Here is a 57,671-nt window from a genome sequence, read left to right as displayed (position 1 = left end):
CACATCAGCCATCGCCACCTTCAGCAGGCCGTTTTCCCGGCGCCATGGCACAAACAGATAGGTCGAGTAGGTACTCAAATGGTCGCGGTCAAGCAGCTTCTCATCAAAGCGGTCCGCCGTCAGGTCCACATGCGGCTTGTCAAAGTGCTCGGCCAGCAGCTTGCCCATGACAATCGGCTTGACCCACCCCTTTGACTGGATGATATCACCGATACGACTTCCCCACTCCTTTTGAATGAGAATCGCCTCTGCCAGCTGATCTTCGCTAATCATCCCCCGCTCAAGCAGCAGATCGCCGATCCGACCTTTACGGAAATGATCCGTCAGAGCGTCATAAAAAACGACCGTCGTAACCCAGCCACGGGCGAGGATAATATCGCCAAGCCGCCCGCCACTATCTCGCTGCTGCTGCAGTGCCTCCTCAAGCTGCTCGTTGCTGATGAGCCCACGGCTCACCAGCAACTCACCAATACGGGGCTTAGCAGCCTCTCCAGGCCGACTCATATTGCCACCTACCGCTTCTGATCAAGATGATCCAGTGAGTCGGTCGGAGCAATATCATCGATACTCACCATGTGTGCAGCAGCATCGCCATGCACCCTCACCTCTTCTTCACGATAGAAGGTTTCATCCTCCATACGGGCACGCTTGTTGGTCTGCGCAACGCGGTAGATATACACGATCACCATCGTCAACAGGAACCACAGCAACGCCATCAGCCAGAAGCGATACTTGCCAAGTACGTCAAACCAGTCTTCCGCATCCGGGTAGTAAACCTGGGCCAGCGAAGGCTCGGAACTATCGAGGGTCTTGATCACACCGAGTGAGTCAATAAAGGCCACGTTATCGGTTGTCAGCTCAAGGCGATCCCTTACCTCTTCATCCGCATTGTCGGATGGCGTGACCCACAGGCCATAGGCAAACGGCGCCTTGACGATTTCAGCCACGGTCACCTTGGAAAGCTCACTGACATCAAAATATGATTCACCCTTCGGCGACTGGATCCTGACATGACCGCGATCGAAACGAACCGGCGCCTCAACGTCATCCGCCATGCCCAGCGAACCAACTGCGACAAACGGCACTTCAGGGCTCAGCCGCTCGGTTGAGTCGACAAAGTGCAGGCGATTGTGATCAATGACCAGCGGGAAGTCTGCAGCCAGACGCGCCAGCAGATGCAAGGCCTTGTCCGGATGGGAGAGATAGTTCTTGTCCAGATAGGTATCGAAACCTGTCTGGAAGTATCTGGAAAGATCAGAGAATTTAGCTGGTGCCAGCGTAGACTCTTTTTTCACGACCAGGTTACTGTCAGGAGTGATCTGCACATAATCATGCGGCATCACACCATGGCAATCACCGGTTTCGATATCATGCTGAATCACCACACGAATTTCATTGAACTGTTTCTGATACTCGGATGGCAAGCCGACTGTAAAGTGCTGCTTCATGCCGTTGTCAGCAAGACGCGCCGATTTCACCAGAATATCATTCAGGAACACATACAGCTCATAATCCGGATCATCTTTCCAGCGCACCGGAGCCACAATCTCAAGATTCAAAAAGTCCGGTTCCGTTCCCAGTGGCAGGGCATATGGACTGATCACTGTCTGCCAGCTCACTTCACGGGTGATATAACGGGCATCCACATTCATACCCAGCGTCGTCAACGGCAGCGAATAAAATCCCGCTTCACCCTCTGTTCCCAGCAGACCGCCATGCGCACGCAGATTATCCGGACGGTAAACACGATAGTGGTCGCCTGCACCCAGCATCTTCCAGTTATCATCAAGCAGATACATCGGCTGCACGTCAAACGGATCGGTCACAACCACCGACGTCCGGTTGGCAAAGGTCGCCAGCGCAAGGTTGCTTACCTGATCAAGCGGCTTGCCGGCTGGTCCAATCGGCTCGCCCTTATCATCTCGCAGGCTGCCATTGGCCATCATGCCTTCCAGCGCAGCCTTCGGTGCAACCACGATATCACCCATCACAGGCAGACGTACAATTTCAACCTTCTTGCCTTCATCGGCCAGAATCGACATCACCGCCAGTGTCGAGGCAAACTGCTCGTTACTCAGCACACCTTCGGAGAGACTGATGGTGACCTTGTGCGGCAACAGACGCCATGCGTCACGGATGGACTCAGCCAGCGGCTGATAGGAAATCGCCATCGATGACTCGGGCATGATATGCAGGAAAATATTGCTCAGACGATCGTCAAAGCAGCGATCATCCGACATCGGCAGCACTGCACTGACGGTCACCTTGACCAGCTTGCCATGAAATGCGGATGGTCCCAGCAGCACATCCACCTCATGCATACCGCCATCGCCCGGCAACAGCACCTGCTTTTGCGGTGTATCATTGATAGAGATACGGATATTGGCAAACTCATGCAGATCAGGCGAAGCACGGAACATCAACCTGAGTGTACCATTGGTAATGCGCGAATCGAGCGGGGCCGGAAAAAAGAAGGTCGCAGCATGCGATACTGTCGCCCCCTCAAACATAATACCCTTGCGAAAGCCGAGATCCTCAAGAGAAACCTTATGTGTAGCAAACGCCCCTTCAGGCTGCGCATTCACCGGTGGCGGCAGGATTTTCACAGAGGAAGCCTGTTCCATCGCAACCGGCAACACTTCGGGCTCTACCACCCTTGCTTGTCGCGATGCCTTTTTGGCACTCTCTTTTTTCAGCTCTTTTTTTGCAGCAGGCTGAGCCACAGGGAGATTGATCCGGGGAGCTTCGGCTACAGCTGATGCGGCCCGTACATTTGACTGCGTCGCCTTGCGAACCTGACTGGCAAGGATCCAGCCCTGATCACCGGAGCGTTTTAGCGATACAAACACCCAGGCACCCTGGCGCTCCATCTCAACCATCTGTTCACCGGCATTAATCGCCATCAGCCTTGAGGCCGCAGAAGATGGCCCTGCATACAGCGAGGTCGTCCCCTCCGTTACCTCAAGCCTGTCTCCGATATCAGCGAATGCCGGCTGCACAAACAGAAAAAGAGAAACGCATAAAAGCACACGCAGTGCAGCCCTGCTACCGTCAAGATATGATCTCATCGCACCCACCTTGTTAAACATCAGCGATTAACGCCCTGAACTTTTAAAGTACAAACCCACGCAGCACATATCAACATATATTTCACACTCAACAATCGCGACAGACCGCGCAAAACCGCGCACACCCTTAAGTCAGGCCCAAGGGCGGCACTATAACGCACAATTGACAGCAACGAAACACTCGTGTGTCAAAGATTCTGCACACCCCGTATCCACCATATCGACAACAAATCACGGAACTTACCTGCCCCTGCATCCGGCAACCGCTCTACGGCTTCATCTCCTGCCGCATCGCATCAAAGGATGGCAAAGACGAAAGGTGACTATTTAACTCCGGCTGATAGACCATCAATGTCGGCGCTCTACGCCCTTGCATTCCCTCGGCAACATGCCTCGCAGCAGCCTCTGCGATGCTCAACAAAGCCATGCGACTTTGCTGCGGGTGATCCAGTACATCCTTCAGATCTGCATAGGCAACATCAGCGCCCGGCACCAGCAATGGCCGGATTTCGCCTTCCGCCAAGGCAGCAATTTTGACAATCGACTCATCGAGTCCCACCGTAAAGCGGTCGCTGTACAATACTTCGCGCGTCTCGGGCTGAATCAACTCGGCAAACACATAGGCCGACGGAATAAAATCACTTCTCAAACCCATGGAAAAAAAACCAAGCTGCTTGAAGCGAATGCGCAATATCGCATCAGCATGATCACGCAGCCCTTTCTGGCTGGGCTTAAAATAATCCCAGTATTTCACATCACCGGCATGGACCGCATACCCCATCCCTCCGATCTCGCGCGCCAGCGTATCCCTGAATGTATTCATGCATTGCTGATACACAGCTCCGGCCCGCTCCTCGTAACGCTCATGGTTTTTGCTGATCAGCACCGCATCAAGCACCATACCGGAACTACCCATCACCAGAAATACAGGATTGACCTGGCGAATCACCAGGATGCCGTCCCCTTCGACCTCAGCAATTTCCACCGTATTCACGGCATGCTTCAGCACCGGATGAAGATCACCCTTGGCCAACCCGCAGGAGGCCAGTAGCGCCAGCAAAACCGTCAACAGACTACGAGACACATCCCCCCCGTGCAGAAACTTCGAGACTTCCAACATGCGCACCCTAAAAGCCAGCCAAACAACCGGCAATCTTCACCGATCCAAACATGCTCAACAACTGCCTCTCTATCCCGGGTTTGAGTCACCAGTGAATGAGCCACTCCGCCAACCGGGATGCTGATGAATGATCCTTTCAGACCGGAGTCCATCCGGAACAAGCAAAGTACCGTTTTCTGCTTTCAACTACCAATCAAACACTTGCATACCGACTCAACTCTCACCGTATCGCCTGCGCCCGCACTGCGAAATCAGACGCGCAAGCGTTTTATTTACAAGTAAAATCAGCATCGCCCAAACAGTAAAAAGGCAGCCCGTCGGGCTGCCTTTTTTTCGTACGCTCCCTGCTACAGGAAAAACTCAGATACTCTTCAGGAATGCAAGAACTTCATCCTGCTTGGCTGCATCGCAAACCTTCTGAGGTGGCATCTTGGTTTTAGCATGGTCGTTACCGGTAAACTCCTTGATCGCATCCTTGGAGCTGCACATCCACTTACGCAGGTGAGCCTCATCCCAGTTCCAGTTAGCACCACCCAGGTCAGAGCTATACTTGAAACCTTCATGCTTGCCCGCTGCACGTCCAACAACACCGGCAAGGCCAGGACCAACCTTGTTTGCGGCAGTAAAGTTATGGCAAGCCTTACATTTGGCCTCGGTACCTGCCACGGCTTCAGTAACCACCAGGCCAGAAGTCATAAATGCAGCAGCAGCTGCAATCATCAGCATTTTTTTCATCGGATCTCTCCTCCTCTGTCAATATGGAGACGACTTGCGCACTGCATGCCTGCTCTCAGCTGCAATGATAATATCCGGACACAAATCCAATAGCCGGAAAGAATACCCCGCAAGGGGGAGGTATCCCCCCATCACCCGGGGACAATCGGATGAGCGAATAAACTGACAGTAGGCCACCAATAAAATCAGCGCTATGCTGCGCCCATGACCGACGCACTCACCTCCACCCCAGATCTATCCGTAAACTTTGCAGGGCTGACCCTGCAAACACCGCTGGTACTGCTATCCGGCTGCGTCGGCTTCGGCCAGGAGTACACACGTGTGGAAGGATGGAATAACCGCGACATCGGTGCCGTTATCCTGAAAGGGACCACACTTGAACCCCGCATGGGCAACGCGCCGCACAGAGTCTATGAGACCCCCTCCGGCATGCTCAATGCAATTGGCCTGCAAAATCCCGGCGCCCGTTATGTCGTAGATGAGATTCTGCCGCAACTGCCACACCATGAGACCCATTTCTGGGCCAATGCCAATGGCACCAGCCCGGAAGAGTACGCTGAAATCGCACGCATTTTTGATGACTCCCCGGTCTCCGCCATAGAGATCAATATCTCCTGCCCCAACGTCAAGGAGGGGGGAGTCCACTTCGGTAACAACCCGTGCATGGCCGCCCGCGTCGTTGCCGCCATGCGCCCCATGACCAGCAAGCCTCTGATTACAAAGCTTTCACCCAACAATGCCGACATTGCAGAAACGGCCCGCCTGGTGATTGAGGCCGGTAGCGACGGCCTCTCCGTCATCAATACCCTGGTCGGCATGGCTGTAGATATCGAGCGCCGTCAGCCGGTACTGGCCAACATCTCCGGCGGCCTGTCAGGACCAGCCATCAAGCCGGTCGCACTATGGAAAATTCACCAGACGCGAGCCATTGCTGCGAAACACAACATCCCCATCCTCGGCCAGGGCGGCATATGCAATGCAGATGATGCCCTTGAATTCGCCATTGTCGGCTCTGATGCCATCGGCCTTGGCACCGGCCTGTTTTACGATCCGCTGATGTGCCGCTCCCTGCTCGACGGCATCCGCAACTACCTGGGCAAACACAACATGCGCAGCTACAGCGAGCTTGTGGGTACACTTGCCGCTCCGGCAACCCATTAAGGAGATGCGGATTTGGCGGACCGTCCATGGCCCGCACGGAAACACTGATTCATTCACGGCTTCGGCGCGAGGACGCCCCCGCTGAATGCGTTTTTCTACCTTCAAGATTCCACTGCTACTGATACTGCTGCTGTTCGGCAGCAGTGCACAGGCAGGCACCCTCTCGGTTATCCGGTCCGATCGCTGGGTGACCGTAGCCCGGGTATTTGACGGCGACACATTCACCACCACAAGCGGCGAAAGAGTGCGCCTGCTTGGCATCAATACACCTGAAATTGCCCATGGCCAGCAGCCGGCACAGCCAATGGGCCATGAGGCGCGACAACGACTGAATACAATGATCCAGGGCCAGACCGTCCGACTTGCCTTTGATCGCGACAAGTTTGACGACTACGGCAGAACACTGGCCCAGGTGTATCTGCGCAATGGCCTGTGGGTGAATGCCGACCTTGTGCAGAAGGGATTCGCGCATGTCTACACCTTCGCACCCAATTTCCGCTGGAGCCGTGAACTCATCGTGGCCGAACAGCATGCACGCAAAGCGGGCACTGGCATCTGGCGCACCAATCGCTTCAGGGTACTGCCGGCAGAGCAGGCGGGTGCTGATCAAATCGGTCAGTTTCGCGTCATCCGCGGCCAGGTTTCCCATATCGAGCCGTGGGGTTTCAGGCTTGCCAGACTGCGCATCACCATACCCGTTCGCTACCGCCAATGGTTCAAACAGCCCACCCCCGTGACCCCGGAGCAAATCGTTCTGGTGAGGGGGATCATACGCCTGTCCCGCTCCGGCACATACGATCTTGCCTTGCACTCGCCCTTCGATATGGAATAATCACGCTCAGAGGTAATGATATGAAATTCCGTCCCCTTGCATTGATGACCATCGCAGCACTGCTCGGAGTCTCCGGCTGTGCCACCAATCCGGTCAGTAAGAATCACGATTTTGTCCTGATGAGCGAAAAGGCCGAGCTTGAACTTGGACAGCAGGGAGCCGCCCAGGTCGCCAAACAGATGCCCCTGCTGCCTGAAAACGATCCGCTTGTACGCTATGTGGACAAGGTAGGGCAAAAGGTGGCGGCCAAAGCCGATCGCCCGGAGCTCTATTATCGTTTTCATGTGGTGGATGACGCCACCATCAATGCCTTCGCCCTGCCCGGCGGCTATATCTATATACACCGTGGCCTGCTCAATCACATGAACAATGAGGCAGAGCTTGCCGCCGTCCTTGGCCATGAAATCGGCCATGTCACAGCCCGCCATGCTGTCAAACAATACACCAAGGCTCAGGCCTATCAGCTTGGCATGGCTGTCACCTCGGTATTTCTTCCTATCCCTTACGGCTCGAACATGCTGACCGACATGGTCGCCATGGCAGTGATTCAGGGTTATGGCAGAGAGGCGGAACTCCAGTCCGATCAGCTCTCTATTACCTACATTACGCGGGCAGGCTATGACCCTGAAGCCACCATTGGCATTCTGAAAACCCTGAAACGCCTGGCGGACCTGGACAAGAAGGAAAAGATCGATGCCGGTGACAAGGTAGAAGAGTACCACGGCGCCTTTGCCAGCCATCCGGAAACCGAAAAACGTATCAGAGAAGCGGTCAAACTCAGTGAGCAGAGCCAGCTTCAGCATGGCATCGTCAACCACAGGGAGATGCTGGCGGCACTCGACGGCTATCCGTACGGTGATAATCCTGATCAGGGAGCCATTATCGGCCAGCGCTTCCTCCACCCTGATCTGGGTATCCAGCTGGATTTTCCGAAAGACTGGGTCATCACCAATACACCGACAGCCGTCAACGCCAGACTGCGTAAGGAAGATGTCTACTTCATGATGAAGGTAAAAGAACTGAGCAAGCACCAGACACCGGAGGAGGTGTTGCGTGAGGTCTTCCCGGGCCAAAAATTATTCGGCATTGTACAAAGCGGCGAACAGTCCGGCATGCAGCATGCAGAGGCGATGATACGCATGTCTGCACCACACGTAAGCCAGGCCATGATTATTTCGCATGTTTTCCTTAAAGGCAGCAAGGCATTTGTGGTCTCGATGTGGTCAAAGCGCGATGCATTTGAGCAGTACCGCGATCAGTTCTCGCAGATTTCCCGCAGCTTCCGCAACTATGACAAGCAAATCGATGGCGATGTTCCTCGCATCCACCTCTACACCTGGCAGGCTGGCGACAGCTGGCAGCAGCTGGCCAAAAAGGACGGAGAGGTACTCGGCCACTTCACTGCTGAGAAGCTGGCCGCCCTCAACGGTATGGATATCAATGAACAGCCTGCCAGCGGTACACTGATCAAGGTTGTGCAATAGACCGGCGCAGGTAATCGGCCCGTTTCTTGCGTAGCCCCGGAGATGATTGCAACAATGAGGAGATAAATGTGGCCCGAATTCTTGTCACCGATGATTCCACCTTTATCAGACGTCGCACCTGTACGATTCTGAACCGGACCGGCCACGAGATTATCGAGGCCACCAATGGCAATCATTGCCTTGAGATCATGCAGCAGGACAAACCAGACCTGCTCTTTCTTGATCTGGTGATGCCCGGGCTGGATGGCTTTGGCGTACTGAAAACGCTGCAGGATGCCGGAAACACGATCCCTGTCATTGTTCTGACGGCTGATATTCAGGATGCTGTCAGGGATGAATGCATGCAACTGGGGGCCCATACGTTCCTCAACAAACCACCTGCGGAGGCGGCTGTTTTGGCAGCACTCACCGATGCGCTTGCCGAAGGGGAGAGAAAAGCATGACATCTGCTGCACACTCCTCATCGACAAGACAACTGAATGTACTCCAGAAGGATGCCATTACCGAGCTGATGAATATCGGGGTAGGTCATGCCGCATCCACCCTGCATACCCTGATCGGGCACAAAATCGAGCTGGTTGTCCCGGAAGTTTCACTGATCACACTCGATGATTATCATCAGTTGCAACCCTATGAAGCGGACGAGCTGCTATCGACGATCTGGATGGGCTTTCGCGGTGGATTCGAGGGCAATACCTCTCTGATCTTCCCGACTGATTCGGCCAACACACTGATCACCGCCCTGACCGGAGAGATGGATGATTCGCCCGAGCTTGATGAGCTGCGAGCCGGCACGCTGGCCGAGGTCGGTAATATTCTGCTCAATGGTGTGATGGGCTCGATCGCCAATATGCTCAATGCCGCCCTCAGCTATACGGTCCCTGAATATATGGAGTGCTCACTGCTCAATATTTTCCGCAAAAATCATACCGGCAATGATACCATCATGCTTGCGCGCACCACGTTTGCCATCAATGAGCTGAAGGTTGAAGGCAATATCCTGCTATTTTTCAAGGTGGCGTCATTTGAACAGTTGCTGATCTCAATAGACAGGGAACTGGCTATATGAACATCTCCGATCAATTCCCTCTTCTTGATCATATTCCGACCGGCATTCTTGCCATTAACGGGGATGCGGAAGTTGTATTGTGGAACCGCATGCTTGAGCACTGGACGGATCGAACCAGAGAAGAAATGGTTGGAAAGGGGCTGTTTGATGCCTATCCTGAACTCGAAGCCCCGGCATTCCGCCTGCGCATCGAACAGGTGCTGAATGGCGGCCCTCCGGTGATCTTTTCACCACAACTGCATCATCACCTGATCCCCTGCCCTCTCCCGGACGGATCACTGCGCTCACAGCTGGTCACGATTTCGTGGCTTGCATCCCACAAGCTGGCCCTGTTCAGCATTCAGGACCTGAGCGAGCAGCACCGGTTGATCGAAAAATATCGTTTTGCCACCACTGAGCTTGAAGAGGAACTTCGACACAGTCAGCTCCTTGAAAGAGAAAAGGATCTGCTCGCGGCAGCCATTGATCAGGCTGGCGAAGCCGTGATTATTACCGATCCTACAGGAACGATTGAGTACACCAACCGCGCCTTTCTCAACCAGACCGGCTGGGGACCTGACGAACTCAAAACCATCGCCATCTACGATACGCTGTTTGCCACACCGGAAACCAGCTTTACACACGAACTCGATATCCTCGGCAGCGGTGAAATATGGCAGGGCCGTCAGAACATTATGTGCAAGGATGGCCATAGCTTCACGGCCTCCATCACCATCGCACCGATCTTTAATGATCAGCAGAAACTGACACACCATGTGATCATCCAGGAGGACATCAGTCGTCAGGTTGCCATGGAGGAGAAGTTCCGCCACACCCAGAAGCAGGAGGCATTGATCACGCTGGTCGGCGGCATCGCTCACGATTTCAACAATCTGCTGGCCGGCCTTGTGGGCCAGACCTATCTGGCTACCCGGGAAGTCAGGGATATGCCGAAAACAGCCGACCGGATGAAGAAAATTCAGGCGATCACACAGGAAGCCGCAGAGATCGTCAAACAACTGCTGACCTTTGCCCGGCAGGGCGAGATGCACAGCAACGAATTTCCTCTCGCCTCTTTCGTCAAGGAATTTGCCAAACTGGCCCGCCACTCCGTGCCCGAAAACATCAACATCCGATGCGACTTCGAGTCCGGTCTGTTCCCGTTTCGCGGAGATCCCAACCAGCTGCAGCAGGCACTGTTGAATATCATTCAAAATGCCTCCGAAGCATTGCGCGACAGCAATGATGGCGAGATAAAAATCGGTCTGTTTGCGCTCAATCCGGAAACGGATGCTGTCCATATCAGAAAGCATCCGGTGCTACGCCATGGCAATTTTGCTCACCTGTGCATCCATGATAACGGACGCGGCATTCCGGAAGCAATCCGCGAGCGCATTTTCGATCCGTTTTTCTCGACCAAACAGCTCGGAAGTGGTCTCGGCCTGGCGATGGTCATGGGATGCATCCGTCATCATCAGGGCATCATCGATGTGGAAAGCTCAACCGCCAACGGCACAACCTTCCATCTCTTTCTGCCAACGATCCCGCAGAAACATGCCTCCTCCCCTGCACACGAGTCAGCCGAACATGCCGGCGTCACCATTCTGCTGGTGGATGACGATGACCGGGTACTTGAGCCCACCATGGAGCTGCTTGAAGCGATGCAACATCAGGTCACACTGGCCCGTAACGGCAGCGAGGCCTGTGAAGTGTTTGCCAGTAAACCCGAGGCATGGGATATCGTGATCACCGATATGGTCATGCCGCAGATGAACGGACTGGAGGCTTCGCGCCGCATGCGCAAGCTCCGCCCGGATATCCCGGTGATTTACGCCACCGGCTATGATCAGTCGCTTGTGATCGAGGATACGCGCAAGATGGAAAACACCATCCTGATCAGCAAGCCGTTCAACCCTGAAGAGCTGGACCAGCTGATTATGAAAATGGTCCGTCGTAAGAAATAGGCTGCAATCCGACTGTTCGGAAAGCAGTGTTTAGCCGGTCAGAGATCGGCGATAAGCGCCGACATCATCGCCTCCATATGGGCCGGAAAAAAGTGACCGGCACCGGCAATCGTATGAAATGAGACCGCCGGATGGCTCTCTCCCCACTGTTGCAGCTGATCAAAAGGAACGATCTCATCGGCCGTCGCAGCCACCACTGTCAACGGACGCGTTTCCTGATCGAGAAAATCGAAAGACCACATATTCACGGCCGGTGCCACGGCAAACATGCGCTCAACCCGACTGTCGGCATGGGCAGCCTGCAAACCGGCGTAACAACCAAATGAGAAGCCTGCCAGCCAAAGCGAACTCTCCGGATGCATACCATGCATCCACTCAAGCGCTGCGGCTGCATCATCCGCCTCACCAACGCCGCCATCCCATATGCCGTCAGACTGTTCCACACCACGAAAGTTAAAACGCAGGACCGGGTGCCCCTGCGACTCAAATGCCCTCGCCATCCAGTAAACCACCTTGTTGCGCATCGTGCCGCCATATTGGGGGTGCGGATGACAAATCACGACCGCAGGCAGATGCTCATCGCCCTGATGGTATAAGGCCTGCAGGCGTCCTGCCGGCCCCGGCAGAAACAACGGTTGATGTGAATGCATCGTCACTGAAATAGTTCGCTATAGCGATCAGAAGAAAATCCCGTTTCCAGGTGCGACCTCGCGGTCATCGACAATAAGGGCCGCCTGATCAAAGCAGGATGCAACAACATCAGCTCAATCGCGCGCTCACCATCAAGCCCTTGCCTGTCTGCCTCCGGCAGCTGCCGCCATGTCGTACCACGTCGATTCAGCAACGTCTCCCAGCCCAGTGTATCCACCCACAACACCAGCATGTCACGACAAAGACCATCTTTCCTGTAATCATGAAAGCGGTATGCAACCCCGTGTTCATCCAACCAGCGGCGCGCCTTTCTTACCGTATCACAATTGGCAATGCCATACAGCTCTGTCACAGCACCCTCCGTCCTTGTACAACAGATTCATCCATACGACGGATAAAGGCGAAAAACTCCTGCCCCTCCTCCACACGCAGCGGGGTGATGACCATACTGATATCAAACTCACTGCCATCGCGATGGCAGGCCTTCATCTGCACCGGCCGGTACAGCATCGTGCCGGTGCCATTCTCCCGATAACGCTCCATCCCCTTGTGATGCATCGCACGAAAGCGCTCGGGAATCATCAGTGTGGCAATATCCTTACCGATTGCATTCTGCCTGAGATAACCGAACATTTTCTCGGCACTGCTGTTCCAGCCAACCACGATCCCCTCTTCATTGATCGCCACATAAGCATCATAGGTTGAATCAATCACCCGCCCGAGATGATCCCGCTTGCGCTGAAGGCGGGCCTTAAGCTCATGCTGCTGGCGCAAACTGCGCTGACTCAGCCAACCGAAACCGACAAATGCCAGGGTGATCAGGGCCCGCATCCAGAGCTCATCCGGATCACTGCTGAACAAGTTGGAAATAAAATCGCCCTTATCAAAGACAAAATCATGCATGAGCGCTTCAAGCGGCCAGAACATGATACCGGTCGCCAAACCAAGAAGTATCAAACCATAGCGTTGCAACATACTTCCCTCCATCAGAACACCGTCATTCAACCACATTCAGCGCAAGCATTTCCGGGCCCGCAGCAGCATACCTGATGGCATAACGGGCAAATAATTGCGATGAATCGGGCTGCTGATCCAGATATAGTGACTCAAGCTGCAGCTGTGTTGACTGAAGCAACGCTCCATACGTGATCGTATGAAATGCTTCTCCCCCCAGCAAACCAAGATGTGTGGTCAAAAACAGCGCATCGAGCGCACCGGCCGCAAGCAGTGTATGGTGAACCTCAGGCCCGGCCACCATATAGGCACTGCGGTAACCGCGCTCACATAATTTCCGGCGCAACAGGGCGCCATCCACGCGCACATCGCCGGCCAGCAATACAGGGTAGCCCTGCCGTTCAAAAAAAGCTCGTCTGGCTCCATCCGAAGCCGTACAGGTCGCAATCAATACCTGTCGATCATTCAGACAGCGAAGCTGTTCAGGCGGAATATCGAGACTGGCAGAAATCACCAGCACATCCGGCTGTGGTTGCAAGCCCTGTTGCTGCCGCCACATGATCAGGTCAGTGCTGTTTTCTTCGCGCCCCAGTGAGAGCAGATCCTGACTGCATCCTTTCGCCTGCTGGCGAAAATATCGGGCCGAAGTCAACATGATATCCGATTGTGCGGCCAGCTCCTGGTAGAGCCGCCAGTCGCGCGGATTGGCAATCGAGGCGGGGACAACAAACTCATGACCATCGTCACTGAGTGTGGCAATACGCCCATCCAGACTGGCAATATAATTGGCGTAGATAAAAATTTCGTTTTCGGGTGCCAGCCGGTGCAACCCGTTGTTCAGATAAAGACCATGCAGCGCCCTGCTCTGGCCCCCCGGCGGAAATAGCTGCTGCACACTCATGGCTCAAGCATAACCACAGACAGGTTTAAAAAAAGAGGAAGTGTTGCATGGACACACGCTGCGACGATCTGTAAACAATCAGAACGCTCGCAACGCATAAGCAGCTCAATACTTTCATACGGATACGGGAGAGATATGCCTCCCGTATCCGGCAAAACTACATACCCGAAAGAACCTTCTCTCTGACATCATTATACTGCGGGTCATTGGCGGTCAGAATCAAAAAGCGGGTATATGACTGGTTCGCCAGCTCCTTGTTACCCAGCTTGTCCGCACAATAGCCTACATTAAGATAAATGCGCGGCAGCTCACCGGCATAATCTTTTGCCACATTGAGGATGTTAATCGCCTGCTGATAGTTGTTGCGCTCTTCTTCAACCACAGCCTTCTCAATCCAGAGCAGTCCATTATCCCCCTGAATCGACACAGCCTTGCTGATAAAGATATTGGCCTGATCAAGGTTTTTCAGCTGCAGGGCAGCTGTCGCAGCCCAGTACCACGCATGCCAGTCCCGATTACTCTCTTTCAACAGCGGAACCAACACGAGCGATGCTTCCTTGTATTCCCCCATCTGCACCAGCACCTGGCCGTACAACAGGCGGGCCTTGTCGTGATCAGGGCTTACCGCCAGCACTCTGGCAAGCATGTCTGCCGCCTCAATGAACTGTTTACCTTCGACCGCACTCTCTGCCTGCATAAACAGCCGCGATGGCGAGATATTTTCAGTGCGAGCCTTGCTGGCGCGCGCCACCATTTTAGGGGCGGCAACAGCGGCATTGGGGTTACCATCGCTCTGGAAGCGGGCTGCCTTGCTGGTGTAAACCTTACCGCCAAGCAACGGGCGCAAGCGCTGCTTCATCACAGAGATGCGCTCATCCGGAAATGCGACCACATACCAGGCATGATCCTTGCGGTATGGTGCATAGACCATCAGGGCACTGTTTTTCTGCCCCAGATGCTTGAGCTGACGCAGTGCAGCCGACTGATTCACATACACGCCGCCAAAGATCAGCTCCTGCTGACCGGGCAAAGCATCAATGCCCGACTTCCAGACACGAACAGCCTCATCGACATTCTTCTGATCAAAATAACTCCAGCCGGTAGCCAGCCAGTGCGGATCATAGGCCGCGTTACCTTCCGTCGTGGCCTCCGCCGGTGACGGGGCGACTTCAGCAGGTGCGCTCTCTCCTTCTGCACTGTCGGCTGGCTGATCAGCAGCTGCAGCGGCCTCATCAGCCGGAGCCGCCTCAGCCATTGCCAGCTTCATCACAACCGGTGCCGTTACAGCGGCTACAAGCGAAGTGTCGCCAGCCACCGCCGGCTCACTGCCACCACTCATACGATCCATTTCAAGATTTGCAGCCTGCGCGAGGGTCGCAGAAAACGGTACTGCAAGGAGAGCAAACGCAATGACGCGGAAGTTTTTCATAGCATCCCCCTCTCAACACTCTCATCGGTAATCACATGCGGTGTCATAAAAATAACCAGCTCTTTCTTGCGTTTGGATTTGTAGGTACTGGAAAATGCCTTGCCTACGCCGGGCAGACTGCCCAGACCGGGAATTTCACGGGCATTGTTACTCGTCTCATCCTGAATCAGGCCGCCGAGCACCACGGTCTCGCCGGTAGCCACCCGAACCAGCGAGGCGGACTGACGAATATCAAGGTTGGGGGCAACGGATGTCACCACACCATTGGCATCCACTGCCGTACTGACACTGGCAACACGGGTAATCACAGGGGAGACATCGAGAATCACCCAGTTTTCCGCACTGATCTGAGGCGTCACATGCAACACAATACCTTCGGTCACCACCTGCGGGGTATCGGTCGAGTTGGTCAGCGGCAGACCGACAGCAGACGGCGTCACCTGCGTGGTTCGTCTGAAGAAGGTACGATCGGTACCCACCTTGATCATGGCCGACTGATTGTTAAGGGTGACAATCTTCGGTTTTGAAATCACCTTGACATCGCCCTGATCTTTCAGCGCATTGATCGCGGCAGAGACATCACCGTGACGGGCATTGTTATTGGTGACGGTTGCATTGAACGTCGGTGGCAATGCGGCATTACCTGCTGCGGTATTGGTGATCGCTGTTGCCGTGGAAAAGACAAAGTTCAGACCGAGCTGACCCGGGTTCACCCTTGACCAGTCAATGCCCAGCGCCTGATCCGAATTCAGTGTCACCTCGACAATCTCCACCTGGATCTCCACCTGACGGTGAACGGCAGCATTGACCTGATTGAGAAACTCGGCAATCGCTTCAACCTTGCTGTGGGTGTCCGAGACCTGAATGGTGCCGGAGATACGGTTGATCACAATATTACCTGCACCTTTGCTCACCATGCTTTCAAGCTGGTCCTGCAGCTCATCCCAGAAGTTGATTTTATCCTCATGTTCCAGTGAAACGGAACCGGCCTGGCCACCACCGGCACCACCGGAGCCACCGGTAGAGACGGTGGCATTGCTGTTACCCTTATCACTGCGGGTCAGGCGAATGTAGTTGACGTGAAACAGGCGCGTTTCCATATGATGGACGGTGATCAGCACCCCCTGCTTCTTCCAGTAGTAACCATGACTGTCGAGAATAGCAGCCATGGCCTGATCAAGCGGCAGATTGTGAAAACTGACGGTGACCTTGCCGGTCAGGTCCGAGTCGGGAACAATATTCAGCTGATTCACCCTGGCAAACAGCATCAGGGCATCCTTGACTTCAAGACCTTTAGCCTCAAAGCTGAATACATCCTCTTTCTTCGCCCGCGCCGTTTGGCCCATCTCGCCGGGAAGCACCAGCCTCTCGGAAATGCTTAGCGGAATGCTTCTGCCCTCAGCCTTCGGCGCTGCTTCCTTTTTCTCCACTGATTTTTCCTTGCTGACATGTGGCGGCACACACCCTGATATCAGAAACATGCAGCACACCAATAATCGCGCCAATAACCTATTCATCCCTGCTCCCGCCTGACTGTACTTTAATTTTTTTGGTATGGGTCCCGAAGGTGAGGATCACATACTGCGCCGTCACCTTGCTGAAACGAAACCCGTTCAACGCCTCACCTTCATGCATCACATGCCCGTCCACCACGGCAAAGCGGCCACCGGATGTAATGGCAACGGCTGAAACCCTTGGCCATGCCGGCTCTCTGTCTTCCGGGGAGATGACATGCTCAACCGAAGCCGCCACTGCTTGCTCACGGTATTCATGAAAAGGGTTGCCCACATTTTTGACAGCAGCCAATGCCGCCCAATCGGTATTTTTCTGCGCATCGGCATTCTGCTGCTGTACAGAACGTGGAGCCGGTACTGCCGGCACTGCAGCGGCTTTGGAGCGCTGCGAGAAAAAGCTGTAGTGGCCCATCATCGGCTGAACCACATTGATATAGACTGCCGCAACAGCTGCAACACAAAGCAGCGCCACAAACCAGGGCTTTTGCATCAGAGATTGCATTATCTGTTCCCGTTCACCGGCAGTGCCAGCTCGTCCCTGCGCATCCATACGCTGAGATAAATGGTTACATCCTGAAGGTCCTTGGCATTCCCCTGAGCCGTGGTGTGATCAATTTCCATGCGATAACCCGTCGTCATCAGCAGATTACGGGAAAAACTTAATATCGCATCGTAGGCTACAGCCGTGTTGAGCTTCTCACCGGTGGTAAAGGTCAGTGTCACCGGCACCTCAAGAAGATCGGAAAACCTGGATGATGGTTTGGGGGGCTCCGTCCTGTAGTCCATATCGATATGATGAATCCTGGCTTGCTGAATCAGGGCATCCAGCCAACGGACCAGCTCGGCATTGCCGGACATAATCCGCTGATCCTCCAACTGCTGCAATTGCAACATTTTCTTCTCGGCATCCTCAGCCTGCCATAGCAACTTCAGGCTATCGATGTCATTCTGAACCGAGGCAATCTGCCGGGCCAGACTGCGGGAGCCGTAAAGCAGCGCCAGACGGGTATTCAGACTCCAGTAGAGTGCAATCACACTCACAGCCAGAATGGTGACAATGATGATGCGACCGGCCCAGGTAAAACGGACAAAGTTGACAATTTTAGACATCATTGCAGTGAACCCTTGAAGTTAAAGCGCAGCTGCTGACGACGATGCGCACCGCCTGAATGCAACACCTGATCAAGATTTCCCTGCCAGTCTTCCAGCTTCGCATTCAGCGGCCGGGACTCAAGCGCCTTCCCCAGTGATTCGATATAGGTCACAGCCTCGCCGACAGGAACATTGGCTCCCATCATCCCATCGATCACAAAAGTCCATTGCCCCGCCTTTGTATCCACCACATTCACTTTTAACAAAATCATTTTTGATGGCATCGCTTTGCCAAGATAGCGGAGGAAATTAACGCCGTGTTCACCGGCAGAGTTGACTGAAAAATAATCGATACGACGCGACTGCTCCTCAAATTGCTGCTGGCTGCTCTCCAGTGAGCGCAACTCCGACTGCAAATGACGCAACTCCTGACGTCCGCCAATCACCTGCTGGGAGTTGGCAATAATATATTCGACCTCACCCACGACCAGTACGGCCGAAACAGCCAGCAAGCCGGTACCCGCCACCGTCCAGCGCAGCGAGTTATGTACAAGGTGTGACCGGCGCACCGCTGCCGGTACAAGGTTGGCCGTACTCTCACCACGAAATTCGGCCGCATCCATAGCCCAGCAGTAAGGATGATGCCAGTCATCATCCGGCAGAATAAACTCAAGCTTCAGGTTTTCTTTCAAAAACTCTTCGAGTTGCGTGGAAGACTCACCGGCAACCGAAACCTTGTTGATCAGAGCGGAAAACTTCTGCTTGGCATAGAGCACCGAGAGCTCCACATCGCGCAACACCTGCTGATAATTATCCTGCGCTGAATAGGGCAAATCGCGGATAAACAGAATCTTGCCCGATCCCCTGGCCACCAGAATATCGGTCTTGCCGGCAAAAGATGCCAGCAGCACCAACGTCTCTTCGGGATCGATATCCAGTCGACAGATATGAGAGTTCAATACCTCGGCAAGCGGTACAATCGCTTTCGGATAGAAACCGATCGCAAGCATCCGTTCGATGATCTCATCAAGATCCGTTTTCGGCATCATATGCATCAACACATGATGCTTGCCACTGCGATCATCCGATAATGCGTTACTCCAGCTCCAGGCGGCATCGCCGACAAATGTCTGCTCGGTTTCAATCTGGCGGGCCAGAAAACGTCGCAGGTCCTTGTTTTTCACAGGCGGAGCCTGCACCTGTGAATGGCTCATCTGATCCTGATCCAGCACCATAAACACTTCGCACTCGGCACCGATACGAAGACGCCCTTTGGCCTTGATCAACGCATCCCTGAACTGATCTGCCGTGTGCACAGGGGTATCCGACTTCCATCGCTGCGGCAGATGCCGGCCACGATAATAGACCACATGCACATCACCCTGAATCCAGCTAACCCCGAGGGATTTGGACCCTCTGAACAAACGGCCCGACGCCAGGCGATGCAGTAATCGCTTGCCCTGCTGAATGATCGTCGACATTAATTTCTAAACCAGGCGTTCTGCCCCGGCGTCACCACCGCACCTGCAGCATTCAATACCGGCGCCACCACCTGATCATAGCGGTAGCTGGCAAAGCCGTTGACGAGGAACTCCTGTTGCAACACAGGAACAGCACCTTCGGCATAGAGCGATACACGGGTACCCGGCATCAGATACAGATCGGTCGGCACCATGGCTGCCGCTGCATTCGGCAGAAGGATCGGAGCAGCAACAGGCTGCCCCTCAACCCTGTAACTTGGAGCAAGGACATTGTTCACATTATTTTGCAGCAACACATGATTGAACAGATAGGAAAGGTTGATGCGTTTGATCACCACCGAATCCCCTTCCACGATCGGAGGCAGTGCGGCGGCAGGATTGCCCTGCTGAGGCTGATCCCAGACCGCCTGAAACTGCGCTGCCGTCAGGGCTGCCGGACGGGCCACGGCAGCAGGCTGAAGATCGGAGACAATCATAATGCGCGGGCTGTTCGGAGCTGCAATCGGAAACGTGGGCACGGCAGCCACTGCTGCTGCGTTCTGGTCATAGCCCAGAAAAGCGCCGCCCAGGGTAAAAAAACCGGGATCGATATAATAGATTCGATTGATGCCCTTTTCATTTTGCTGAATCTTCGTCGGAGGCAATGCCGATTGAGCGGCCAGCTCCTGAAACCACGGACCTGCCACTGCACCAACCGGTGTCACCAGCACCTCGCCACCGGCGACCGAAGGAATGCGACGTTTGGTCAGAATATATTGTTCAAGATCAAGGGCCAGATTATTCAGCGTTTTGGTTTCCGCATCGGCATAACTGATATCCAGACGTTTGATCAGGTTAGGGACAACCATGGCGGCAAAGACGGACATAATTGCCAAAACGCCTATCATTTCAATCAGCGTAAAGCCATACGCCTGTCGAGCGGATCTCATATGATTGCTAAATCCCCGTTTCCTTTACATCGATATACCCCAATGCAGACGAATGGGGCCGGAATTAATCTGACCCGCACATCACACAAACACCAAGCTGCATTACAAAAGGCATTTATAAATGCGCAGGTGAGCATTGTGGAATGAAAGCATGGCTCTCAATCTGCTCACCTGCGCCGAATACAACCTGAAATCAGGCCGCAATGAACCAGTGATCAGTGACGACTGGTGTATGAGTAACGAACAGAAGAGGCGCCGGAAACACCTGCAGGAGCACTTGCAGCGGTCACACCACCGGCAGCACTGGCTGCTGCGACTGGTGCAGCAGCGGTCACACCACTTGCTGTACCTGCGGCCACAACACCTGCACTCGGAACCACGCCGGCAGTACCACCAGCCACGGCTGCGCCCGCCGCTGCCGCACCGGCAGCTGCTGCAGCAGCACCAGCTGCAGCGGTCGCTGCCGCTGTTGTTGCGGTCGTTGCAGTTGCAGTTGCAGTGGATGCATGCTCACCATCACTGCTGTGCTCACTCTGTTTTACATCATTCTGATGCTTGTGCTCACCATCACCTGCCCAGGCAACAGGGCTGGCCATCATTGCAAGTACTGCAACCGCACCCACGATATGCTTCTTCATACTCCACTCCTGTACATAAATAAAATCGACTTAACTATCGCATTTTCGTGTTACATCATTGTGACACAAGCATTTAAGTCAACTAAAAATTATCCCCCGCTAATGCACTGCGCTTAGCAGGCCCAATATAGGCATAAAGATCGATAAGGCAACAAAGCCGACCACGGCAACCAGCACCATAATAATGGCCGGCTCCATAATCGAGAATATCTTCTGAATTCTACGAGGAATTTCCTCATCATAAAATGCCGACACATGATCGAGTGCCTGATCCAGATTACCCGTCGACTCGCCGATTGAGACCATGCGCAACACCATCGGCGGAAACACCGCATGCATGCGGAATGCTGCCGTCAACTGCACACCTTCGGAGATATCCTGTGCGATCTCGTGCAGTGATTTGGCCAGGTAGATACTGCCGACCAGCTGACGACAGAACTCCAGTGCCTCCAGCAACGGCACCCCCACCCGGTACATCGTCGACAGATTTCGCGTCAGTCGCGTAATCGCAATCATGCGGTTGAGTTCACCGAACAGCGGTAATTTGAATTTCACCCGCTCATACAGATAGGCAAAGCGCTCGGAGACATGCAGCGCTGCCGCCACCATCACCACGGCAATCACCGGCACAGAAAAGACAATCGGCCAGAAGCTGGCCATAAAATCACCCACCCCGATGACAACACGGGTCGGCATCGGCAACTCCACACCAAGCCCCACCAGCAAGGCTGTAAATTTCGGAATCACAAACGAGAACAACAACATAATAAACATCACGGTTGCGACCAGCACCATACTGGGATAGATCGTCGCCTGCCGCACATCCGCCTGCAGCCGCTCCAGCCAGCTGAAATAGCTTTTAAGCTCGGTAAAGGAGGCAATCAGGCTGCCGGAGTACTCACCTGCAGCAATCAGGTTAACCATCACATCAGGGAATGCCTTCGGATAGGCCCTCATCGCTTCGGCAAAACCACTACCCGACTCCACCGCCTGCTTGAGATCAGCCATCAACTGCCGCAAGGTGGGATTCCCCAGCTCTTCCGACATCGCCTCCAGCGACTCCACCAGCGGCAAACCGGCCCCCAGCATCGGAATCATGCCGGTACAAAACTCAATCAGATCCTTGCGCTTGACCTTCTGTTTTCTGAGCGCGCGCTTGTTACTTTCACCAGCCGCCGCCTGTTGTTTGGCAGAAATAAGCCACAACCCGTCCTGCTTGAGTTTTTGCTCAAGGTCCGCCTCATCCAGCGCCGACAAAGAGCCACTGACGGTCTTGCCGGCACTGTCGGATGCCCGGTAGCGATAATCAGGCATCGTTCACAACCCGCAACACTTCATCCACACTGGTCAATCCAAGCGACACCTTTTCCAGTCCGTCCTCCATCATGAAGGTCATGCCATTGCTGCGCAGCATTTCACGCCCAATGCGCTGATCCTGCATAATCGCATCATGATACTGATCACTCATCGTCAGCAGCTCATAAATAGCAAGCCGCCCTTTGTAACCATGGTTACAGCGATCACAACCAACCGCCTCCCAGAACTCCATTCCCTTAAGGCGCTCAAGCCCCACCCCGAGCCGCCCGAGTACCGCCTCATGCGGTTCATGCTTTTGCTTGCAGTGCGGACAAAGCTTGCGCACCAGTCGCTGTGACAACACACCGAGCAGACAGGATGGAATCAGATAGGGCTCCACCCCCATATCAATCAAGCGGGGAATGGCACCGGCGGCATCATTGGTATGCAAACTGGAGAGCACCAGATGGCCTGTCAGGGCGGCTCGAATCGCCAGCGTGGCCGTCTCGGCATCTCGAATCTCACCCACCAGGATAATATCGGGATCCTGACGCAAAATCGCCCTTAAACCATTGGCAAAGCTGGTACCCACATCCGGGTTCACCTGCGTCTGCCGCACCAGCGGCAACATATATTCCACCGGATCCTCGAGCGTGAAAATACTGCGATCAATCGAGTTCACACTACCGATGGCCGTATACAGCGTTGTCGTTTTACCCGAACCGGTCGGACCGGTCACCAGAATAATGCCGTGTGGCGCATGCACCAGGCGCGAAAACTGCTGATAATGCGCCTTCGACAACCCCAGACTATCCATACTCATCTGGCGCGGATTGGAGTCCAGCACTCGAATCACCACGCTCTCACCATGCACCGTAGGCAAAAAGGAGATACGCAGATCCACCTGACGCCCGGCAAAGCGGAATGAGGTACGACCATCCTGCGGAATCCGGTGTTCGGTCACATCAAGTTTCGACATCACCTTGATACGGGTCGAAAGCGGCGCATACAGCTCGGCCGGAATCAACTGCACCTGCTGCAACACACCATCCACCCGCATACGCACACGCACGGTTTTCTCACCCGGCTCGATATGAATATCCGTGGCACTGCGCTTGATCGCCAGGGCCAGCAACTGATCCACCAGTCGCACCAGTGGCGACTCGCCCAGCTGCCCGTCCACGCCGAGCCCCTGATTCAAAATCAGGTCGATCGTATCCTCAATGCTCAAGCCCTGTGCATAGTGATGATCGATCACGCCCTGGATATCACTATCGATCGCGCCCTTGACCTCAATCATCATGCCGGTCTGCTTGCCGAGATAATCGATAGCCACCACATTGAAGGTATCGGACATCGCAACGATCAGCTTGCCATCCTCGCGATAGAGAGGCACCACCTGATAGCGCTTGGCGGCGGCATACGGGATCAGCTTCAGCAACTCGTCATCAAGGATCATGCCCTTGAGATCAACGACCTGCGCACGTGTCTCATCCGCCAGCAGCCCGGCCAGCTCCGACTCGGAGATGAAGCCGAGGTCTACCAGTACCTCACCCAGATGCCGCCCGCGCCGCTTATGCTCACGCAGCGCCAGCTCCAGCTGCGTCGCACTGATAACCCCTTTTTTTATTAACCGCTCACCCAGACGACCCGTATTCTCAGACAAAACCACTCTCCTTTAAGGAAGCGCTGATTCATTCGGCGCTTCCGCGCGAGCCATGGACGGCTCGCCAAATCAGACGCGAAAGTGCCTGATTTGTAAGCAAAGACAAAACCACACTTTTGTCTTTGCGAACTGATTTTTGCCAGGAGGGCAATAAATCAGCATCTCCTTAACAGCAAACCCTGTGACTGATTCAGTGTTTGCCACACAAACCTGAAACCTGACTGTTCATCAGACAAGCATCATCACTGTTGCATCCTACCTGTCGATCAGGGATACACTGAAGCACGATAGACATACGCGATTCAGGGCATTCCTGAGCGACAGAAACTCATATCGCAGCGCAGATATAAAAAAGGCCCGGACAAACCGGGCCTTTTTCATTCACAGAAACATCAGACTGTGTAATTAACGAGCGCCGAGGAAAATCCAGACGGCCACATCGGCATTACGAACCGGCAGCGCAGCAGGACCAGCCTGTGCTGCAGCAAAGGTCGCAGCCTTGAAAGCAACCACACGACCAGTCTGCCACCAGTTAGCAGCACCACCGGCAACACCGGCCGCACCTGCGTCCACGTCGCTGTCCAGTGCATTACTGATACGCTGTGCCTCTTCGAAGCTCAAACCGTCAATCACCATGTAGGAGATATCGTTCTTGAGTGCATTCGGGTTACCGGCAGGAGCAGCACCGTTGGTGTAATCAACAATACCGTCACCGTTAATATCGAAGCTCACGATGGTACCCGGGAAGAGACGGGTGGACTCAACAGAGATATTGGAGTTCGGATTCAGCGGATTGCTCAGCTGCTTGTCCAGGTAAGGGCCACGCCAGCCACGAATCGCAGCACCCACCACACCGGCAGTAGCAGATGCGACAGAGTTGGTGATCATCTCATTGAAACCGGCTGCAGCTGCAGGACCGGCCTGGTGCTCAGGGAAGCGACTGGTATCTTTGTAGAAGGAGACTACCTCGGTACGAACGTTGCTTACGTCCGAAAGCAGGGTATCCACCTTGGAATCTCTGATGGCATCGAAAATCTTCGGTGCAACCATGGAAGCAAGTACTGCGATCACCGCCAGTACACCGATCATTTCGATCAGCGTAAAACCGCGCTCCCTTTCATTCAATCGACTGTTATTCTGCTGTATGCGTTCCTGCATATCATTCCTCCGTTTTCAAGTTGTAAACGGTTGGGTATAATCCTTACCACAGCGGATAAATCAAGCGTCACTTGTGTGACATCGTTGTGACACATCAATCCAGATCGGGAGCCCTGACATGGATATCAACACAATTCGGCAAGCACTGCTGCTCTCCACACTGATCAACATGGGCATATTAATCTTCTGGGCCCTGTTATTCATCTTCGCACGTGATGTGATCTATCGCCTGCACACACGCTGGTTCGCCATATCATCCGATCGCTTCGACGCCATTCATTACTGCGCCATGGCCTTCTATAAAATTGCCATTCTGCTGCTGAACTTCACGCCGTGGCTCGCCCTCACCATCATCGGCCCATAGGAAATCGCTGATTCATTCAGTGCTTCCATGGCTGATACCGATCATGTGAACAGGATGGCAATCCATCAGCAACACCATACACTTGCGCCCATGACCAACCGGACTGACAACAACCCATGAAAAGTATCTCGCCATCATGGGATCCTTATCTGGCAGAGGAACTGACCCTTCCCTACATGCAACAGCTGGCTGATTTCCTGGCAACAGAGCCACTCACCTGCCCACCCGCCTCAATGCGCTTTGAGGCTTTTCAGCAAACGCCGTTTGATCAGGTCAAGGTGGTCATTCTCGGCCAGGACCCTTATCACGGTCCGGGACAGGCCCATGGCCTTAGCTTTTCCGTACCACCCGGCATCAAAGTACCACCATCCCTGCGCAACATTTATCGCGAGCTCCACGATGACCTGGGCATCAAACCAGCCGACCACGGCGATCTGACCAGCTGGGCAAAGCAAGGTGTTTTATTACTCAACACCACCCTCACCGTTGCGGCAGGCAAGGCGGCCTCCCATCAGAAGCGGGGCTGGGAACCCTTTACCGATCAGGTGATCCGGACCCTGAATCACAACAGGGAGCATCTTGTATTCATGCTCTGGGGCAGTGCATCACAGGCAAAGGGGAAAGACATTGACCCTTCACGCCACCTGATACTCGATGCCCCTCACCCCTCACCGCTATCAGCCTATCGGGGTTTTTTCGGCTGCCACCACTTTTCCAAAGCCAATCACTGGCTGCAGGCACACGATATGGAGCCGATCCACTGGCAGCTTCCCGATATCGCACCGGCACATTTCCAACAGACATTGCATTTTTCCTGACTACACTGCCCCCATCTACCGGCAAGGAGCACCTCCCATGAAACAACGCGCTTACAACACCCTGATCGCCACTATCGTGGCCTGCACGGCTTGCGGCACTGCCTCTGCCGCCGGCTGGATGGACCAGGCAACCGGCCTGCTCAATCAGCTCGGCAATGCCAGCCAGACCGCAACCCCTGCCACATCGCAGGGCTCAAACAGTGCGATGACCAACCTATCCAACAGCGATGTCGTCGCAGGCCTGAAAGATGCCCTCCGTGTCGGTTCGGAAAGGGTGGTCGCCCAGCTGGGTAAAGCCGACGGCTTTAATGCCGACCCCAAAATCCACATCCCTTTACCGGAAAGCATGCTGCAGGTGAAGCGGGCTCTGACCGCCGTCGGCATGGGCAGCATGATGGATGACCTTGAACTGCGCCTGAACCGCGCGGCAGAAGCAGCCACCCCCAAAGCCAGGACGCTGTTTGCCAATGCCATCAAAGCCATGAGCTTTGATGATGCGAAAAAGATCCTCAGTGGCCCTGATGATGCCGCCACCCGCTATTTCAGGGACAAAATGAGCAAACCACTCAGTGATGAGATGAAACCGGTCATTGAAAAATCCATGGCCGAGGCGGGTGTAGTGCAGGCCTATGATGCAGTCATGGGCAAATATCAGTCCATGCCGCTGGTACCCGATGTAAAAGCCAACCTGACCGGCCACGTGATCGACGGCGGCCTGAACGGCATCTTCACCTATATGGCCAGCGAAGAGGCGGCCATCCGCCACAATCCGGTTGAGCGCACCACCAGTATCCTTAAAAAGGTTTTCGCCGGTCAGTAATACCGACAAAAGTCACCATATACCATAGCGTGGTGACCTGATATGCCATTGAATAGGGGTATGGCCATCGCGCATCATCAGTGGTGGCCATACTCAGGGCTTTCTGCTCAACGATTCGGTTTCCGGCAAGCGAGCTTATACTCGCCAGCACAGCCCCCGACAAACCGTCATCTGCACCTATGCCCCCGACTTTTCCTTGTTTGACAGCTCTTTCGGTGACTTCACGCCTTCCGGTACTGCATATCCTTTCAGAGCCTCTTCACCTGACACTGACTTCACACGCTCCACCTTGTCTTCCCTGTCATAATAAACTTCCAGAACAACCTCGGTTCCGTCTGACATACCTTCCAGCGGAGTACCAATCGCCTCCCAAAGCCCCAGCGTTACCACATCCGCTGCACCATGGAAAAGAGCTCGTCCTGCCTTGGCGGATTTGCTATACCCCTGAACAAACTTATATAAGTCCATACGACCCGAGTCAGTAGCCTCTGTGTACACCGGCGTCCCCAACTCGGCAATCACATGTCCCCGGTCTGAACCTGCCTGCAATACACTCAGATCTTTTTTCTCAGGTTGCTTGGACGCCATATAGACCGAACATGAAGCAAGAGGGAGCATGACCAATAGAACACACACAAATCTTGCAATAAACTTCTTCATCAGTAACTCCCCTGTTCCCCGCAAAAAAACACGACCATTGCCTTCCCGACACACCATGAAATCCGCTGCAGCCACAGGCTGCGAAAATAGGCAATTTCATCACAAAGAGCAGGGCCGCGACACGCCCGCCAGGAATCAACCATCACCATCCACAGTCGCTAAGGAATCGCTGATTCATCCAGCGATTCCGAGCGGGCCATGGACATCCGTCCAACCGGCTTCCTGCCTCTTTGTCGCGCTTTTGCCTTTACGGACTGATTTGCCACGATGGCAATAAATCAGCATCTCCCTGGACGCCATCTGCAACGACAGCTTCGCAGTATAGCCGATTTATTCCTCACGTCTTGTCAGCCAAATGGATGACATCAGCACCGGCGACTGGAAGATATATCCGACGTTCCCGTATCCACTCCGGCACACTGGCGCCTGACCATGGAAGAACTGAATGTTTGAGCCCTCTGATGCTCATCACAACGTGAAGGAAGCGTTACACAGACTTAAGAGCCTAAAACGGCCACAGGCTCCAGCCACTGTCGAGATCATTCTTGCAACGGGCCAGCTGAGCGGCGTACATCTTTGAGCGCCGCTCCACCTTGCGCGCCACTTTTATCAGCCATGGCTTCTTCAGGTAGGTTTTGCGCAACCAGCCACCATGCCCCTCATGGTAGGCCAGGTACTGGTTATAGGCATCCCACTTGGATATCCCGAGTTTTTTATGTGAAAGGTTGCCATACCAGCCGATAAAATCGCTGGCATCCTCGAAGTCATCACGATCGGCCCCGCTATTGCCGGTGGAACGGATATACCAATCCCAGGTTGAGTCGAGCACCTGCGCATATCCGTAAGCGGTGGTGACCTGTCCCCATGGAATAAAACCGAGCAGCGTATCATCCGGTGCCAGTGCCTGACTGCGAAAACGGGACTCCTGATGCATGATCGCCAACTGCACATGCACCGGTACCCCCCACTTTTTAAAGGAGTGATTGGCATATTTATACCAGTCGTCCTTCTCCCGGAAAATGGAACAGCCATCATCCAGATGCTTCGGTGGCGAAGTGGCACACCCTCCGAGCAGCAGCTGCAATAACAGCAGCGGCCATAACAACAGGAGGGAGATGCGTCGATGCATGGGTTACATCAACACCCTTTCGATACCGCCATTTTTCACCTTGTCGACAAACGCCTGCTGCCACCCTTCACCATGCAGATGACGGGCCAGCTCCACCACGATGTAATCGGCTTCAACCGCCGTCTGCCCCTCAAGCCGTGAAAGCCCCTGCAGACAGGATGGACAGGAGGTCAGAATCTTCTGCGGTTCGACACCGGGAAGCTGGGCACTGGCCCTAGCCATCTCCTCTTCCTTGCGTGCACGGATCTTGCCGGCAATGGCCGGGTTAGCGACAGCCAGGGTCCCCGCTTCACCACAGCACTGCTCGGATTTAACCGCCTGACTTCCCAGCAGCGAACCGATGGCAGCCTGCGTACCATGACGCTTCAGTGGAGAATGGCATGGCACATGATACATATACTCAACGCCGCTCACCCCTTCCGCCTTCACACCCTGTTCCATCAGGTATTCGTGAATATCAATCAGCGGTGCACCCGGGAAAACTTTTTCAAGCTCATAACGGGTCAGCTGATCATAGCAGGTGCCACAGGAGACAATCACCGCCTCAAAATCAAGATAGGAGAGCGCATTTCGAATCCGGTGGAAGAGCACCCGGTTATCGTAGCTGATCTTGTCACCCTTCTCATGGTCACCACCCGCAGTCGACGGGTAGCCACAGCAGAGATAGGACGGTGGCAGCACCACATTCAGCCCCTGCTCATAGAGCATCGCCTGAGTCGCCAGACCCACCTGGGAAAACAGCCGCTCCGAGCCACAGCCAGGGAAATAGAACACGGCACGCCCGTTCGCTTTGGCCGGATCGCGCAACACAGGAATCATATTGCGATCACGCGATTCGATGCCGAGCTTCTGACGAGCCGTCCCCAGCGGCAGGGATGGCAGCGGACGCTCGATAAAGTTGATCACCTGTGCCTGCACACCTTCCAGATTACGCGTTGCCGCCGGCTTTTCGCGCACCAGACCACTGAGTTTACCCAGCTTGTTGAGCATGCGGTGGCCCGCATAACCCCAGCGAATGACCACTTCGCGCATCAGATGCACGGCCCGCGGGTCCTGCAGCACCAGGAACAACATCGACAACTTCGAGCCCAGATTAAAACGGGACTGCCCCTTATCCTTGAGCAGCGCGCGCAGCCGTTCGGTCACTTCACCGAAATCAATGTTGACCGGGCATGGCGTTTCACACTTGTGGCAAATCGTGCAGTGGTCGGCCACATCATGGAGGCCGGCAAACTGCTCGAATGAAATGCCGGCACCGGTCTGGGACTCATAGAGGAAGGCCTCGATGATCGCACCGGTTGCCTGAATCTTGTTACGCGGCGAATAAAGCATGTTGGCTCGCGGGAAATGCGTATTGCAAACAGGCTTGCATTTACCACAGCGCAGGCATGGCGAAATCGACTCAGACAGCTCGGTCAGATCTGCCGCCTCCAGAATCATCGACTCCATCTCCAGCAGGTTGAAACTCGGCGTATAACTGAGCTGAAGATCGGTATCAGGCCTGAGCTTGCCACGATTAAAGAGCTGATGCGGATCATGGCGATCAAGATAGGCCGCCGTCTCCTCCAGCAGATCACGCGGCATAAACTGCAGCTTGGTAATGCCGATACCATGCTCACCGGAGATCACGCCACCCAGCTCAACCGCTTTCGCCATCACCTTTTCAACCATCCGATGCGCCTTTTTCATCATCGGATAATCGTTGGAGTTCACCGGGATATTGGTATGCACATTGCCGTCGCCGGCATGCATATGGGTGGCAATCACAATACGGCTGGAAAGGGTCTGCTTGTGGCACTGGCGCACCCCGTCAATCAGCGCCTCATGCCCGCGCAACAGATCAAACAGCGGCGCCTCCACCTCCTTGCGATAGGAGATGCGCAACTCGCCGCGCTGCATCAAACGGAATAACGGCTCACTGCGCTTATACTTCACCTCATGCAGCAGATACGCTGAATCCTTGCATGGTGCATCGAGTGACTTCAGCAGATGGCTCCAGTTCTCACGGATCCGCGCCACCAGCTCCTGACCCTTGATCAGCTTGTCCTGCAGGAAGGCATCATCCTCAATACCCAGCCCCTGTTGCTCCAGCCGGTTACCACCGATTCTTGCCTGCGTCTGCTTCAGATAACGGCCGATCGCATCAAGCACTTCAATCTTGTTACCAATCGAGTTTTCAATATTCAGGTGCTCGACATAGTCATTATATTCAGACAAACGCGGCAGCGGGATCACCACGTCTTCATTGAGCTTGAATGCGCGGGTATGTCTGGCAATCGCCGCCATACGGCCACGATCACCCCAGAAACGGCTGCGATCAGCACTTGTGGTGGCGACAAAGCCCTCACCGTCACCCTGCGATGCCAGGCGGCAGATATCGGCACAGGCCTTACCGACAATACGATCATCATCACCCGATACATCGATCAGCAGCACAACACGCGGCGCCTCACGACGGGTTGATTTGGAGATATATTCGATGGCCTTGACATATTTCGCATCGAAATGCTCAAGCCCCTCCAGATGCGCCCCCGGCGTAGCATCCACATGTTCCTTGATATGCACCATGGCACGGGTGGCCTTACTCAGCTCCTGGCCGAAAAACTCGCAGCAAACCGTACGGGTCACCGCAAACGGGCGATGCAGAATAAACGTGGCTTCGGCAATAAAACCGTCCGTGCCCTCTTTCTGAACACCCGGAAGCCCGCCCAACGCCTTGCGCGTCACATCCTTGCCGAGCCCCGCCTTACGGAAGATGGAACCATCAAGATTCAACATCTCGACACTGAGCAGCTCACCGGTCACCGCATCCGTCCGGGTCAGGCGGAACTGTACCTCACCCGCCTCATGGATCTTGCCCATGCTATGATTGACGCGCTCAACCAGCAGCCAGTTACCGTCCGGTGTCACCATCTTCCATGACAACAGGTTATCAACGCAGGTTCCCCAGATCACGGCATGCTTGCCGCCGGCATTGGAGGCGACATTACCACCGATGGTACAGGCCCACAGACTGGTCGGATCGGTTGCAAACACATACGGTTTGGATGCATCCATCACCTTGCCGGTGACAGCACCGGCACCGGCGGTAATGGTCGCCACCTCGCCCTTGTCGCCCACATGCTGCATCACCACCGGATCAATCCGGTCGAGCTTCTCGACATTGATCAGCACAGCATTATTGGAGAGTGGTACAGAGCCACCGCACAGACCGGTGCCGCCACCACGTGGAATCACCACAAGGTCCTGCTCGGCAATGCTCCGGATCAAGCCGGGTAATTCATCCGCACTATCCGGTGTAATGACGCAAAACGGCGCATGATGACGCCAGTCGGTCGCATCAGTGGCATGATGGGTCAGGGTAAAGGCGTCAAAATGGATATTATTCGGATGGGTATAACGGGCAAATGCCTTGCGGGCACGATTGCGCTTTGCCGGCTCCTGATCAAACCAGCTGTAAAACTCCTCCAGCAATCTGCTGGTGCACGCAGCCACCTTGGAAGCACGCGGATTATCCTCCGCCCCGGCCTGAATATGGACCAGACGATCATGATGGCGGCGATGCATCTGGCGGCGACGCTTGCTGTTCTGCAGCAGGTCATTACGCAAAAAGATATTGCGCTCAACCATCCACAGATCGCCGAGAATCTCAAACAGCATTCGCGCCGAGCGACCGGTACGTCGCTGGGTACGCAATACATTCAGATCATCCCATGCATCCTCGCCGAGAAAGCGAATAACCACCTCACGATCCGAGTAGGATGTATAGTTATAGGGAATTTCACGGATTTTCTCAGGCAAGGAGCCCTCCATGCGTATCACTTCAAAGTCACGGGCGAGGATAATGGTCACACCAGATGAAAAAAACCTTAATCACACGTACCGGATCAGCCAATCACAACCTTGTCGACATGGTACGGGGCTTTGGCCGATAAAACAAAAAGCCCGCCATGAAGGGGCGGGCTTTTTTCAAACAGTTACTGTGAAGAATCAGGCGATCGCTTTCACACGTGCGTTCAGGCGGGACACACGACGGGACGCCTGACTTGGGTGGATCAAGCTCTTGCGGCCAGCACGGTCCAGCAGGGATGTCGCCTTCTTCAGCGCTGTCGCTGCAGTTTCCTTGTCACCGGCATTCACGGCTGCGAGAACCTGCTTGATAGCAGTACGCATTGCCGACTTCTGAGCACGGTTCTGAAAACGCTTCTTTTGATCCTGGCGTGCACGTTTCAGTGCAGATACATGATTTGCCACGTTTTAACTCTCCTTGCAGCCGATCGCTGCGTCTGTTCTGAGGCGCGAAACCATAGCGTCCCGCCGTTTTCTGTCAACCGTTGTTTATCATATCGTCATCATGACACACAAGATCGCCCGAATGACTTCAGCTTCCCTGATTCGCGGAGCCCTTGTCATCGGCAATAATCGTCGGCGTAATGAAAATGAGCAACTCATTGCGGTTGTTCACCTTCTGTTTGCGCTTGAAGAAATTACCGATGAACGGAATGTTCTGCAAACCGGGCACACCATTCACCTGATCGGATGTGGTTTGTGAATAGATACCACCCAACACAACCGTTTCGCCATTCTTCACCAGCAGCTTGGTCAGGATCTGCTTCTTGTCAATGGTCGCAGGGCCACCAGCCACCGGGTTGGCTACCGGCGTATCCTTGTTTACCACCAGCTGCATAATGATCCGCTTGTCGGCAGTAATCTGCGGCGTCACCTTCAGTGTCAGCTTGGCACTCTTCAACTCGGAAGCCGTGGTCGTACCGGCAGCACTGACCGTCGTCACCAGGAACGGAATCTGCTGCTCCTGCTCAATCAGAGCCTCCTGCAAGTTACTGGTAAAGACTCGCGGACTGGAGACCACCTTGATCTGCCCCTCCTGCTCTGCAGCCGAAAGCTCAAGATTGAGATTCAGCGCGCCATTAAGCGTTCCCAGCGTATAACCGATGGCACCACCGGAACCGGCACCGACCGCCGCTCCCAGGTCAACCACGTTGGTGCCCAGCCCCTTGCCGGTCAGGGTTTGTGTTATATTACCTGCGGCACGGGTTGCGGTACCACCCCACTTCACACCCAGATCACGTGAGAAGGTATCGGTTGCCTCAACAATGCGCGCCTCAACCATCACCTGCTGCATCGGCTTGTCGATCACGGCAATCAGGCGCTTGATATTATTCAACCGCTCACGGGTATCGGTGATAATCATCGTGTTACTGCGCTCATCGAGCATGATCACACCACGATCGGACAACAACTTAAGCTCACTGGAGGTCGTGGTACTGCTTCCTCCGGCATCAGTGGCAGCACCGGTTGCAGAAGAAGCAGCCGTAGAGGTCACCGATGTCTTCACCGAGCCCCCTTCCATAATAGTTTTGACATCATTCACCGAGGCGTAACCAAGCGTGATAAACTCGGTCTCCAGCGGTGCTATATCCTCTGCACTCTGCACAGCCTGTTTTCTGGCACTGGCATCATCATTAAGCACCTGCAGCGGCGCTATGCGAATCACATTACCCGACTGTTCCTTACCCAGCCCCTTGGCGGCCAGAATAATATCCAGCGCCTGATCCCATGGCACATCCACCAGCCGCATGGTCAGCACACCCTTCACATCATCGGACATGATAATATTAAAGTCGCTCATCTCAGAGATCAGCTTCAACGCATTACGGATATCAATGTCCTTATAGTTAAAGGTGACCTTCTGGCCGTTATAGATCTTTTCGCTTGCCACCGCCTCGTTACCTGCACGGCTGGCTACCACGAGATCCTGCGGCTTCATCGTCACGGTCAACACATTGCCGCTCTGATAGGATGAAACCACAGATTTCTGACGCAGACGGGTGACAATGCGTACATTCCTGTCAACCGCATAGGAGTCGATCTGCTCAACCGGCCCGGGAAACGCACGCACATCCTGACTGCGCTCCTGACCGGGGGCCAGGCGTGCCTTTTTCAGATCCAGCACCACCTTGCCATCCTCTTCCTGCAAATTGATCACCGGATTGGCACTGTCAGTGCGAATGACCAGATGAGCAATGCGATCATCCGGCTGGAAATCAACCGCCTCAACCACAACAGCCCCATCCTTCGGCACCGCGGCCACTGCACCAAAACGAATCACCATCTGGTTATTACCGGCGTCGATCTGATGACTGTCTCCACTGCCGGCTCGCAGATTCATAACCAGACGCAAACGGCCATCGGCGGCACCGACGGTGACATCATTGACGCGCTGGGAAGAGTAGCTGTAGTACTCCTTCGGCAACATCGAGCGGCCACCCCAGAAATCAACCACCATCGTCGATCCGTCATTGGTCACCAGAGCATTATGGTTGGCATCCATATGCTGACCGCGCAACACAAGCTCGGTCACGCCGCCCTGATCACGCACTTCGATATCCTGCAGCTGTGCACCGGCCCCCTGATCAGCCGCCACCTGTTTTGGCGTGAAGGTCAGCAGCAGATCAGCCGCTTTTTCCGTAATCGCATAGGTTGCTCCGGGCGCCATGGCAATCTCGACCCGTACCCCATCCGCATCCTGCGTCGGGGTGATCATCTCAACCGCGCCCTGCCCCTTCATCGGCACCACATCCGGCCCCATCGATGAGTGGGGAAACTGCAGCACCAGTCTGGCTGGCCCCTCAAGATTAAACACCTGGTACTCGATCGGCTCATCCAGAGAGATCCGCAGGCTCTGCCTTGATCCATCCGCCAGCAGGTTCAACCCCTGCAACGTTGCCGCCTGCAACTGCGGCGCAAGCAGGCAGGTCAGCAGCATGATCACTGCACTCCACGCAAGTCTGTATCCTGTCTTCATTCCCATCCCTGTCTCCCGGACCCTGACATTGGCCATTACTGCCCTTTCCCTGTACGCGTCTTTTGAGGCGTCTCCTCAACAAATCTGTAGGTGACAGCCTGCCCGTCAACGGAAAGGTCACCACCATCCTTACCAGCAGTCAGCCTGAGTTTTTTCACATCAACAATGCGGGGCATTTCCCCCACACGCTTTAAAAAGGTCAACAGCTGCCTGAAACTGCCGGTCACATTAAACGACACAGGCACCTCGGCATAAATCTGGCGATTGACCTCTTTTTCAGGCCTGAACATTTTGAACTCAAGCCCGGAATCCTTGCCCGCCCATGAGACATTTTCGAGAAGATCAGGAATCTGCGACTTTTTGGGCAGCATATTCAGAGCAACCTTCAACTGCTTCTCAAGCTCGGCATACTCCTGCTGTTTGCGCGGAAGATTGTGTGCAAGGCGCTTGTTTTTGATCAGGCGAACCTCCTGCATCTTCAGCTGCGCCTGCTGCTGCTCAATCTCCAGCTGCAGTGGCGACCAGCCCAGGGTGAAATAGACCGCCACGATCACCGCTACCGTCACCACCAGCGCCAGCAGCTTCTGCCATAATGGCAAAGGCAGGATCGGCCTGAATGCCTCATACATGGAGCCTTTCGCCGATTCAAACATCAGGAGCCCTCCGCCTGACCGGCAGCCACAGCCGCATCATCCCTGCGTACAACCTTCAGACTGAATTTACGCACCGGCAGGCCGCCAATCATGACCCTGTTAATCAGATCCAGACGGATATTCTCAAACAGGGCCGATTGATCAAGCTTGCGCATAAACACCGCAACAGCCTTGTTACTTTCTGCCTGCCCGGAAAGCACGAGATCCTTGCCCTGATCATTGATTTCATCGAGCCATACATTTTCAGGAATCAGCAGGGAGATTTCATGCAACGTTTTGAGCGAATGGAAACGCCCCTCCTGCAAGCGGTCGACAATCTTCAGCTTCCGCTCCACATCCGTACGCAGGTGATCAAGGTTTTCAATCTTGCCGATTTTCTGCTTAAGATCCTGATTCTGCTGCTGCAACTGCAGCGTTTGCTCTTTCAGATCAGCCAGCTGCAGCGAGCTGTATGTATGCGCCCCCAGCGCCAGCAGTGCTGCTGCGATGACCACAGCAACAAAGGTGCCCAGATGCTGGATGATCTGATGCTGCCGACGGGCAGTACGATATGGGATAAGATTAATTCGTATCATGCGTCAAAATTCCGCAGGGCCAGTCCGACCGGCACCATCAGCATCGGCCCGATCCGCTGCAGCTGCTCCACATCGAACTTGCGCCGGTTCATTTTAATATTCTTCAGGGGGTTCAATACCGCGCTATCAATGCCAAGGCGCTGCTCCAGCTCGATCGCGATATTGGGGATCAGTGCGCAACCGCCGGATATAAACAGCTTGCGCACCGGAAATTCAGCCCGGCTGGCCGAATAAAAATCGAGCGAGCGCACCAGCTCGGATGTCAGCCCGTTATAAAACCGCTCCAGCGCCTCGGGGTGGATATCGGCAAAACGCTCCACCTTCAGCTTTTCAGCTTCCTGGTAACTCAGTCCGTGCTCTTTCTGGATCTCTTCAGTCAGATTATGACCACCAAAGAACTGATCTCGCACAAAGGCCATGCGACCATTAATGAGCACATTGATATTCATCATATTGGCACCGATATTGACCAGCGCGTGCACCTCGCTCTCCGCATCGGGAGGGGTATCATCGCCGGCTATCGGCCCCTCATGCTCGTCGGTCAGCTCGGCTGCATTTTCAACGGCAAACACGGCACAATCCATACACCTGACCTGCAAGCCGGCCTCATTAAGAACCAGCTGATAGTCCTCAACCACCTCGCGCTTGCAGGCAACCAGCACCACATCCATCAATTCCGGATCTTCGGCATTCATGCCCTGAATGAAGAAGTCCAGAAACACATCGTCGATATCATAAGGAACGTATTGGTCCGCCTCGAACTCAATGCGGGCCTCAAGCTCAAACTCCGTCGCCATAGGGACAGTAATGGTTTTGATAATAACGGCGTTGCCAGAGACAGCGAGCGCCACATTTTTACAGCCCGGACGTGCCTGCTCGATCGCCTCGACCAGCGCATGGGTGACTGCCGTGGAGTCGATAATCGTATTTTCAACGATGGCATCCCTTGGCAGTGGAATGGCAGCCATAGCGGTCAGTTCATAACCTGAACGGCTGCGGGAGAGCTCTACCAGCTTGATACCGGTCGAACTGATGTCAATTCCCATCATGCCTTCTGACTTGTTCGAGAAAAGCGCCACTTACCCTCCACTCCTTAAGGACCACTAACACAAATCAATGCAAGTTACCTTACAATAAGAAATATTGTCAAGTATGCTCACCATGCGGACAGCATCGGATCCACTGCCATACCGGCATCCGGATTCATCGTTGCCAAGCAAGTATGAAGCCATGATGAGAGCAAATCCCCTCTCACTTGCTCAACCCGGACGATGCCGCACAACGGGACCATATCACGTACAACGAGGCAAGCCAGCACAAGCCCCACCCTCGCCTCAAAGACAATCAACCGCCATGCAGATAAACCGGTCGACGCTGGCCGCCGAATCCCCCGTCAAAATGACCGAAGTGACCAGCTATCAGGGTGTTGCAACGCGGGCAGCAGCCAGCCCCGGATAATTGGTAATCGATGATTTCATACCAGTCACGCGCAATCACAGGATTGTGACAGCGGGGACAATAAGTGCTGCCACCCTCCGGATCGCGCACATTACCCGTATAGACATAGTGGAGCCCCGCGTGCAGGGCAATGCATCTTGCCCGTTGCAGGGTCGCCACCGGCGTAGGGCTTTTATCCTTAAGCTTCCAGTCAGGATGAAATGCGGAGAAGTGCAGTGGCACATCCGGTCCCAGATGACCGGCAATCCAGTCACACATCGCCGTCAGCTCCTCATCACTGTCGTTCTCGCCCGGAATCAATAACGTGGTAATCTCCAGCCAGGCATCCGTCTCATGCCTGATATAGCGCAGTGTATCGAGCACCGGTTGCAGCCGCGCCGCACACAGGCGATGATAGAACGCATCTGAAAACGACTTCAGATCAACGTTCACCGCATCCATATGGGCAAAGAACTCCTCATGCGCCGGCGCCGCTATATATCCGGCAGTCACCGCGATGGTACCAACACCGGCCTCATGACAGGCGATCGCCGTATCCACCGCATATTCAAGAAAGATGACCGGATCATTGTAGGTAAATGCAACCGCCCTGCAGTCATGCCTGAGTGCAGCCGCTGCAATCGCCTCCGGATCGGCCTGATCGCACAGGCGATCAAAGGCACGCGACTTCGAGATATCCCAGTTCTGACAAAATGCGCAGGCCAGATTACAACCCGCCGTACCAAAGGAGAGCACTGCCGAACCGGGATAAAAGTGATACAGCGGCTTCTTTTCGACCGGATCGATACAAAAACCGGATGAACGCCCGTATGTCGTCAGCACCAGGTGATCGCCTTCACGCTTGCGCACAAAACAGAAGCCGCGCTGACCATCATGCAGCCTGCAGTCGCGCGGGCAGAGATCACACTGAATCCGCCCGTCGCCGGTATCATGCCAATAGCGCGCAGCAAAGTGTTCGTCAGCCGTCATCGGACCACTCCCGCTCACCATACTTGCTGACGGTATAACGATAAATTTGCAGCGCTGTATCCCAGAAGTCTGCAGGCAGACCGGCCTTCACCTTGAGGTGAGCCATAAACTGGCGCGGATCAGGCAACTGATCCCATACCTGCGGTAAAAATGTCGCCCGGTGCAGGCCGAATTTCAGCACCACACCATCGATACCCGGACGCAAGAGTGCCCACAACGCCGCCTCATCATGCGCAGGCAACAGCTCCATCGGTGAAAGCACCGAAACTTCGATATGCAGCAAGGCGTACTCTTCCCTGTCCAGCGCAGGAAAACGGGGGTCCTCGAAAGCAGCGGCTATAGCGTTGGCCTGCACATCATCAATGAGCCGGCGATACGGTTCAAGCGATCCGATACAGCCGCGCAGGCGACCCCGTATCTGCAGGGTCACAAAGCACGCACCCGGCTGCTGCAAAAAATCAGGGGGCTCAGGCGCAGATTCCACCACTCCCAGCCGCCCGGCAATGGCCGCACGGGCGAGCGCCGGCAGCACACCACCCTGCTCATGCATCCTCAAGCCCGCCTTCAAAGGCAATCGACGCGTAGCCCACCACCCGCTCCATATCACCGGCCGTATCGCCCGAGTGACGGTAATCCAGCAGGCGCGCCTGCAGTCGGTGTCTGGCTGCCAGCAACAGCATGGCATTGATGCCGGTAGCGCCACAAGCCTGTGTATGCATCAGGTGAGAGCCGGCAAGAATTCTGGCGATCGAGGCATGATCACGCCTGACTGCCTCATCACTGGCATGATAGTGGGACAAATCGGAGCTGATCACAAACAGGGTGCCCTCATCCCATAATGATTCCAGCACCTGCGCCAGCAGCACCGGATCAACATCCCCGACACACAATGGCACCAGCTCGAACGAGGACAGCACCACCTGTAAAAATGGCAGCTGCACCTCCAGCGAGTGTTCAGGCGCGTGAACCACATCATCTGTTTCGACCCCGTCAAACCGGATGAGGAGCTCCTGGATCACATCAGCAACGGGAATATCACCAAGAGGGGTGCGAAACAGATGACAGGAGGGCACCGCAATGGCCGGCGTTGCCACCCGGTGCGCAGGCCCGACCAGCACCACGCGGGAATAATGACTGCCGACAAGTGTTGCATAACCACAGGCCGCAGTGGGAGCTGAGTAGATATAGCCTGCATGCGGCACAATCAGCGCCCGGGGAGGAGTGCACTGCACCCGCCCGACAGCAAGATATCCGGCCAGCGCCTTCTGTAGCGCCGTCGGATCAGCAGGATAAAAAAGGCCGGCTACGGCAGCAGTGCGAACATACATTAACACACCCCCGATCACGCCAGCTGAGTATAGCCAGCCAATCAGGCGATGTCAGCTCACGCGCCGCCGTCCTCCCCCTCTTTCACCCGCTCGCGCCAGTGGCGGCGGACATGATGGTGACCGTAACGAAAATACAGCAACAGCGCCACGACGGCCGCTGCCAGCACCACCGCCAGCAATCCGTAAACACCGAAGTGATGCAGTATGGCCACCCCTGCCATACCGACCAGGTGACCCACGCTATAAATAATGATGGCCCAGCTGAGACAGTTCACCACCTGCAACAGGGCAAAGCGGGTAAAGCCGATTGTCGAGCAACCGAACATGATCGCAGCCACCATACGGGTCCCGTAAAGGTACTGAAAAATAAAAATCGACCAGTGCGCATAGCGATCAAGCACAGCATTGGCCTTCGGATAGTGTTTTTTAAGAAAGGGTAACGCCTCGATAATGGCCATACCACGCCAGCGCCCGAGTGCGAAAAAGAAGAGATGGCCGACATAAGCGCCCACGGCCGCCACCGTCACCACCTTCCAGGGGGTCATCATGCCTGCTGCTGCCAGCGCCGCTGCAGCAATAAATACACTCTCACCCTCAATAAAGGTCCAGGCAAAAACCGCCCAGTAACCATATTGTTCAACAAGCTGCTGTGCCCACTCCATACTCAGACGCCGTATACGTGAATGTCGATGTACAACGCGCAAGAGTGAGGTGCGTGCATTTATAGACGCACCGGAATGCCCTGGGCGGCAAGAAATGTTTTGGCCTGATGAATGGTAAATGTCCCGAAATGGAAAATGGATGCGGCCAGCACTGCATCCGCCCCACCAAGCTTCAATCCGTCAGCCAGATGCTCCAGCGTTCCGACACCACCTGAAGCCACAACATTGGCCGTCACCGCATTGGCGACAGCGCGGGTCAACGGGATATCGTAACCGTTTTTGGTGCCATCGGCATCCATGCTGGTCAGCAGTATTTCACCCGCACCATAATCAGACATGCGTTTGGCCCACTCCACCGCATTGATCCCGGTCGGTTTCCTGCCGCCATGGGTAAAGCACTCCCAGTGATCATCCACCCGTTTGGCATCAACGGCCACGACAATGGTTGATGAACCAAAGCGCTCGGCCGCATCCCGGACCAGCTCCGGCGTAAAAATGGCAGCGGTATTGATCGACACCTTGTCCGCACCGGCATGAAGCAGGTTCTCAATATCAGCCAGCGCCTTGACACCGCCACCGACCGTCAGCGGCATAAACACATGCTCAGCCACCTCGGTCACCATATGATACAGGGTATCACGACTCTCGTGGCTGGCCCGAATATCAAGAAAGGTTAACTCATCGGCACCCTGCTGATCATATTTGATAGCAGCCTCAACCGGGTCACCGGCATCAATAATATCAACAAACTGTACACCCTTGACGACACGGCCATGCGCCACATCCAGACAGGGAATAATGCGCTTCGATAACATTTATAACCAACCCGAAACAAACAAATCTGCACTGCAATCTGACCGCAGGGAGCTCACTTCAACAGCTCCATCGCAGCTGCAAAATCAATGGTTCCCTCATAAATCGCACGCCCTGTAATCGCGCCACAGATGCCATCAGCAGCATGGGCCGCGCAGGCGGTCACATCGGCCATCGTAGCCACACCGCCAGATACAATCACCGGGATAGAGACAGCCCGGGCCAGATGTACCGTCTCTTCGATATTCGGACCACTTAACATGCCATCACGTGCAATATCGGTATAAATAATGGCCGCCACACCCGCATCCTCAAAACGCCGGGCCAGATCGACCGCCGTCACATCGGTCACATCGTCCCAGCCATGCACTGCCACCATACCGGCCTTTGCATCAATACCAACGCAAACCTGACCGGGAAATGCCGCACATGCCTGATCAACCAGCGACGGATTGGATATAGCAACAGATCCGAGAATCACCCGCTGCACGCCAAGTCCTAGCGTACCCTCGATCATGGAAAGATCGCGCAGACCACCACCGAGCTGGACGGGAATATCCAGTGTTTCACAGATCGCACGGATCGCAGCACGATTGGCAGGCTTGCCGGCAAAGGCTCCGTCCAGATCGACCACATGCAGTCGCCGGGCTCCGAGTGATTGCCAGCGCAATGCCATGGCCGCCGGGTCATCACCGTAATCGGTCGCATCATCCATGCGCCCCTGCTTCAGACGCACACAATGGCCACCCTTCAGATCGATCGCCGGAATCAGTTCAAATGGGAGATGATTTGTCATATTGCGAATCATGCAGATAATTTATCGGGAATGCACCAGCGACGTTCCATCAGCTGTCTGCACCAGCAGCTCACTCCAGCATCGAGCCGGTAAAGATCCCGGATGCCATCCCCATCATCACTGGCCAGATGCCCAAAAGAAAAAACCCCCGCCAGACTGGCGAGGGTTTTCACGGATCACAGGCGACTACATAGGCCGCCGATCAACCATTCTGAATTACTTCAGAGCAGCCAGTACTTCATCCTGCTTGGCAGCATCGCATACTTTCTGAGGTGGCATCTTGGTCTTTGCATGAGCATTACCGGTGAACTCAGCAATCGCTTCCTTGGAGTTGCACATCCACTTGCGCAGATGATCTTCATCCCAGTTCCAGGTAGCGCCAGCGAGGTCTTCGCTGTACTTGAAGCCTTCATGCTTGCCTGCAGCACGACCGATTACTCCGCCCAGACCTGGACCTACCTTGTTCTCGGCAGTGAAGTTATGGCATGCCTTGCACTTTGCTTCAGTACCTGCATAAGCAGAGGCAGACAGAGCGCCCATTGCGAATGCAGCTGCGGCGGTAATCATCAATACTTTCTTCATATATTCTCCTCCTTGGAGTTTAAGGTTGCCGCATGATCTCTCCGGCAAAATTAGCTGACAAGTAGGCAAAAAGCGGAATTATTACACCAGTGTGACACGTAAAATCGTGCGATTTTACCTGCCGAAAGGCAGAGAAAAATCAGGGCTTCCAGTGCAAATAGGCGTCCAGCAAGGATAATCCTGCCGCCTGTGATTTTTCCGGGTGAAATTGTACTGCTACAATATTGTCGCGACCAATCGCCGCAGCAAACGGATAATCACCATAGGAACAGGCAGCCAGCAGATGCTCGGGCAGCTCCGGCGCGCAATAATAGGAGTGCACATAGTAAACCTGACGACCGGCAAGCGGTGCCAGCACCGGGTGATGCTCACGCTCGGAAGAGAGGATCACATCATTCCAGCCCATATGCGGAATCTTGAAGCCGCGTTCGGGATGTGAGGCAGGGAACGGATTGACCGCTCCGGGAATAAGACCAAGCCCGTGATATTCGCCAAACTCGCGCGACACACTCATCAGCACCTGCATACCCAGGCAAATACCGAGAAACGGCTTGCCCGCACGGATCTGCTCCACAATCGCCGCATCCATACCGGACTGACGCAGCGCCGACATACAGTCGCGAAATGCGCCCACGCCAGGCAACACAATCCGGTCATAGCGACCAAGTGCATCGGCATCGCTAACCAGCTCAACCTCGCCCCCCACCTCTTCAAGCGCCTTGGCGACAGAGTGGAGATTTCCCATACCATAATTAATCAAACCAATCATATTCAGTTACCAGCCACCCTGATCACAACCACCGTGATCAGAGTGCTCCTTTTGTCGAAGGGATACCGCCCTGGCGTGCATCAGGCGCAATGGCCATACGCAATGCCCGACCGAATGCCTTGAATACCGTTTCAATGATATGATGATTGTTGGCGCCACGCAGCGTATCGATGTGCAGCGTGATGCGGGCATGGTTACTGACTGCCTGGAAAAACTCCTTGAACAGGTCAATATCAAAGCCGCCTACGGTCTCTTTCGGGAAGGCGATATGATACTCAAGTCCCGGACGGCCGGAAAAATCGAGCACCACACGTGACAAAGCCTCATCCAGCGGCACATAGGCGTGACCGTAACGAACAATGCCCGCCTTGTTTCCAATTGCCTCACGCAGCGCTTCACCCAGACAGATACCGATATCTTCGACCGTATGGTGATCATCAATTTCCCGATCGCCTTTGGCTTCAACAGACAGATCAATCAGGCCATGACGGGCAATCTGGTCGAGCATGTGATCGAGAAACGGGATGGAGGAGTTCAGCTCAGCCTTGCCGCTGCCATCCAGATCCAGACTCAAACGCACAGATGTCTCATTGGTGGTCCGCTCAATACTTGCCGTTCTTGTCATCCGATGATCTCCTGAAGTGCCGCCAGCACAGCATCATTTTCCTCTTTTGTACCAATCGTGATACGCACACAACCAGCCAGCATCGGGTCAGCCCCGTGCATGTTTTTAATCAGTATACCGGCCTCTTTCAGCCCCTCAAAGACAGCCTTCGGATCAGCCACCCTGAGCAGAAGGAAGTTGGCCTGGGATGGAAAGACCGTCACCGAAGCCATACGCTCGAGTGCAGAAAACATCCTTGTCCGTTCCGAGCGAATCAAGGCAGCCTGCTCCTCAAACACATCAAGATGATCCAGCAGAAAATCAGCCGATGCCTGGGTCAAGGCATTGATGTTATAAGGCATCCTGACTTTGTTCAGATGCGCAATCTGATCGGCATCACCAAGCAGATAGCCGAGCCTGAGACCGGCCCAGCCCAGTTTGGAGAAGGTCCGCAACACCATCACATTGGGCCCAATCAGGTGATTATGGCTACGCTCGGCAAATGGCGCATAGGCCTCATCAATGACCAGCTGCCCGTTAATACCACGGGCAATACGGCTGACCGTCTCTTCCGGCCACAGGTTACCGGTCGGATTGTTCGGGCAGGCAAGAAACGCAATTTCCATCTTTTCCCGCGCACACACCTGAAGAAACTGGTCGGCATCCAGCGAAAAGTCAGCACGCAACGGCACACTGGCCACCGGCCGCTTCAACCAGCGTGAAATCAGGTCATACATCACAAACGTCGGCTTGGGCACCACGCAGGTACCCGGATTGGTAGCCAGCAACAGCATCTGGATAATTTCATCCGAACCGTTACCGAGCAGGACCTGCTCCGGTGCCAGCCCCTCGCGCTGTGCAATTTTACGCCGCAACCCTGCCATATCGGCATCCGGATAGCGGTTCAGATCCACCGTCCCCAGATGATTCAGCCACTCACGATGCAACCCTTCCGGAAGGACATAGGGGTTTTCCATCGCATCAAGTTTAATCAGTCCACTACTGTCGGGCACATGGTAGGCGGCAAGCGCCTTGATATCACCGCGAATCATTGTTTGTTACATCCGTTTTCGGGCATCCTGCCCCTTGTTTGTTATACTGCCGAATCAAACCGGAATCGTTATACATCTGTCCGGTCATTCAACCTCAGCTCCAGCGTCAATGCATGCGCCTGCAACCCTTCACGATGCGCAAGGTGAGCCGCCGCAGGCCCCACAGCCTCGACACCGGCACGGGTCGAGCGAATAATACTGGTACGCTTCTGGAAGTCATATACACCAAGCGGCGATGAAAAACGTGCTGTACGATTGGTTGGCAACACATGATTCGGGCCGGCAATGTAATCGCCCAGAGCTTCGGGTACAAAGTGACCGAGGAAAATCGCTCCGGCATGGCGGATCAACGGCAACAGCGCATCCGGATCCTCAAGCGCAAGCTCAAGATGCTCCGGGGCAATGGTGTTGACCGCTTCAGCCGCTTCTTCCCAGCTATGTACATGAATCAGTGCGCCATGGGTCTCCACAGATGCCCGGGCAATTGCAGCACGGGGCAGTACGGCCAGGTGAGCCTCGATGGCCTCGGCAACCTGATCCAGCAAACGGGCATCGGTTGAAATCAGAATACTCTGGGCTGCCTCGTCATGTTCGGCCTGGGAGAGGAAATCGGCCGCCAGCCATGCCGGGTGGCCACCATCTGCAACCACCACGATTTCGGATGGACCGGCAATCATATCAATACCACAGGTACCGAAGACCTGGCGCTTTGCAGCCGCAACAAACTTGTTGCCCGGGCCGACGATTTTATCAACCGCAGGCACCGTCTCTGTGCCATAGGCGAGAGCTGCAACCGCCTGGGCACCACCAACAGCAAAACCACGCTGTACACCTGAAATATATGCTGCCGCCAGCACCAGCTCGTTAAGCTCACCGCCCGGTGTCGGCACCACCATGACAATCTCTTTCACACCGGCAACCACCGCCGGCACGGCATTCATCAGCACCGAGGATGGATATGCCGCCTTGCCGCCCGGCACATACAGCCCCACACGATCCAGCGGAGTAATACGCTGTCCCAGCGTCAGGCCGGCCGCATCGGTAAAGTCCCAGTCAGCCTGCAACTGATGCTCATGGTAGGCCCGGATGCGTTCAACACAAAGCTGCAACGCCTGACGATCCTGCTCAGAGACAGCATGCCATGCCTCTTCCATACGCGCATGACTGATCTCCATGGACTCAGGTGTGCATGCCCAGCCATCGAATCGCGCGGTATACTCACACAAAGCCTCGTTCCCGCGCCGCTTCACATTGGCAAGGATATCCGCCACCAGATGCTGGACATCATCTCCTGTATCGGTCTCTCTTGTCAGCAGAGCATCCAGTTGTTTTGAGAAATCCACATCTGCAGAATCCAGTCTCGCAATACCAGCCATGATTACCTTACCCGTTGCCTTTCATTTTAACTGCCTGGCGCAGCCCGGCGATAATTTCACCCACCTGTTTCCTGCGCGTCGCAAAGCTTGCAGGATTCACAATCAGACGACTGGAAATATGATACAGCGTCGTCTCTTCCACCAGTCCATTGGCCTTGAGCGTACCGCCAGTTTCAACCAGATCAACAATCCGTTCTGCCATGCCGACCAGAGGCGCCAGCTCCATTGAACCGTACAGATGAATAATCTCGGCCTGTACCCCCTGAGTCAGGAAATACTGTGAGGCCAGATGGTCATACTTTGTCGCCACCCGGATGCGGCTGCCTCGCCCGGGCACGCCCCCCTCAACCAGCTCTTTGGGACCACACACACACATGCGGCAGCGACCGATCTCAAGGTCGAGCGGCTCATAGACACGCGGTCTGTACTCCAGCAGTGAATCACGACCGGCGACACCCATATCGGCAGCACCCTGCTCCACATAGGTGCAGACATCGGCCGCACGAATAATCAGAAAACGCACCGGCGTCCCCTTATAGTCGCCGTCCACCATCAGTTTGCGCGTTGTTTCCACATCTTCAGCCGGCGTAAGCCCTGCTGCAGCCAGCAGTGGCAGCGTCTGCTCAAGAATCCGCCCCTTGGACAGGGCAATGGTCAATACCCGTTGATCAGCCATTGAAATGCCCCCCCTGCATCCAGTTTTCGCTTGCACTGACCCGCTCAATACGAGCACCAAGCTTGCTCAGTTTTTCTTCAATACGCTCATAACCGCGATCAATATGATATACACGCGACACCGTTGTCTCCCCCTTTGCCGCCAGCCCTGCCAACACCAGCGAGGCCGAAGCGCGCAAATCGGTCGCCATGACCGGCGCACCGGAAAGAACCGCCCTGCCGTGCACAACCGCAGTGTTGCCATCCAGACGGATATCAGCCCCCATGCGCGCCAGCTCCTGCACATGCATAAAGCGATTCTCAAAAATGGTTTCACGGATCACACTGACACCTTCGGCCAGCGTCATCAGCGCCATGAACTGGGCCTGAAGGTCTGTCGGAAAGCCGGGATGAGGCAATGTGTGAATATCAACCGAGCGGAGTCGCCCCAAAGCCTTGCAACGAATAAAATCATCCCCCGTTTCCACCAGCGCACCAGCGCCCCGAACCTTGGCCAGAAACGCCTCCAGCATTGACGGATCAACACCGGTCACCGTCACATCACCGCCGGTAATCAGTCCGGCGGCCAGATAGGTGGCCGCTTCAATACGATCGGCAATGGTGGTCATCTCACCGCCATGCAGTCGCTCAACACCGCGAATCACAATCCGGTTGCCGCCATCGCCCTCGATCAGGGCACCAAGCCCACGCAATGACTCGGCCAGATTGACAATTTCAGGTTCGCGGGCGGCGTTTTCCAGTACCGTTTCGCCCTTTGCCAGCACCGCTGCCATCATCAGATTTTCGGTACCGGTCACAGTCACCTGATCAAAGACAATCCGTGCCCCCTTCAATCCGCCCGGTGCGCGGGCAACAATATTACCCTGCTCCACCTCGATGGTCGCACCCATGGCCTCAAGCCCCTGCAAATGCATATCAATCGGACGCGCACCGATGGCACAACCACCGGGCAGACTCACCCTGGCTTCGCCAAAACGGGTCAGCAACGGCCCCAGCACCAGCGAAGAGGCACGCATGGTTTTCACCAGCTCATAGGGAGCCTCCGCCTTGGTCGCAGCCCGTGTATCCACATGCAGACAGTATTGATCATCATAGGAGACATCCGCCCCCTGCCAGGCCAGCAACGTCATCATCGTCGAAATATCACGCAAATGGGGAATGCGCCGGTAGGTTACCGGCCCGTCCACCAGAATCGCTGCCGCCAGCAATGGCAGCGCTGCATTCTTTGCACCGCTGGCCTCAATTGTACCAGAGAGGGCAATTCCACCCTGAATGATAATTTTATCCATTGATTCACCCGCTTTCTGAAGATCGACAACGCTAGCGGCTGCAGCCATGGTGAACAATGGCCTTCCATCCCGCATGCTTCCGGGCAACGCTGATTTGCCAAAGCACGACAGGCTTCTAGAGTAACGCTCATGTCTGTTTATACTGAACTGAACTCATCCGACTTCACTGCCATACTGGCCGATTACAATCTCGGGCAGCTACACGATTTTCAGGGCATTGCCGCCGGTATCGAAAACTCCAACTATTTTATCATCACCGACTCGGGCCGTTATGTACTGACCATCTTTGAACGCATGCAGGCGGAAGAGCTGCCCTATTTCATGCGCCTGATGAAACACCTGGCGACCAACGGCCTGTCGTGCCCGGACGTCATGGCACGCCATGACGGCTCGCTGCTGTTTGAAACAAATGGAAAACAGGGGTGCATTGTCTCCTGCCTGTCCGGCAAGACACTGGATGCACTTAATATGGCACAGCTGCGCTCATCCGGCGAGTCACTGGCCCGCCTTCATCTGGCCGGGGCAGACTTTGATGAGCACAGAAGTAATCCGACCGGCCCTGAGTGGCTGGCAGGAAAGATTGCAGAGGTTGTGGAAAAAACCGCCTCCATCTACGGCAGGGATGCAGCAGAACTACTGACAGATGAGCTGACATCGCAACGCGCCCTTGACTGGAGCTCACTGCCTCGCGGTGTGATTCACGGTGATCTGTTTGTCGACAACATCCTGTTTGATGGCGATCAGGCCAGCGGCATCATCGATTTTTACTACGCTCATGATGCAGCCTTCGCTATGGACATCGCCATTACACTCAATGCCCAGGCCGTTCTGCTTGGTGATCATGATCAGCAACGCATGGACGCATTCCTTTCCGGTTATGAAAAGCTGCGGCCACTGCAACAGCAGGAGCGGGAGGCATTGCCGTTGCTGCTCAGACTTGGAGCCCTCCGCTTCTGGGTATCACGCCTCTATGACGCCATTTACCCGCGTGGCGGCGCCATGACCCAAACCAAGGACCCGGAAGAGTATCGCCGCAAGCTGATGTTTCATCGCAGGAAGGCATAACAGCCCGCCTGCGATTCATCATCAGATAAACCGGCCCCCGTCGCATCAAGCTCAGAGGTGAGCCCGATCAGTGCAGTGATGCCACCTCTTTTGCACCATTCCGGGTCGCCTGCCAGCCGGCAGAGAGCTTCTCACCGGTCCACACCGCCAAATGACGGGCGCCATCGCAGGTCGCATCCCATGCCTTACCGGCATGAACCAGCGTCCAGTGTCCGGCGCCATCGGCAGCCTGCCTTGTATTCCCCCACACTTCGGAAGCACCGGACCGGGTCTTGTCCCAGACACTTTCATCGGCCAGTGCCAGTTGAGGCACACTCAGTGCCGCATAAACCATGACGTAGACTACAAATGAGGTCATCAACAATTTTCTCATCACACCACACTCCATTCGGTTTTTGTGTTTCAGCAAACCGATTGATAGCTGCAGCATGCTCAGGCGTATGTGTCGGGAATCACACCTTGCAGTAGCTGTCAAACAAACCCCGGCATCAGCCGGTTGACTTATTCATCCCGATCAACTGAAACAGCTCCAGCCGCGAGGATGGATTATTCAGAAATGCCCCGGTCAGCTTGGAGGTCGTTGTCCAGGAGTTGGGCTTGTGCACACCGCGATGGCACATGCAGAAGTGCTGACACTGAACAATCACCGCCACGCCCTCCGGCTCCAGCACCTCTTCAATGGCATTGGCGATTTGCATCGTCAGCTTCTCCTGCACCTGCAGGCGCTTGGCATAACCATCCACCACTCGAGCCAGCTTGGAGAGACCAACCACGCGTCCGCGCGGGATATAAGCCACATGCGCCTTGCCCACAAAGGGGACAAGATGATGTTCGCAATGGCTGTGCACATCGATATCGGATACCAGCACAACCTCGTCATATCCCTCCACCTCTTCAAAGGTCTTGAGCAGGTGGTCACGCGGGTCCTCATGATAACCGGAAAAGTGTTCAGTCATGGCTGACAGCACGCGCGCCGGCGTCTCCTGCAGCCCTTCGCGATCAACATCCTCGCCCATATACTCCAGCAAACCGCGTACATGTTTCATTGCTTCGATATTTTTCGCATCGTTCAAATCAAAATCTTCCGTCACTGGCATCTTCCTTTTGTTGATCTGGCGTGCACCATAGCGCATTTTTCACCCGTGCAAAACCGGAAAGCAGATAGGGATGAAAGATAACCGACGACCACATCCCCCTCTCCGACAAGGTACAAGTGAATCGGATTTCAATGCCGGCCATGAGCTTTGCACAATAACAGAACGGCACGAACCGCCTTATGAGCACGCTGAATATGAATCAGTAACACCCCAACAACTGCAGGAGAAGAGATGCTGACACTGGATTTATTGCGCCACGGTGCACTGCAAGGCGGCGTCAAATACCGTGGCCAAACAGAAGGAATACTGACGCAGGATGGCTATAACAGCATGGATGCCGTATGGCAGCAGCTGGCCGGCCACATTGACTGTATTGTCACATCTCCGCTTTCACGCTGCGCAAATCCGGCAACCGCCTGGGCAAAGCAGCAAGATATTCCCTGTATCATCGAGCCGCGCGTGGCCGAAATGCACTACGGCGCCTGGGAAGATAAAACCGCTGCAGAAATCGGGCGTGAATTCCCGGGTATGATTGAACAGTGGCGCCGGGACCCGACCGGCATGCGCCCTCCCGGAGGTGAATCACCGGAAGAGCTTCGGCTTCGCCTGCACAGCTGGCTCACCGAAACCATCGCCACCTGTCAGGGGCAGCACCTGCTGCTGGTATCCCATTCAGGCAGTCTGCGCATGCTCATCAGCATGGCTCTCGGCGCCCCGATTGCTGCCACCCGTCAATTATCCATGCCATACAGCTGCTGGAGCCGTCTGCAATGCAACCATCAGGGCATAACACTTGAATTTCATTGCCGATAACGGGGGACACTGCTCTGCACTTGCAGACAGAGCATGGACGACCTCACAAAAGCAGGCACGTAAGTGTTTGATATTTGATAAACAAGGGCAGCGCTGCAAATTTGTCATTGCGGGCTGACTTCTGCCGGGGTGGCTATCAATCAGCAACGCCCCGGGTACCACTCACCAGCCCTCATCATCGTCCTCATACTGCCCCGCCGCAGGAGCCATCTGCTGAAACTGCTTTTCGACCACCGCAGCCACCTCCTGCTCCACATAGAGCTCACCGGGAAGAACGGTAATACAGCGAACCTCACTGCCATCCGGTAATATACGAGAGCCCAGCTCTTTCGGCCGGAATCCATGGCCAAGTGCAAGCATGGTTCCCTGCAGCGCGACAAGCCCGTCCGCCTCAACAATTCCGGCAAGCTGAATCGCCAGAGCAACAGGAGCACCGGCAATCGTCAGCTGCTTGCGACGTCCGACTCCGAGATAGCCAATCATGACCTCGCCAAGCGCAAAACCAACCCTGAAACGGACAGAACTCCCCCCTTCGCTCTCCAGGCGTTTGCAAATCTCGACAATGGCCATCCCCGCCTTGGCCGCCTGATTCTCATAACATTTCAGATCAAACGGGTGATTGAATACCATCACCATGCCATCACCGGCAAAGCGATCGACATGACCACCGAATTCATGCGCCACATGCTGAAACAGGGTGAAACAGCGATTCAGCGTGTGCAACGCATCCTCCTGCGAGCCGGCCACACCGTTACCGTTGTAATCCACAACATCGATGGCCACTACCGCCACCTCTTTTCTTTTCTCCATCCGGTGGGCATTGCGATCATACTCATCAGCAACCAGCTGGGGCCGCTGGTAGCTGCCATAAAGGTCATGCAGCTTCTCCCGCTGTTCGAGTGCCGAAACCATCTGGTTAAACTGATGAAATGCCCGTCCGAACTCATCGGTCGAACGCACAGGCAGATGAGCGGAAAAATCGCCGCTGGCAATTCGTTTGGATGCCCGGGCAAGCAGCCTGAGCTGCCCGCGAACACGCCCCCCCATGACAAACGCCAGCAAGGATGTCATCAACGCCATCAGCACCGCCACGCCGCCAAGGCGCCATTTGATCTGATCGGCATAACCGGCCCAGGCCTTGCCGGGGTTATAAAGAGCCAGCGCCCCCAGAGATGCCGTATTATAACGCACGGAAACAGCATACCACTGTGCTGCGCCGGCCACCGGTGCGGCAACAGATGGAAAGGCTTTCATACCGCTCACCACCGCAGGCGTTGCCAGATCACCGAAGTGCTCCTCTTCACCATTGGACCACTGCAGATAGACCTGCACATCGGGTACGCGCTGCATAAACAGCTGAATCAGGGTATCCACCTCTGCACGACTGTTTGCCATCATCGGCACCTTCAGCTCATCAGCCAGCAAGGTCGCCAGCAGACTACCCTGATCACGCTCACCAGACTCCCACGTCTGCTGCTCAATGCTGTTAATACTCACCATCATGACCGCGCCAACCACAACCACAATCATAAATGCCAGCATGCTCCAAACCCAGCGCAACGACATCAAAACCTCCCCGTAAACCCAGTCCACCCGCATACGGCACACACATGTCTGCATATCGGGCCGGATACAACCAAGCATATTACCTGCCAATCATTTGGATACATCCCCGTCAATGAACTGACGATGCCCGGAAAAACACCAGCTATTCTGCGACATGATGTATTGGCCTGATTATTGCTGAATCTGTTGCAATCAATCAACCGGCCTGCCCGCCCGTGCAGCGAGTCCTGGCCACCACGACAAAGCATGCCAAGGAGAGTCTCACTATGGATCTATCCACCATCGCCGGAATCATGGTCGGCATCGGGCTGATTGTTCTCTCCGTCTTCCTGTCCGCCGTACAACCGGATATCTACCTGAATATGCCAGGCCTGCTGATTGTGATTGGCGGCACCATTGCTGCAACACTGGTCAGCTTTCCAACCCATGAACTGACCAAGGTCTTCCGGGTCCTTGGCAATGCATTTCGCAGCCATGAATATTCGATTCAGGATGACATCTCCGAGATTGCCCATGCCGCCCGCCTGCGTCGCCATGGCGACCTTGCCCGCATTGAGGATCAGCTCGAGCGCATTCCCAACCCTTTTCTGAAAACAGCCATCCAGCTGGTCATCGACAACACACCGACCGATGAGATCGTCAATATCCTGCAATGGCGCATCAAGCGATTACGTGAGCAGGAGCGTGCCGAGGCCCATATTTTTCATGTGATGAGCGTGTATGCACCGGCCTTCGGCATGTTCGGCACACTGGTGGGCATGGTGAATATGCTTTTTGGCATCAATGGCCCGGACATGCTCAATGTGGGCCACAATATGGCCGTGGCACTGATGACCACGCTGTATGGCCTGATTTTGTCCAACCTGATATTCAAACCCATTGCCATCAAGCTGGAGCGACGCACCGAAAAACGGGCCATGATCATGCGCATGATTGTTGAGGGTACCATTATGCTCGCCGGCAATCGCAGCCCGGTCTTTATCCGTGAAACCCTGAAGTCATTCTCCGCCCATCATGATGATGAACTACGCCGCGGCAGCAGCTCAACGGGAGCAGATGAACTGGAGCAACCCGGCCGGAGGGCATCCAAACAACAACGCAATCTGGATGATGATTTCTGATGAGCCAGAAAACTGAAATCATTACCGGGAAATCCGGCATGGAGAGCATCCGCAGCCATATCCTCAGCGATATGGAGGAGCGCGAACATGAAGAGGAGTATGAGATCACCCATGAAGGGTGGATGGTCGCCTACCTTGATCTGATGACGCTGCTGCTCGCCCTCTTTATCATCATGGGGGCAATCAGCCACTCAAAAGCAGGCGTTAAAATGCAGTCCCCGACATCACCGCAAGTCACCTCGACAGAGGGGACACCGGTCTCCGACAACGCCACCATTCAACGCCACGGCCAGCGCAATGGTGACGAGGAAAGCCTGCAGCGCATTCTGGGCAGCAACTCCCTCGGCGGCGTCATGGATTTCAAGGTTTCACCCGGCCAGATTCGTCTGCAGATGGATGCAAAACTGCTATTCAGGGCAGGCCAGGATCAGCTGGAAGAGTCCGCCAGGGTCCCGCTGAAAAACCTTGCCAGGGTGCTGCAAACCTACAGTGGAAAAATAGAGGTGGCCGGCCATAGCGACAGTACGCCGCTTGATACGGCCAACAATCGCTCCAACTGGGAGCTTTCATCTGCCAGGGCAACCTCCGTGGTCAAGGCACTGATTGATTTCGGCATAGAACCGGGACGTCTGCACGCTTCCGGCTATGCCGACACACGACCGGTCGCATCCAATGCCACCGCCGAAGGACGGGCAAAAAACCGCCGGGTTGAGTTTATCATTGAAACAGGGCCGGAGCTTTTGCGACAGCGATAAAGCTCCGCCCCTCTTCCGACAACCAACGCACGACTCTGACCTGGATCTGACCGCTGCCCGCACCTGCCCCGCCGTGGCAGGTGCGCATCGATACGGGTGTGGCAAAAGCCGGCACAACACAACCACATGGCCCTGTATTATTTCATTTGCCTTGGTCTATAATCATACCTGCTCCCGGCAGGGAGAGCATCCCGTCAATGAAAGGAGTCAGACATGAAACACACGCTTACAAAACTTGGCACCACCGGCGCGATTGCATTGGCACTCGTACTGGCCGCTGTACCTCAAGTCATGGCCGGCGAGTCGACATCCGGCACAAAAATCGGCGTATTAACCTGTAAAACCGTACCAAACTCAGGTATGAATCTGCTATTACACTCCACCGTCGATGTACGTTGTGACTTTGTATCCACCGATGGCAGCGGTACTGAACACTACATCGGTGAAACCGGCGTCGGCTTCGGCGTGGATCTTAGCTATAAACGTGAAAGCACGATTGCGTTTACCGTCTTTGCTGCGGATGTTCGTAAGGGCAATCACAAACTGGCCGGCAAATACATTGGCGGTGGCGGCTCGGCCACAGTCGGGGCAGGCCTTGGCGCCCAGGTACTGCTGGGCGGTGGTAACGACAGCATCTCTCTGCAGCCAGCCATCGAAGGTTCGACCGGCCTGGGCGTCAGCGGTGGTGTGACCTACCTCTACCTGCAAGCGGACAAATAGAGGATCATGAGAAACACACAGGGGCCGTCTACGCGGCCCCTGTTGTCTATGCAGCACCAGCCTGAAGCGGCCTCCTGTTCAGGAGAGCAGACGCCCGGCGATCTCCGCCACATGCGCACCGTAACTGCGGGCCGCCCTCAGCGAAGCATCGGAAATGCCGCCCGGCATCCCCTGGTGATTGCCCGTACGCCCGTAAACACCCCACGGCAAGCCGCCATCGGCATAGCCGGGCAGCGATTTCGGAAAACCGACCACAACCATGCCATGGGCAAGAAAGTTGGAGTGCAGTGATACCAGCGTCTGTTCAACACCGCCACCGCCGCCACCCAGGCCGCCGCCACTGGCAAAGACTCCGCCCACCTTGCCTTCAAGCGCGCCATCCATCCACAGCCTGGCGCCCTCATCGATAAGCTTTTTCATCGGCCAGGCCATTGAGCCCATATGCACAGGCGTACCGAGCAGAATCACATCCGCCGCCGCCAGATCATCCAGCGTCGTCTGCGTCACTGTCTGAACAACAACCCGGGCCGCAGGAGATGCCGCCCTGTAACCGGCCGCAATCGCCTCCGCCATTTTTGCCGTACTACCATAGTCGGAGTGATAACTGATCAGCACCTGCATCGGACAAACGCTCCTTTATATCCCGGCGGGAATTCGAACAACTACGCTTCGCGGTTATTTCACTCTGCACAAGAACCTCATGCACAGGCTGATTGTTGTCTGGACAGCAACCACTCAGCCATCTCCCCGGATGGCCTTAAACACTACATGGAGCCGACATCATGTCCATCTGCTCAAGAGGTGATTTTTCAACCGGATTCTTTATAATCCCGTGGCATGGAGGGCTCTGTCATGGAGGATCTGAAAGGTTCGGAAGCCTGGCGCATATTCAGGATTATCAGCGAATTCACCGAAGGGTTTGAAAAGCTCGGCACCTTGCCATTCGCCATCTCGATCTTCGGCTCGGCACGCACACAACCCGGCGACGCTGCCTATCAGGCGACCGAACAACTGGCCTGCCGTCTGGCAGAAGAAGGGTTCGCCGTCATCTCCGGAGGAGGCCCCGGCATCATGGAAGCCGCCAACAAGGGGGCACGTACCGGTGGAGGGAAATCGGTCGGCCTGAACATCATGCTGCCACAGGAGCAAACCCCCAATCCCTATCAGAATCTCTCTCTTGATTTCCGCTACTTCT

At 55.0% G+C, this 57,671-nt stretch carries 58 protein-coding genes (2 of these 58 running past the window's edge); 15 read left to right on the top strand and 43 right to left on the bottom strand.

All coding sequences use genetic code 11. From position 1 onward, the window contains the following. From FEF65_RS01610 to FEF65_RS01595, 4 genes are all read right to left on the bottom strand, one after another. Window positions 1-273, bottom strand: partial view of a glycosyltransferase family 2 protein gene (locus tag FEF65_RS01610; protein ID WP_476703439.1) — the 5' end (the start) only. The gene continues 1,548 nt to the left of window position 1, outside the view; the window shows 273 of its 1,821 coding nt (coding positions 1-273); the start codon lies at window positions 271-273; its stop codon lies beyond the left edge, outside the window. Window positions 274-512: 239 nt separating this feature from the next. After that, complete coding sequence (locus FEF65_RS01605) at window positions 513-3,068, bottom strand: cellulose biosynthesis cyclic di-GMP-binding regulatory protein BcsB (RefSeq protein WP_138238018.1); 2,556 nt, start codon at window positions 3,066-3,068, stop codon at window positions 513-515. Window positions 3,069-3,336: 268 nt separating this feature from the next. After that, window positions 3,337-4,152 (bottom strand): hypothetical protein, encoded by an 816-nt coding sequence (locus tag FEF65_RS01600; RefSeq protein ID WP_238701106.1) that lies wholly within the window; start codon window positions 4,150-4,152, stop codon window positions 3,337-3,339. Window positions 4,153-4,548: 396 nt separating this feature from the next. Then, window positions 4,549-4,923 (bottom strand): c-type cytochrome, encoded by a 375-nt coding sequence (locus tag FEF65_RS01595; protein WP_138238017.1) that lies wholly within the window; start codon window positions 4,921-4,923, stop codon window positions 4,549-4,551. A gap of 204 nt (window positions 4,924-5,127) precedes the next feature. Here FEF65_RS01595 and FEF65_RS01590 point away from each other — a divergent pair, with 204 nt between their 5' ends. From FEF65_RS01590 to FEF65_RS01565, 6 genes are all read left to right on the top strand, one after another. Next, window positions 5,128-6,084, top strand: a complete 957-nt coding sequence (locus FEF65_RS01590) for a dihydroorotate dehydrogenase (protein ID WP_138238016.1) — start codon at window positions 5,128-5,130, stop codon at window positions 6,082-6,084. Window positions 6,085-6,169: 85 nt separating this feature from the next. After that, window positions 6,170-6,916 (top strand): thermonuclease family protein, encoded by a 747-nt coding sequence (locus FEF65_RS01585; protein ID WP_138238015.1) that lies wholly within the window; start codon window positions 6,170-6,172, stop codon window positions 6,914-6,916. 20 nt (window positions 6,917-6,936) lie between these two features. Further along, window positions 6,937-8,400 (top strand): M48 family metalloprotease, encoded by a 1,464-nt coding sequence (locus FEF65_RS01580; protein WP_138238014.1) that lies wholly within the window; start codon window positions 6,937-6,939, stop codon window positions 8,398-8,400. 68 nt (window positions 8,401-8,468) lie between these two features. Then, window positions 8,469-8,843 (top strand): response regulator, encoded by a 375-nt coding sequence (locus tag FEF65_RS01575; protein WP_138238013.1) that lies wholly within the window; start codon window positions 8,469-8,471, stop codon window positions 8,841-8,843. After that, window positions 8,840-9,469: a chemotaxis protein CheC gene (locus tag FEF65_RS01570; RefSeq protein ID WP_161595151.1), complete on the top strand. Its 630-nt coding sequence runs from the start codon at window positions 8,840-8,842 to the stop codon at window positions 9,467-9,469. The genes FEF65_RS01575 and FEF65_RS01570 overlap by 4 nt, the downstream gene beginning before the upstream one ends. Beyond that, the gene (locus tag FEF65_RS01565) at window positions 9,466-11,412 is read left to right on the top strand and encodes a PAS domain-containing hybrid sensor histidine kinase/response regulator (protein WP_138238011.1); all 1,947 of its coding nucleotides are present in this window, start codon (window positions 9,466-9,468) and stop codon (window positions 11,410-11,412) included. Before FEF65_RS01570 ends, FEF65_RS01565 begins: the two co-directional genes overlap by 4 nt. A gap of 38 nt (window positions 11,413-11,450) precedes the next feature. Here the strand turns inward: FEF65_RS01565 and FEF65_RS01560 are convergent, their stop codons facing one another. The 14 genes from FEF65_RS01560 to FEF65_RS01495 form a co-directional block, all read right to left on the bottom strand. Continuing rightward, entirely contained in the window at window positions 11,451-12,062 is a 612-nt protein-coding gene (locus FEF65_RS01560) for an alpha/beta hydrolase (RefSeq protein WP_138238010.1), read from the bottom strand. Between the two features lie 2 nt (window positions 12,063-12,064). Continuing rightward, window positions 12,065-12,415, bottom strand: coding sequence for an ArsC family reductase (locus FEF65_RS01555; RefSeq protein ID WP_138238009.1), 351 nt, complete (start codon window positions 12,413-12,415; stop codon window positions 12,065-12,067). Then, window positions 12,412-13,038 carry a PAS domain S-box protein gene (locus FEF65_RS01550; RefSeq protein WP_138238101.1) on the bottom strand — a complete coding sequence of 209 codons (627 nt, stop codon included), beginning with the start codon at window positions 13,036-13,038 and terminating at the stop codon, window positions 12,412-12,414. Before FEF65_RS01550 ends, FEF65_RS01555 begins: the two co-directional genes overlap by 4 nt. Window positions 13,039-13,060: 22 nt before the next feature. After that, entirely contained in the window at window positions 13,061-13,918 is an 858-nt protein-coding gene (locus FEF65_RS01545) for a RibD family protein (protein ID WP_138238008.1), read from the bottom strand. A gap of 157 nt (window positions 13,919-14,075) precedes the next feature. Beyond that, the gene (locus FEF65_RS01540) at window positions 14,076-15,347 is read right to left on the bottom strand and encodes a tetratricopeptide repeat protein (protein WP_138238007.1); all 1,272 of its coding nucleotides are present in this window, start codon (window positions 15,345-15,347) and stop codon (window positions 14,076-14,078) included. Beyond that, the gene (locus FEF65_RS01535) at window positions 15,344-16,828 is read right to left on the bottom strand and encodes a secretin N-terminal domain-containing protein (RefSeq protein ID WP_161595150.1); all 1,485 of its coding nucleotides are present in this window, start codon (window positions 16,826-16,828) and stop codon (window positions 15,344-15,346) included. The genes FEF65_RS01540 and FEF65_RS01535 overlap by 4 nt, the downstream gene beginning before the upstream one ends. Before the next feature lie 28 nt (window positions 16,829-16,856). Beyond that, window positions 16,857-17,363, bottom strand: coding sequence for a hypothetical protein (locus FEF65_RS01530; protein ID WP_138238005.1), 507 nt, complete (start codon window positions 17,361-17,363; stop codon window positions 16,857-16,859). Further along, window positions 17,363-17,971 (bottom strand): hypothetical protein, encoded by a 609-nt coding sequence (locus tag FEF65_RS01525; protein ID WP_138238004.1) that lies wholly within the window; start codon window positions 17,969-17,971, stop codon window positions 17,363-17,365. The genes FEF65_RS01530 and FEF65_RS01525 overlap by 1 nt, the downstream gene beginning before the upstream one ends. Then, window positions 17,971-19,434, bottom strand: coding sequence for a hypothetical protein (locus FEF65_RS01520; protein ID WP_138238003.1), 1,464 nt, complete (start codon window positions 19,432-19,434; stop codon window positions 17,971-17,973). The genes FEF65_RS01525 and FEF65_RS01520 overlap by 1 nt, the downstream gene beginning before the upstream one ends. Beyond that, window positions 19,434-20,363: a type II secretion system protein gene (locus FEF65_RS01515; RefSeq protein ID WP_138238002.1), complete on the bottom strand. Its 930-nt coding sequence runs from the start codon at window positions 20,361-20,363 to the stop codon at window positions 19,434-19,436. Before FEF65_RS01515 ends, FEF65_RS01520 begins: the two co-directional genes overlap by 1 nt. Window positions 20,364-20,578: 215 nt before the next feature. Then, window positions 20,579-21,001, bottom strand: a complete 423-nt coding sequence (locus tag FEF65_RS01510; RefSeq protein WP_138238001.1) for a hypothetical protein — start codon at window positions 20,999-21,001, stop codon at window positions 20,579-20,581. A 99-nt stretch (window positions 21,002-21,100) separates the two neighbouring features. Then, window positions 21,101-22,315, bottom strand: a complete 1,215-nt coding sequence (locus FEF65_RS01505; RefSeq protein WP_138238000.1) for a type II secretion system F family protein — start codon at window positions 22,313-22,315, stop codon at window positions 21,101-21,103. Further along, on the bottom strand, window positions 22,308-23,963 hold the full coding sequence (locus FEF65_RS01500; RefSeq protein WP_161595149.1) for a GspE/PulE family protein: 1,656 nt from the start codon (window positions 23,961-23,963) through the stop codon (window positions 22,308-22,310). Before FEF65_RS01500 ends, FEF65_RS01505 begins: the two co-directional genes overlap by 8 nt. A 405-nt stretch (window positions 23,964-24,368) precedes the next feature. Continuing rightward, the gene (locus tag FEF65_RS01495; protein ID WP_138237998.1) at window positions 24,369-25,121 is read right to left on the bottom strand and encodes a type II secretion system protein; all 753 of its coding nucleotides are present in this window, start codon (window positions 25,119-25,121) and stop codon (window positions 24,369-24,371) included. A gap of 118 nt (window positions 25,122-25,239) precedes the next feature. Here FEF65_RS01495 and FEF65_RS01490 point away from each other — a divergent pair, with 118 nt between their 5' ends. The 3 genes from FEF65_RS01490 to FEF65_RS01480 all read left to right on the top strand — a co-directional run bounded on the left by FEF65_RS01490 (window position 25,240) and on the right by FEF65_RS01480 (window position 27,123). Beyond that, window positions 25,240-25,485: a DUF6868 family protein gene (locus FEF65_RS01490; protein WP_138237997.1), complete on the top strand. Its 246-nt coding sequence runs from the start codon at window positions 25,240-25,242 to the stop codon at window positions 25,483-25,485. A gap of 116 nt (window positions 25,486-25,601) precedes the next feature. Next, complete coding sequence (ung, locus tag FEF65_RS01485; protein ID WP_138237996.1) at window positions 25,602-26,303, top strand: uracil-DNA glycosylase; 702 nt, start codon at window positions 25,602-25,604, stop codon at window positions 26,301-26,303. A gap of 37 nt (window positions 26,304-26,340) precedes the next feature. Further along, on the top strand, window positions 26,341-27,123 hold the full coding sequence (locus FEF65_RS01480) for a DUF4197 domain-containing protein (protein WP_138237995.1): 783 nt from the start codon (window positions 26,341-26,343) through the stop codon (window positions 27,121-27,123). Window positions 27,124-27,300: 177 nt separating this feature from the next. Here the strand turns inward: FEF65_RS01480 and FEF65_RS01475 are convergent, their stop codons facing one another. From FEF65_RS01475 to murA, 21 genes are all read right to left on the bottom strand, one after another. Beyond that, the gene (locus FEF65_RS01475; RefSeq protein ID WP_176582335.1) at window positions 27,301-27,783 is read right to left on the bottom strand and encodes a hypothetical protein; all 483 of its coding nucleotides are present in this window, start codon (window positions 27,781-27,783) and stop codon (window positions 27,301-27,303) included. Between the two features lie 505 nt (window positions 27,784-28,288). Beyond that, a complete protein-coding gene (locus FEF65_RS01470) occupies window positions 28,289-28,912 on the bottom strand; it encodes a transglycosylase SLT domain-containing protein (RefSeq protein WP_138237994.1) in 624 nt (207 codons plus the stop codon). Window positions 28,913-28,915: 3 nt separating this feature from the next. Continuing rightward, complete coding sequence (locus FEF65_RS01465; RefSeq protein ID WP_170304402.1) at window positions 28,916-32,713, bottom strand: DUF3683 domain-containing protein; 3,798 nt, start codon at window positions 32,711-32,713, stop codon at window positions 28,916-28,918. 189 nt (window positions 32,714-32,902) lie between these two features. After that, window positions 32,903-33,166 carry a 30S ribosomal protein S20 gene (gene rpsT / locus FEF65_RS01460; RefSeq protein WP_138237993.1) on the bottom strand — a complete coding sequence of 88 codons (264 nt, stop codon included), beginning with the start codon at window positions 33,164-33,166 and terminating at the stop codon, window positions 32,903-32,905. 127 nt (window positions 33,167-33,293) lie between these two features. Beyond that, window positions 33,294-35,744: a type IV pilus secretin PilQ gene (locus FEF65_RS01455; protein WP_238701105.1), complete on the bottom strand. Its 2,451-nt coding sequence runs from the start codon at window positions 35,742-35,744 to the stop codon at window positions 33,294-33,296. A gap of 29 nt (window positions 35,745-35,773) precedes the next feature. Then, complete coding sequence (locus FEF65_RS01450; RefSeq protein WP_138237992.1) at window positions 35,774-36,391, bottom strand: type IV pilus inner membrane component PilO; 618 nt, start codon at window positions 36,389-36,391, stop codon at window positions 35,774-35,776. Beyond that, window positions 36,391-36,966: a PilN domain-containing protein gene (locus tag FEF65_RS01445; protein WP_138237991.1), complete on the bottom strand. Its 576-nt coding sequence runs from the start codon at window positions 36,964-36,966 to the stop codon at window positions 36,391-36,393. Before FEF65_RS01445 ends, FEF65_RS01450 begins: the two co-directional genes overlap by 1 nt. Further along, window positions 36,963-38,012, bottom strand: a complete 1,050-nt coding sequence (pilM, locus tag FEF65_RS01440; protein WP_238701104.1) for a type IV pilus assembly protein PilM — start codon at window positions 38,010-38,012, stop codon at window positions 36,963-36,965. The genes FEF65_RS01445 and pilM overlap by 4 nt, the downstream gene beginning before the upstream one ends. A 298-nt stretch (window positions 38,013-38,310) precedes the next feature. Continuing rightward, a complete protein-coding gene (amrS, locus tag FEF65_RS01435) occupies window positions 38,311-39,393 on the bottom strand; it encodes an AmmeMemoRadiSam system radical SAM enzyme (RefSeq protein WP_138237990.1) in 1,083 nt (360 codons plus the stop codon). Further along, entirely contained in the window at window positions 39,383-39,943 is a 561-nt protein-coding gene (amrA, locus tag FEF65_RS01430) for an AmmeMemoRadiSam system protein A (protein WP_138238097.1), read from the bottom strand. Before amrA ends, amrS begins: the two co-directional genes overlap by 11 nt. Then, entirely contained in the window at window positions 39,936-40,721 is a 786-nt protein-coding gene (gene amrB / locus FEF65_RS01425) for an AmmeMemoRadiSam system protein B (RefSeq protein WP_138237989.1), read from the bottom strand. The genes amrA and amrB overlap by 8 nt, the downstream gene beginning before the upstream one ends. Before the next feature lie 56 nt (window positions 40,722-40,777). After that, window positions 40,778-41,383 (bottom strand): DedA family protein, encoded by a 606-nt coding sequence (locus FEF65_RS01420; protein ID WP_138237988.1) that lies wholly within the window; start codon window positions 41,381-41,383, stop codon window positions 40,778-40,780. 59 nt (window positions 41,384-41,442) lie between these two features. After that, complete coding sequence (gene hisF, locus FEF65_RS01415; protein ID WP_138237987.1) at window positions 41,443-42,198, bottom strand: imidazole glycerol phosphate synthase subunit HisF; 756 nt, start codon at window positions 42,196-42,198, stop codon at window positions 41,443-41,445. Between the two features lie 53 nt (window positions 42,199-42,251). Beyond that, window positions 42,252-42,992, bottom strand: coding sequence for a 1-(5-phosphoribosyl)-5-[(5-phosphoribosylamino)methylideneamino]imidazole-4-carboxamide isomerase (hisA, locus tag FEF65_RS01410; protein ID WP_138237986.1), 741 nt, complete (start codon window positions 42,990-42,992; stop codon window positions 42,252-42,254). Window positions 42,993-43,208: 216 nt separating this feature from the next. Further along, window positions 43,209-43,574 carry a c-type cytochrome gene (locus FEF65_RS01405; RefSeq protein WP_138237985.1) on the bottom strand — a complete coding sequence of 122 codons (366 nt, stop codon included), beginning with the start codon at window positions 43,572-43,574 and terminating at the stop codon, window positions 43,209-43,211. Between the two features lie 139 nt (window positions 43,575-43,713). Then, window positions 43,714-44,349 (bottom strand): imidazole glycerol phosphate synthase subunit HisH, encoded by a 636-nt coding sequence (gene hisH, locus FEF65_RS01400; protein WP_170304405.1) that lies wholly within the window; start codon window positions 44,347-44,349, stop codon window positions 43,714-43,716. Between the two features lie 31 nt (window positions 44,350-44,380). Then, entirely contained in the window at window positions 44,381-44,968 is a 588-nt protein-coding gene (gene hisB, locus FEF65_RS01395) for an imidazoleglycerol-phosphate dehydratase HisB (protein WP_138237983.1), read from the bottom strand. Then, window positions 44,965-45,999, bottom strand: coding sequence for a histidinol-phosphate transaminase (gene hisC / locus FEF65_RS01390; protein WP_138237982.1), 1,035 nt, complete (start codon window positions 45,997-45,999; stop codon window positions 44,965-44,967). Before hisC ends, hisB begins: the two co-directional genes overlap by 4 nt. 68 nt (window positions 46,000-46,067) lie before the next feature. Continuing rightward, window positions 46,068-47,375 carry a histidinol dehydrogenase gene (gene hisD, locus FEF65_RS01385; RefSeq protein WP_138237981.1) on the bottom strand — a complete coding sequence of 436 codons (1,308 nt, stop codon included), beginning with the start codon at window positions 47,373-47,375 and terminating at the stop codon, window positions 46,068-46,070. A 7-nt stretch (window positions 47,376-47,382) separates the two neighbouring features. Beyond that, window positions 47,383-48,051 (bottom strand): ATP phosphoribosyltransferase, encoded by a 669-nt coding sequence (gene hisG / locus FEF65_RS01380; protein WP_138237980.1) that lies wholly within the window; start codon window positions 48,049-48,051, stop codon window positions 47,383-47,385. Next, on the bottom strand, window positions 48,044-49,339 hold the full coding sequence (murA, locus tag FEF65_RS01375) for a UDP-N-acetylglucosamine 1-carboxyvinyltransferase (protein ID WP_138237979.1): 1,296 nt from the start codon (window positions 49,337-49,339) through the stop codon (window positions 48,044-48,046). The genes hisG and murA overlap by 8 nt, the downstream gene beginning before the upstream one ends. Window positions 49,340-49,468: 129 nt before the next feature. On the opposite strand from murA, the gene FEF65_RS01370 reads away from it, so the two are divergent. Then, on the top strand, window positions 49,469-50,404 hold the full coding sequence (locus tag FEF65_RS01370) for a homoserine kinase (RefSeq protein ID WP_138237978.1): 936 nt from the start codon (window positions 49,469-49,471) through the stop codon (window positions 50,402-50,404). A gap of 67 nt (window positions 50,405-50,471) precedes the next feature. Here FEF65_RS01370 and FEF65_RS01365 read toward each other — a convergent pair whose 3' ends face one another. Both FEF65_RS01365 and folE read right to left on the bottom strand, forming a co-directional pair. Then, a complete protein-coding gene (locus FEF65_RS01365) occupies window positions 50,472-50,777 on the bottom strand; it encodes a hypothetical protein (protein ID WP_138237977.1) in 306 nt (101 codons plus the stop codon). A 115-nt stretch (window positions 50,778-50,892) separates the two neighbouring features. Then, window positions 50,893-51,495, bottom strand: coding sequence for a GTP cyclohydrolase I FolE (gene folE, locus FEF65_RS01360; RefSeq protein WP_138238096.1), 603 nt, complete (start codon window positions 51,493-51,495; stop codon window positions 50,893-50,895). A 237-nt stretch (window positions 51,496-51,732) separates the two neighbouring features. Between folE and FEF65_RS01355 the strand changes: the two genes are divergently transcribed. Beyond that, window positions 51,733-52,314 carry a histidine phosphatase family protein gene (locus tag FEF65_RS01355; protein ID WP_138237976.1) on the top strand — a complete coding sequence of 194 codons (582 nt, stop codon included), beginning with the start codon at window positions 51,733-51,735 and terminating at the stop codon, window positions 52,312-52,314. 162 nt (window positions 52,315-52,476) lie between these two features. On the opposite strand, the gene FEF65_RS01350 is transcribed toward FEF65_RS01355, so the two are convergent. After that, the gene (locus FEF65_RS01350) at window positions 52,477-53,880 is read right to left on the bottom strand and encodes an adenylate/guanylate cyclase domain-containing protein (RefSeq protein WP_138237975.1); all 1,404 of its coding nucleotides are present in this window, start codon (window positions 53,878-53,880) and stop codon (window positions 52,477-52,479) included. 266 nt (window positions 53,881-54,146) lie between these two features. Here FEF65_RS01350 and FEF65_RS01345 point away from each other — a divergent pair, with 266 nt between their 5' ends. The 3 genes from FEF65_RS01345 to FEF65_RS01335 all read left to right on the top strand — a co-directional run bounded on the left by FEF65_RS01345 (window position 54,147) and on the right by FEF65_RS01335 (window position 56,476). Beyond that, window positions 54,147-55,001, top strand: a complete 855-nt coding sequence (locus FEF65_RS01345; protein ID WP_138238095.1) for a motility protein A — start codon at window positions 54,147-54,149, stop codon at window positions 54,999-55,001. Next, window positions 55,001-55,756, top strand: a complete 756-nt coding sequence (locus tag FEF65_RS01340) for an OmpA/MotB family protein (protein ID WP_138237974.1) — start codon at window positions 55,001-55,003, stop codon at window positions 55,754-55,756. Before FEF65_RS01345 ends, FEF65_RS01340 begins: the two co-directional genes overlap by 1 nt. Before the next feature lie 213 nt (window positions 55,757-55,969). Continuing rightward, window positions 55,970-56,476: a DUF992 domain-containing protein gene (locus FEF65_RS01335; RefSeq protein ID WP_138237973.1), complete on the top strand. Its 507-nt coding sequence runs from the start codon at window positions 55,970-55,972 to the stop codon at window positions 56,474-56,476. 78 nt (window positions 56,477-56,554) lie between these two features. Here the strand turns inward: FEF65_RS01335 and FEF65_RS01330 are convergent, their stop codons facing one another. After that, window positions 56,555-57,097, bottom strand: a complete 543-nt coding sequence (locus tag FEF65_RS01330; RefSeq protein ID WP_138237972.1) for an NAD(P)H-dependent oxidoreductase — start codon at window positions 57,095-57,097, stop codon at window positions 56,555-56,557. A 231-nt stretch (window positions 57,098-57,328) separates the two neighbouring features. Here FEF65_RS01330 and FEF65_RS01325 point away from each other — a divergent pair, with 231 nt between their 5' ends. Continuing rightward, window positions 57,329-57,671: the 5' portion of an LOG family protein gene (locus tag FEF65_RS01325; RefSeq protein ID WP_202978175.1), read on the top strand. 332 nt of this gene lie beyond the right edge of the window; only the first 343 of its 675 coding nucleotides appear in the window; it begins with the start codon at window positions 57,329-57,331; its stop codon lies beyond the right edge, outside the window.

This window comes from Mariprofundus erugo (assembly GCF_005818865.1).
GTDB lineage: Bacteria > Pseudomonadota > Zetaproteobacteria > Mariprofundales > Mariprofundaceae > Mariprofundus > Mariprofundus erugo.
This window is presented reverse-complemented; position numbering and strand designations above follow the sequence as displayed.

Excerpts from the sequence above, each read along its gene's own strand:
- FEF65_RS01605 (WP_138238018.1), bottom strand. The coding sequence starts at position 3,068 with ATGAGATCATATCTTGACGGTAGCAGGGCTGCACTGCGTGTGCTTTTA.
- FEF65_RS01595 (WP_138238017.1), bottom strand. The coding sequence starts at position 4,923 with ATGAAAAAAATGCTGATGATTGCAGCTGCTGCTGCATTTATGACTTCT.
- FEF65_RS01590 (WP_138238016.1), top strand. The coding sequence starts at position 5,128 with ATGACCGACGCACTCACCTCCACCCCAGATCTATCCGTAAACTTTGCA.
- FEF65_RS01585 (WP_138238015.1), top strand. The coding sequence starts at position 6,170 with ATGCGTTTTTCTACCTTCAAGATTCCACTGCTACTGATACTGCTGCTG.
- FEF65_RS01580 (WP_138238014.1), top strand. The coding sequence starts at position 6,937 with ATGAAATTCCGTCCCCTTGCATTGATGACCATCGCAGCACTGCTCGGA.
- FEF65_RS01570 (WP_161595151.1), top strand. The coding sequence starts at position 8,840 with ATGACATCTGCTGCACACTCCTCATCGACAAGACAACTGAATGTACTC.
- FEF65_RS01565 (WP_138238011.1), top strand. The coding sequence starts at position 9,466 with ATGAACATCTCCGATCAATTCCCTCTTCTTGATCATATTCCGACCGGC.
- FEF65_RS01560 (WP_138238010.1), bottom strand. The coding sequence starts at position 12,062 with ATGCATTCACATCAACCGTTGTTTCTGCCGGGGCCGGCAGGACGCCTG.
- FEF65_RS01550 (WP_138238101.1), bottom strand. The coding sequence starts at position 13,038 with ATGTTGCAACGCTATGGTTTGATACTTCTTGGTTTGGCGACCGGTATC.
- FEF65_RS01545 (WP_138238008.1), bottom strand. The coding sequence starts at position 13,918 with ATGAGTGTGCAGCAGCTATTTCCGCCGGGGGGCCAGAGCAGGGCGCTG.
- FEF65_RS01540 (WP_138238007.1), bottom strand. The coding sequence starts at position 15,347 with ATGAAAAACTTCCGCGTCATTGCGTTTGCTCTCCTTGCAGTACCGTTT.
- FEF65_RS01535 (WP_161595150.1), bottom strand. The coding sequence starts at position 16,828 with ATGTTTCTGATATCAGGGTGTGTGCCGCCACATGTCAGCAAGGAAAAA.
- FEF65_RS01530 (WP_138238005.1), bottom strand. The coding sequence starts at position 17,363 with ATGCAATCTCTGATGCAAAAGCCCTGGTTTGTGGCGCTGCTTTGTGTT.
- FEF65_RS01525 (WP_138238004.1), bottom strand. The coding sequence starts at position 17,971 with ATGTCTAAAATTGTCAACTTTGTCCGTTTTACCTGGGCCGGTCGCATC.
- FEF65_RS01520 (WP_138238003.1), bottom strand. The coding sequence starts at position 19,434 with ATGTCGACGATCATTCAGCAGGGCAAGCGATTACTGCATCGCCTGGCG.
- FEF65_RS01515 (WP_138238002.1), bottom strand. The coding sequence starts at position 20,363 with ATGAGATCCGCTCGACAGGCGTATGGCTTTACGCTGATTGAAATGATA.
- FEF65_RS01510 (WP_138238001.1), bottom strand. The coding sequence starts at position 21,001 with ATGAAGAAGCATATCGTGGGTGCGGTTGCAGTACTTGCAATGATGGCC.
- FEF65_RS01505 (WP_138238000.1), bottom strand. The coding sequence starts at position 22,315 with ATGCCTGATTATCGCTACCGGGCATCCGACAGTGCCGGCAAGACCGTC.
- FEF65_RS01495 (WP_138237998.1), bottom strand. The coding sequence starts at position 25,121 with ATGCAGGAACGCATACAGCAGAATAACAGTCGATTGAATGAAAGGGAG.
- FEF65_RS01490 (WP_138237997.1), top strand. The coding sequence starts at position 25,240 with ATGGATATCAACACAATTCGGCAAGCACTGCTGCTCTCCACACTGATC.
- ung (WP_138237996.1), top strand. The coding sequence starts at position 25,602 with ATGAAAAGTATCTCGCCATCATGGGATCCTTATCTGGCAGAGGAACTG.
- FEF65_RS01480 (WP_138237995.1), top strand. The coding sequence starts at position 26,341 with ATGAAACAACGCGCTTACAACACCCTGATCGCCACTATCGTGGCCTGC.
- FEF65_RS01475 (WP_176582335.1), bottom strand. The coding sequence starts at position 27,783 with ATGAAGAAGTTTATTGCAAGATTTGTGTGTGTTCTATTGGTCATGCTC.
- FEF65_RS01470 (WP_138237994.1), bottom strand. The coding sequence starts at position 28,912 with ATGCATCGACGCATCTCCCTCCTGTTGTTATGGCCGCTGCTGTTATTG.
- FEF65_RS01455 (WP_238701105.1), bottom strand. The coding sequence starts at position 35,744 with ATGGGAATGAAGACAGGATACAGACTTGCGTGGAGTGCAGTGATCATG.
- FEF65_RS01450 (WP_138237992.1), bottom strand. The coding sequence starts at position 36,391 with ATGTTTGAATCGGCGAAAGGCTCCATGTATGAGGCATTCAGGCCGATC.
- FEF65_RS01445 (WP_138237991.1), bottom strand. The coding sequence starts at position 36,966 with ATGATACGAATTAATCTTATCCCATATCGTACTGCCCGTCGGCAGCAT.
- pilM (WP_238701104.1), bottom strand. The coding sequence starts at position 38,012 with ATGGGAATTGACATCAGTTCGACCGGTATCAAGCTGGTAGAGCTCTCC.
- amrS (WP_138237990.1), bottom strand. The coding sequence starts at position 39,393 with ATGACGGCTGACGAACACTTTGCTGCGCGCTATTGGCATGATACCGGC.
- amrA (WP_138238097.1), bottom strand. The coding sequence starts at position 39,943 with ATGCATGAGCAGGGTGGTGTGCTGCCGGCGCTCGCCCGTGCGGCCATT.
- amrB (WP_138237989.1), bottom strand. The coding sequence starts at position 40,721 with ATGTATGTTCGCACTGCTGCCGTAGCCGGCCTTTTTTATCCTGCTGAT.
- FEF65_RS01420 (WP_138237988.1), bottom strand. The coding sequence starts at position 41,383 with ATGGAGTGGGCACAGCAGCTTGTTGAACAATATGGTTACTGGGCGGTT.
- hisF (WP_138237987.1), bottom strand. The coding sequence starts at position 42,198 with ATGTTATCGAAGCGCATTATTCCCTGTCTGGATGTGGCGCATGGCCGT.
- hisA (WP_138237986.1), bottom strand. The coding sequence starts at position 42,992 with ATGACAAATCATCTCCCATTTGAACTGATTCCGGCGATCGATCTGAAG.
- FEF65_RS01405 (WP_138237985.1), bottom strand. The coding sequence starts at position 43,574 with ATGAAGAAAGTATTGATGATTACCGCCGCAGCTGCATTCGCAATGGGC.
- hisB (WP_138237983.1), bottom strand. The coding sequence starts at position 44,968 with ATGACAAGAACGGCAAGTATTGAGCGGACCACCAATGAGACATCTGTG.
- hisC (WP_138237982.1), bottom strand. The coding sequence starts at position 45,999 with ATGATTCGCGGTGATATCAAGGCGCTTGCCGCCTACCATGTGCCCGAC.
- hisD (WP_138237981.1), bottom strand. The coding sequence starts at position 47,375 with ATGGCTGGTATTGCGAGACTGGATTCTGCAGATGTGGATTTCTCAAAA.
- hisG (WP_138237980.1), bottom strand. The coding sequence starts at position 48,051 with ATGGCTGATCAACGGGTATTGACCATTGCCCTGTCCAAGGGGCGGATT.
- murA (WP_138237979.1), bottom strand. The coding sequence starts at position 49,339 with ATGGATAAAATTATCATTCAGGGTGGAATTGCCCTCTCTGGTACAATT.
- FEF65_RS01370 (WP_138237978.1), top strand. The coding sequence starts at position 49,469 with ATGTCTGTTTATACTGAACTGAACTCATCCGACTTCACTGCCATACTG.
- FEF65_RS01365 (WP_138237977.1), bottom strand. The coding sequence starts at position 50,777 with ATGAGAAAATTGTTGATGACCTCATTTGTAGTCTACGTCATGGTTTAT.
- FEF65_RS01355 (WP_138237976.1), top strand. The coding sequence starts at position 51,733 with ATGCTGACACTGGATTTATTGCGCCACGGTGCACTGCAAGGCGGCGTC.
- FEF65_RS01350 (WP_138237975.1), bottom strand. The coding sequence starts at position 53,880 with ATGTCGTTGCGCTGGGTTTGGAGCATGCTGGCATTTATGATTGTGGTT.
- FEF65_RS01345 (WP_138238095.1), top strand. The coding sequence starts at position 54,147 with ATGGATCTATCCACCATCGCCGGAATCATGGTCGGCATCGGGCTGATT.
- FEF65_RS01340 (WP_138237974.1), top strand. The coding sequence starts at position 55,001 with ATGAGCCAGAAAACTGAAATCATTACCGGGAAATCCGGCATGGAGAGC.
- FEF65_RS01335 (WP_138237973.1), top strand. The coding sequence starts at position 55,970 with ATGAAACACACGCTTACAAAACTTGGCACCACCGGCGCGATTGCATTG.
- FEF65_RS01330 (WP_138237972.1), bottom strand. The coding sequence starts at position 57,097 with ATGCAGGTGCTGATCAGTTATCACTCCGACTATGGTAGTACGGCAAAA.